Genomic DNA, 41633 nt, shown 5'->3' on the forward strand with positions numbered 1-41633 from the left:
AGCGCTCGGAACTAATTTAGATACATATCACAATATGAAACATTAATAAAATCAATTGATTACGCCGACCTATTAATCCAAAAATTTAGATCAAATATCTAAATTAGTTCTTCAAATTTAAGCGGTATAAAATCAAAAGCAAGAATAGGAACTAATTTAGATACAAGTATGCGGGGTTTGGATAACTCGGTAAATCTGAAAGCATCCTTTCCTGACAATCACACCGGCATACATATTTGGAGGAAGAAATGACCTCTGAATCATCCACGCCAAGTTCGCGGCAACGACAAACGATTCTTAACGCTTACCGAAGCAGAGGTAGGAGGAACAATGACCTCTTCCTCGTGTACAGCGTGAAGACGGATCAAGACTGGATACTTCCGAGTTGCCGCCAGTTCGTTCATTGGATCCATTTCCTAGAAACCAATCCTGACGTTGCAACGTTTGATCTCATGCCGGATTTAAAACTATCGATGGACGATAAAGAAAGTCGTGCGACCGAATTAGACGCGGTTGTCATTAACTACGATAAGACTATCGAGTGGCACGAAGTAAAGAGCCATGAAAGTGAAAAGGAAGTTCATCGATCTCAGTTGCTTGCTCAGGCTGCCGCCAGTTCAAAAGAAGGCATTAAATATCGAATTTTCACTGATCGCGAGATTCAACCGCATGTACAAACTAGCGTGCGATGGTTGAAAGTGATTTCATTCGCAGCTGTTCTCAGAGGAAAATTATTTGAGCTTGAAACGTATCATTTATCAATGGATCTGCAGCAACTTGGCGGCGGTAATTTGAGAGATGCGATTAAGCATTCGGTAGAAAACAATCAGGATATTGCGATCAGTCTTGGCATATTTGCGCGTCTAGCAATTCACGGTGTCATTCGTATTGATCTGTTTAACCAAGGATTGAGTTATGGAAGCCATTGGGAGTGGAGCGGTCGCCAATGAGCGATGGTCTCGCTTAAAGACATTTGAAGCGGTTTCACGGTTGGATATTTGGCCTACCGTATGTGAAGCTGCATTGAGACCATCTGAAGTAGAAAAATTTAGAGCCAAGAAGGAAGCAATTAGACTCTATTTTAAAGGTGTTTCAGTAAGGGAAATTGAGAATAAGACGAACGTTTGCAGAACTTTTCTACCGCGACTCGCAAAAAAATGTCTGCAGTTGGCAAGCGACGGAAAAATTCTCGGCTATCGTGCGCTTATTCCGTTTGCGAGAACTTCTCCAAATGAAAGAAGGTCAGCATTTCAAAAGAAACGTAGCCACCAGCAAGGCGGCTATTCCGGCGCACTAAATGCTACTTTTAAGCGATTCCCGGACTTAAAAGATGAAATGATTAGTTTGATCCGTAATGAAGCCAAAGAACAACGGGTTTCCGAATTTCGAATTACTACGAAAACATTGCACAAAATTTTCATCGACCATTTGCGTTCATTAGGGGTTAGTCGAGACGAGTGGCCATTCAATACCAGATATCTTGGAAAACGTACGATACAAGAATATATGCGAAATTGTCTGCATGAGAATTTTGTCAGATCTGTCAATAATCGAGGTGAGAGTCCTGCAAAAGCACATATCAGAACAGGTACTGCAGAGACACCATTTTTAGTCTTTGAAGAACCATTTGATGCGCTAGAAGTCGATGCCTACAAGATTGATGCATTATTGACGGTTGCCTTTGAGACGCCTGAGGGCACCGAGACCGACTTATTGCTTGAGCGGCTTTGGATCATTGCTGCAGTTGATCGCGAATCTACTTGCGTGCATGCCTATAAAGTAGTCTATCGCAGTGAAGTCACTTCCGATGATGTGATGAGTGTTATCAGAGATGCTGTCTCGAAAAAATGGCAACCCAAAGAACTGACGTTTCAAGCAAATTATCCAAAATCAGGCGGTTTTCCAAGCGGAGTGATTCCGGAGACGTTAGGCGCCTGTTGGAGCATAATTTTGTTTGATGGAGCCCTTGCACATCTGTCAGCAATGATTCATCAAGAGGTCAGGTCAAAGCTTGGTGTTGTAATTTCCTGGGGCGCACCAGGGCATTTCGAACGTCGGCCAAACGTTGAACGAACCTTTGGCGAAATTTCAAAGGACGTCTTCAAGAGATATCCATCAACGACAGGTTCAAACCCGCAGTCGGGGAGAGCCGATCATGCCGATGAGAAGGCGATCCGTTACAAACTGCGAGCCAAGTTGGCCGAGGAGTTGATTGATCTTCATTTCGCTAAGCACAACGCCACGCCTTGCGAAGGAATATCGTTTCTATCTCCACTGGAATTCGTTCGATATTTCCTGGATGAACGTCCTCAGCAATTCATGCTTAGAAAACTTCCTGATGCAATGTTAAATGGGACAAGTATGTTTACCAGAGTACTGCAAGTAACTGTTAGAGGCGGAATTAAATCAGGCCGTCGGCCTTACATCCAATTTGAACGCGCACATTACTCGAGTTCAGTACTCCACAATTTGGCAATTTTGATTGGTAAAAAGATCCTGATTGAAATATTTGATGAAGAAGACATTAGGCAGGTCAAAGCATTTCGGTTAGATGGAGCAGAACTTGGATTTCTGAAAGCTCAGGGACGTTGGGAGAGAACTCGCCATAGCTTACGTACTAGAAAGGCAATTAACAGTTTAATGGCTAAGCGGGAATTGGTCGTTTCTGAAATGGATGACCCGATCTTGAAATATCTTGAGTTGTTGTCGACACCAAAACCTGACAGAAAAAAAGGAAAACCCCAACTGACCCGACAACAAGCCACTGACGCAACACGAGTTGCACAAGAAATTGGTATCCCGACAACAATCAACTCCCCGCGCAATAAAGGGGGAAAAAGACCTTTCGGTAACGACTCCAGAAATCTTGTAAGCATGCTTTCAATGACTTCGGAAGTGTCTGACACCAAGAAAAAGGTTCGGAATAAATCTTAGGTGAATGTCGTGAAAAATGAATCGACGAGTGCGCAAGCAGCCAACAATCCACGGCGCCATAAATGGACAGCTGAGCTACGGGAGAAATATCTGGCAGATCATCCCGTAAAAAATGCCGCATTCGTAATGCATACCCCGATGTTTGAGCGCGCATATTCAATAGTGAAAGACCGCGTTGATACTGCTCGCACAGGTACCTATTTTTTTGGTTTTCCGCGCTTGGGGAAGACATCGTGTGCAGAGGAAATTAAAGAGTTGCTCAAAGACGATTTTCCTACAGTTTACACATCCATCGTTCCTATTTGGAGTGTATCTCATGTTTCCGACTCGCATCTATTCAAGCTGATTTTAGAGGCAGAAAAGCATGTTTTAGTAAGGCGCCCAGATCCTCATTTATTGTTTATGAATTTAATCACAGATATCAAAATGAAGGTTGCGACGCGCAAAGGGAAACAATTCGTATTTATGCCGGACGAATTTCATCTTCTGAATCATCACGACTTCCAACAGCTTTTAGCACTTCATAATGCATTGGAGAAAGATGGCATCAAGATGACGACAATAGCATTCGCGCAACCAGAAATTTTGAGCGTCGTTACGTCATTGCAAGCAGCCCATCAAGCACAAATCATTGCTCGTTTTCTCAGCGAGCCCGTGAAATTCGAGGGCTGTGCAAATCTCGAAGAACTCATAATTTTGCTCAAACTTTACGATGAAGATTCGGAGTTTCCAAATCATACTGGCATCAGTTATACCCATTTCTTCTTCCCATTAGCTTATGCGCAAGGCTTTCGCATGACGGATTGCGCGGATTTGCTTTGGAAAATATTGGCTAAAAATTTTCCCGCGCACACTGAATATGGGATTCCGATGGAACATTTGTGCCTGACTGTCCAACATTTACTTGTTGCGAATCGTAAATCTGACGTATCGAATTTCTGTTTTGACGAGGAAGATATCGATCGCGCAGTTCTTGCTTCAAATCTGTTAAATTTTACTTCGCAAGTTTTACCTTCATTATCGTGAAACCTAAAGCGCAAGATCATTGGAGATTGACATGGAATCCGGTGGCGCCGGCAAAATATGAGTCGGCATGGTCAATATGCATCAAAGTTATGTATCATAACTATCTACACCCAATTGAGCTTGCCGACCTAATCAAAAAGGATGGCTTCGCGAAGCGAAGAATAAATATATTTTATGCGACCGATAGTCAATGGATTGACTTCGAGAAGTTTGGCTCGCTTTTAGGTGTCGCCCCTGCCAGACTTAAAACCGGATTTCTTGATCAACTTGGTATTCAAGGTCTGGAGGGTTCATCCTCGAATAGCGTTCGTCATTGCCCAGAATGTGCAAAACTTGGATACCACTGCACATTATTCGATTTAAACTTCGTTGGAGAATGTCCTTGGCACAAAGTAAAGTTGAAATCTGAATGCCACAATTGCCGTTCTTTATTTCTAGAAAACCGTGAATTTAAGGATATATTTATCCCCGATAAACTCTGTTTGAGCTGCGGTACGCCCATTGGGCCGTTTCTCGGATTACCCGAGCTAAATAGATTGACGGGGTCAATGGAATCCGTGCATACGCACTATTGCGTCGAATTAATTGATTGGTTCAACACATTTTTTAGTGCTTCAGATTTTTTTCATAGGCAATTGAAGTCACTTTTGTTTGACCAGTCATTTACTCCTGATTCTTCAAAAGCTCGTTTAGCGGAACGTGATCGTGAAATTTTTATTCACTACGCGAAAGAGGTCACGCCAGTTCAACTTAACTGGGATATATCGGGGGTTCTGTATTATTCTAAGTATAGTGAATGGGTGTTTCCTGATATAAACGCCAATTCGCAAAAACTCATCAACGATAACGAAATCCTTGGCATCTATCGTGCGATCCGGCGGCATGTTTACAAGTCATTTGTTCAGGAGCACAGGAAATATCTCAAACTCATTTTCTCGATGGACGAAGATGAATTAAAATGTTTGCGATACGACAAAGTTTGTATGCCAGCGTTGGCTTATTTGCTATGGAGGTTGATAGCAGAGGGAAAATGCAATGTTGAGGAACTTCATGTAACTCATACAAAGCCACAACATATTCAGTTGCACTTGCCCGATCCTTTGAGTAGGATTTTGCCAATCAACGAGCAATTGAGATGGATGTACCTGAGTTTTTTTGGGATATGGAGACTACTTGAAGAATACCTGCTCACGCACAAGCGAGTAGCGATCTTACTGACAGACAAACAACGTTCTTTCTTTGAAACGGGAATACTTTGGGATCGCATTTCAACAGACCCAATTGATCAATCAATAGAACCTTCCATTAAGCAGACTAGATTCAGGGTGATTTACCCTTATCCACCGCATGCAAAAAAATTTCAACACATGAATCCGAATGGATTAATTCAGGTAAAGGATGAATTAATTGATATCGAGTCAATAAATAATAGATTGATCTGGGCATGGACTAGTAGAAGTGTTTCAGAGGAGGGGCTAGTATTTAAATTTACTTATAATGAATTTAGATCGAAATCACATTTTATCTACCTGAACCTCTAAATGCGGATTGCGACCTCTATCTCCCCGCAAATACCATTGCCGGCTCCAGTTTAAGCACAGGACGTGCGCTGAAGATGGCAGCAATAATGCCGGTCAATATGACCATGCCACCGCCGGAGAGTGGGGCGAACCACATCATGCGGAAAGGGTAGTCGCTTTTGTGCAGAAACAAATCAGCTACGGCGCACAGGCCGGTACCAATTCCCGCACCTGACAGTCCGCATACCGCAGCCTGTAAGAACACCATTTTCAGCAGTTGCGAGGGAAGTGTACCCAGGGCGCTCAGTACTGCATATTGCTTCAGGCTTTCGCTAGTGAACATGTAGAGCATGACGCCGGTAACGCCGAATCCCACGGCAATGGCCAGGATCAGCATGGACATCACGTCGCCGACATCTTCGGAATTGAGCAGATACCAATGCACCGTATCCGCTTTGAAGTCGGATGCCGTTCGTGCTTTCAAGCCGGTTTGCTGTTCGATGTGGGCAGCGAGCGTCTGCGGGTTGATGTCCGGTGCAGCGCTGACCAGGATGAAGCTGATTTGCCTTCGCTCGGCAGGCAAAATACGGCGTGCGTTGGCGAGCGTCATATACATCAGCGGTTTGGCCGGATAACGAGGGTGCGTATTCGATACGCCGGCAATGTGTATGCGGTGATCATTGAGTTCCAGTTGATCGCCGTTTGCCAGCCGACGCATGGCGACCCCGGCGCGGGAGCGGCCATCGCGCGGCCAGGTATCGTCGGTGCGCAGCGGCGTCAGCAGTTTGTTTTCCGTTCCGCCGTCATCAACCATGACCTGGCCCGGTTGACGCAGTACCGGGTAGTTCAGCCCTTCAGTGCAGGGAAGGCCGGCGAGACTGCTATCGTCTGCGCCGATAATCTGAAATGACTGAAAGGAGCCGTTCGGGAAGCGGACTTCGGCCGAACCGATTAGCAGCGGCACGGCGCCGGAAACGCCGGGTACTGAACGGACACGTAATATTGCCGATTCAGATAAATTGGTCGTTTGCTCTACGGAGCTGACAGCCTGATCCATGACCCAGATATCGCCGGGCGTTTCACTGATGAGCGCAAACCCGCGCGTCATGAAGCCGCAGAAATAAGAAACGGCAAAGCTCACCAGAAAGGCGGTAAAGGTAACGCCGAGTATCAGCGTGGTGAATTTTGTCCGGTCACCGCCCAGCATTTTCAATGCGATGTGGTACATGATGAATTGTCCGATGGGTGTTTCTGACGGCAGGCGTCGGCATAGCTGTCGTGCGATTCTGCGGTCGTATGGTAAAAGTGGCCGGCAAATGCTTTGTTGATCGTTATCCAGCTTGCCGCCAGTGCGGCGGCACTGCGTATTTGTTCTTGCCGGGCGGCTGTCCATGCATGTCTCGCAGTCAGAACCGCCCGGTAATCGCTGAGGCCTGCGGTATAGTGCGCCTCAGCCAGACCGAGGCGGCTTTGAGCGAGCGCGATGTTCGTTAAGTGCAGAGCTTGCAGGTTTTGTTCCTGCGTATAGACGGTCAGGCTGTTCTCCACATCTTCCACTGCATGCAGGATAGTCTGACGATAAGCGATCAGCGCCTGCTGCTGTTCTGCGTCGCGGACCTGTATGGTTGCTGCAATTTGCCCGCCGCGCAGTATGGGCCATGATAGGGATGGGCCGATACGCCAGACGCGGCTTGCGCCTTCTGCCAAGGTGCCGAAAACTGAACTGGCCAGACCGATTTGTCCTATCAATGAGAAGCGCGGATACCAGTCGGCCTGCGCCGCACCCAGTCTGGCGGATGCGGCCGCCAGATGCCTTTCTGCAGCCAGAATATCGGGACGGGACCGCAGAAGTTCCGATGGCAGTGCAGAAGGCAGGGTGTGGGGTGTTGCCGGCAGGCGGTTAAGGATTTTGATCTGTAGCTTGCCAGGGTAGCGGCCCAGCAAGACGCTCAAGCGGTTCAGCGCGGCATTGCGCATCTCGCTGAGTGGTGCCGACGCCATTTGCGCGGATATCAGCCCGGCTTCGGCGGCCATCAGATCGGTGTCGCTGGCAAACCCGGAGACGCTTCTGCTACGCATCAGTGTCAGCATATCCTGTGCCGTTTCTGTGTCTTCCTGCGCCAATGCCGTCAGTGCCTCCGCTTTTCTCAGTTCGATGTAATTACGGGCGACTTCTGCCAGCATCGTTACACGCATGGCATTGAGCCCGGCCTGTGTCGCATCCAGTTCAGCCGATGCGGCCTCTGAAGACTGGCGGCGGGCTCCAAAGAAATCCGCCTCCCAGCTTGCATCAAATCCGGCCTGAAACAGGCTGTTGGTTTCACCGGGCTGACTGAACGTACTGCTATCAACGTTGGCACTTTCGTGTTCGCGTTTGGATAGCGCGTTTCCCTGGACGACCGGATTGCGTATCGCGCTGATTCCCTGATATTCGGCACGGGATTTGCGCAGCAAAATGCGGGCGCGTTCTATGTCCGGATTAAGGCGCTCTGCTTCAGTCATCAACAGGCTCAGTTCCGGATCGGCGAAGGCTTGCCACCACGGTGAATTTTCCGGTAAGGCAGCAGTATGTTCAGGCATGGCTTGCCACCTTTCGGGCAGCGGAATGGCGGGTGGCTGATAGCCGGGAGGCGTGGCGCATGCCGACAGTATCAGGCAGATCGCCGCGCAGGCGGGGAGCATGGATTTCATGGTTGTACTGCCCCGGCAGCGGCGGGTCTGCGGCTGGAAGCGGTATGCGGTTTCGCCCCGGTATCAATGAATACATCCAGCATTTGCCCGATGTAGAGCGGCATATCTTTCGTATCGAAACTGTAGATGACCTGCAGCACGCGGGTATCAACCCGTTCCGCGCTTGCGCTGGTCAGTGTTGATTTCGGACGCAAATACGGTTCTATCCGTTCAAAATGTAAGGCGACCGAATGCTCTGCGTCGTTACGTGAATAGGCGAAAGCCGCTGCATCCGGCCGGACGTAGCGGGCATCGTTTTCATCAATATCTACCCGTACCTGGCGACGACCGGCGTCACCCATCAGTATCAGGGGCGCGCTGTTGTCGGCATATTCGCCGTTGTGCAGCCGAATCTGCAATATCTGGCCCGATACCGGCGCACGAACGATATGGCGCTGCATTTCCATTTTGATTTCTTCGACAGCAGCTTGCGCGGTGGCGACGAGCACCTCATCCGTTTTGACGGCGAAGCGCCGGTTGTCCACTTCTTCAGCACTGATGGCGCGTTTGTCCGATATCCGTTCTGCGCGTTCGCTGGCATTGCGCGACATTGCTAGCCTGGCCTGCACTTCCTGCACGCGAGCATTTGCAAGCGGTAGCCGGGCTTGCAAATCGCTGTCGTCCAGATAAACCAGCGGTGTGCCGGCGCTGACGGTACTGCCCCAGCGTACGGGAATGCTTTTGATAATGGCGGCAACTGGCGTACCGACCGCGATATTGCCGCCATAGGCTTCCGTTATTCCGGTGCCTGCGATCTGGCCGGTAAATGGTGAGCGTATTTCTGTGCCGGGTGCTTTATCCGGCATGGCGACCTGATCGTCGCGAACAACGGAAAACACAGTGAGCGCGAGACCGAATATGGAGAGCACGGCCAATAAATAATGACGATTCACGACAGGGAATTTTCGGAGGAATGCGTTTCGATGGAGATCACGCGGCCGTCGTCCATGCGAGCGATACGGTCGGCAAAACAAAAAATACGCGGATCGTGCGTCACGACGAGTAGCGCCCGTCCGGCAGTTCTTGCAACCTTGCGCAAGGTTTCCATGACAGTTTGCCCGGCATCGTGATCGAGGCTGGAGGTCGGTTCGTCGCAGATAATCAGCCGAGGTTCATGCACCAGCGCACGCGCAATGGCAACGCGTTGTTGCTGACCACCACTCATGCGTCCGGGTGAATGGTCGGCGCGACTGGCTAGTCCAAGTGACTCCAGCACAATTCTGGCCTGCGATTCTGCGGTTTTAAGCGGCACGCCCTGCAGCAAAAGCGGTACAGAGACATTTTCGACGGCCGTCAGCGCCGGCAATAAATTGAAGCTCTGAAAAACAAAACCGATGTGCTGCCCACGGAAACGCGCACGCTGCTGCGCAGACATGGTTCGTATGTCCTTGTCGAGCACCTTACAGTCACCGCTGTCGGCACCCAGCATGCCGCCGATGATGGATATCAGGCTGGTTTTGCCGCAACCGGAAGGCCCGGCCAGTATCAGTAATTCGCCGCCATGAATATCCAAGTCGGCACCGCGCAGGGCAGGGGTCTGCGCCTCACCCTGATTGTAGGTTTTGCGAATCGCTCTGCAGGAAACCAGCGGAGAAACGGAAGACATAGGGTGGACTTGGCACTCATTCGGAATCGGAGCGACAAGAATACCTGTCGCAACTGATGCCACGATGACGCTTATCTGACCGTTTCGTCAGATTGGCGGCTGTTTGAAATGAGCTGGGGGCAGCAGCGGTCAGTGGTACTCAGTGGAAGTGAGCGATGACAGGTGACCGGATAAGCGTTGTGTATCGCCGCGACAGACAGTCCGACGGGAATTTTCAGACGGCAGCATGGTGTCCGCTCGTATCGCATGCAGGGAAATGCAGAAGCACTTCGGTACCCTGATCGGGGATGCTGGCAATCGCAATCGTTCCACCGTGGAGGCGCATGATGGACTGTACGATGGCAAGACCCAGGCCGCTGCCTTGGCCGCGGCGCTGCCTGGAGCGATCCGCAGTGTAAAAGCGCTCGGTAATATGGGGCAGATCTTCCGGTGCGATACCACAACCGGAATCGCTGACCTGAACTTCCACGCTGCCCGATTGCTGGACGACGGCGCTCAGCGTCACCGAGCCGCCTTTACCGGTATTCCTCAGCGCATTGTCAACCAGATTAGCCAGGGCGCGCCGCAAGAGCCCCTGATCCGCCCATAGCCGGCCGCTTGCCTGCACATTCAGCGTCATATCCTGTTCGTCAGCCATGGCCTGAAAAAAATGGCAGACAGATTGCAATTCGGCGTGCAGATCCAGATGCTTGCAATCGAGCGCAGTATCGGCTTGCTCAGCTCGCGCGAGGAACAGCAGAGCATCTACCATGCGCGACAGCCTGGCGTATTCATCCAGCCCGGATTCCAGGCATTGTCGGTATTCAGCCGGGGAACGCTCGCGTGATAAGCTCATTTCCGCTTCGCTGCGTAAAATCTGCAAAGGCGTGCGCAGTTCATGCGCAATGTCCGCAGAAAAACGCGACATGCGGGAAAACGCATCGTCAAGGCGTATCAGCAACCGGTTGAAATTATCTGCGAGTACGCGCAACTCTTCCGGCCAGTCGGTCTCATCCACGCGCTGATCCAATTGCCGGACGCCCAGCCCTTCCACCAGAGCGGCAAGGCGATACAAGGGAGCCAGCCCGTAGCGTGCAATGGCGTAGCCGGCGGCTATGGCGATAAGCAATACGGTAATCACGCCAGTAAGCAGCATATCGCGATAGAACGCCAACAAGCTCTGTTCCTTGGCGAGGCGCATGGCGGCGTGTATAGTCAGTTTATCACTGTGCTGCTTCATCAGGCGATAGCGTATTTGCCGGTGATCGTACCAGTCTGCTTTTTCTGCCGCCCACGGCATGGCATCGAATGTTTCTGACGGAATACCCTGTGCTTCTTCATTATGGGTATCGGCAATGATTGCATTGCGTTCGTCGAGGACTCTGACGCGAATATCGGGAAAGGTTTCTCCCTCGTGCTGCAATTCTTCTTGCAGGGCGGCGTAATTCCCCGGATGCAAAACGATAACGGCGCGAGCTTCCGAAACTTTGCTCAATAAAAATGTATCGTCTTCTCGCAGCAGGCGATCAGCTAGCATCCAGTACATCGTATAACCCACCGATGCAATCAGCGCTGTACTCAGCAATGCATACCAGACTGTAAGCCGGAGGGAAACAGAATGTAATTTCATCGTCGTTCAGCTTCGTACTTCCAACACGTAGCCGACACCGCGCAAGGTGTGTATTAGCTTGCATTCGAAGGGGTCGTCAATTTTTTTACGCAGGCGACGAATGGCTGCGTCGATCACATTGCTATCACCGTCGAAGTTCATGTCCCATACCTGCTCTGCAAGATGGGTGCGGGTCAGCACTTCGCCGGAATGGCGCATCAGATAATCCAGCACCCGATATTCTTGCGGCGCCAGATCGAGTATCTGTCCGGCGCGGGAAACGCGGTGCCTGATTCTGTCCATTTCAAGGTCCGCCACGCGCATCAGCTCCGATTGCTGAACTGGTGCGCGTCGTAAAACATTGCGGATGCGGGCAAGCAATTCGGAGAAGGCAAACGGTTTGACAAGGTAATCATCCGCTCCCGCATTGAGTCCTTTAACGCGATCGGATACCGCATCCAGCGCCGTGAGCAGTATGACGGGTAGAGCGTTTCGTTGCGCTTTAAGCGTATGCAGCACGGACCAGCCGTCACATTTGGGCAACATCACATCCAGTATCACCAGTGCGTAATTTTCGGTCAATGCCAGATGCAGTCCATCAATGCCGTTTTCTGCCAAATCCGCTGAAAACCCTTCTTCCCGCAAGGCGCGTGCCAGGGCCGCAGCAGTTTTGGGTTCATCTTCGACTATGAGGATTTTCATACAGATGGGCGTGGGCGATCAAAAATTCGCGTCATTGTAACGCGAATGCTGATCGCCGCATTGTTCAAACAAAGACTGTTTAATGACGCTTCAGCCGAAGTGCATTCCCAATGACGGAAGCAGAACTGAAACTCATCGCCAGCGCGGCTATCATGGGCGATAACAACCAGCCGGTCAGTGGATATAACACACCGGCGGCAACCGGAATGCCTAATGCGTTGTAGAGAAAGGCAAACATTAGATTTTGCTTCATATTGAGTATGGTGTCTTCAGACAGCGCACGTGCAATTGCAATACCACGTAAATCACCCTTGACCAAAGTAACTTGAGCGCTATTCATCGCAACATCGGTGCCCGTTCCCATGGCGATGCCCACATCTGCCTTAGCCAGAGCCGGTGCATCATTGATACCATCACCCGCCATCGCAACAATTCTTCCTTGATTTTGTAACTGCTGTACCAGATTGAGTTTATCGGCTGGTTTGACTTCTCCATGAACTTCATCGATACCCAGACGGGCACCAACAGCGCGCGCTGTGGTCAGGCCATCACCGGTTGCCATGACAATGCGAAGGCGTGTCGCTTTGAGCGCAGCCAGAGCTTCAGCGGTGCTGGATTTGATTGGATCGGAGACCGCGAGAAGCCCAATAAGCTGCCCATCCAGTGCTAAATGCATGACGCTGGCTCCTTCGGAGCGTAAAGCCTCGGCTTCTGGCGCCAGTGACTGAACGGATATGCCGAACTGATTCATCAGTGAAGTATTGCCTAGTGCAAGCCGACGTCCGCCAACTAAGCCTTGCACCCCGATTCCCGAGCCAGATTCAAAATTTTCCGCTTTCTCCAGCAGCAAACCGCGTTCGCGGGCCGCACGTACTATGGCGTCCGCCAGCGGATGCTCGCTACCCTGATCCAGGCTGGCGGCCAGGCGCAGTATTTCGTCAGCCTCATATCCCTGCACCGGTACAGAAAGGTGGAAGGCGGGCTGTCCCTCCGTCAGCGTGCCGGTTTTATCGATGATCAGCGTGTCGATTTTGCGCAGATTTTCGATGGCAGCCGCATCGCGGAACAGAACGCCATGCGTGGCGCCGCGCCCGGTAGCGACCATAATCGACATGGGGGTTGCGAGGCCTAATGCGCAGGGACAGGCGATGATTAAAACGGCCACCGCATTGATCAGACCGTAAACCCAGCTGGGTTCGGGACCAAACCAACCCCATCCAAAGAACGTCAGCAGGGCAATGGAGACGACTGCCATTACAAAGTAGCCGGCGACCTGATCGGCCATGCGTTGCATGGGAGCTTTGGAGCGCTGAGCCTGAGCAACCATTTGCACGATTTGCGCGAGCATGGTGGTCGAACCAACGCGCTCGGAACGCATTACAAGAGATCCATTGGTATTGAGCGTTGCGCCGATTACGGTGTCACCTGTACGTTTGGTGACCGGTAACGGCTCACCCGTCAACATGGACTCATCCACGGCGCTGCTACCCTCAGTAACGATACCGTCTACGGGCACTTTTTCTCCGGGGCGGATGCGCAGCAGATCACCAATATGAACGTGTGTCAGTGGTACATCTTCCTCTCGACCGTCGTCGAGAATGCGTCGTGCTGTTTTAGGTGCCAGTCCGAGCAAGGATTTAATTGCTGCAGATGTTTGCGAGCGTGCCTTCAGTTCCATTATCTGACCGAGCAGGGTGAGTGAAATGATGACTGCTGTCGCTTCAAAATAGACGCCTATACGTCCCATCGATCTGAATGAGTCTGGGAACACTTGTGGGGAAATTGTTGCTACCACACTGTAAATAAAGGAAGCGCCAGTACCCAGTCCAATCAAAGTCCACATGTTGGGACTGCGATGAACTACCGATAGCCAGCCTCGTACAAAGAAGGGCCAGCCAGCCCACAACACAACTGGTAAAGATAAAAGCAATTCAATCCAGCTTTGCGTCGACATATCAAACCAGGCAAGTCGATGGCCAGCCATCGCCAACACCGTCACTACCACTGTCAGTGGCAATGTCCACCAGAATCGTCGACGAAAATCGGTCAGCTCGGGGGCATCGTCTTCATCCAGTTCCGGTATTACTGCTTCCAGTGTCATACCGCATTTAGGACATGAGCCGGGATGATCCTGCCGGATTTCGGGATGCATAGGGCAGGTATAGATGGTGCCATCCGCTCTTGCAGACTTAATTACAGCGTGACCATGCACATGCAGGTGAGCCGCATGTTCGTGTGCCATGGTTTTATTGACGAATGCATACTGCGCTGGATTGGCCACAAATTTTGACCGGCATTTGTCGCTGCAGAAGTAATAGACCGTGCCATTGAATTCTTCGCGATGATTTGAATTTTCTGTGACAGACATGCCGCAGACCGGATCTGTCAACGCCCCAGGCGTATTCGTATGGTGTTCCGCGTGTTGTCGATGTTCCATAGATCCTCTGTCTGTGTCTTCCTATACGGGGCTGTCAGTTTTAAAAATATGCGGAATGAATCTTGGAGTTCGCTGCGCGTAGTTGTCATAGACTGCACCAAATTGTTTGCGCATTTCGTTTTCCTCAGTAATAGCCAATCGTCCGTACATGAACAGCAAGACAGGGAACATCAACATGGTCAGCAATGTAGGCCATTGCAGAAGGAAACCTAGCAGTATCAGTACGAAGGCAACGTACTGTGGATGGCGAACACGTTCATAGAGGCCAGTTGTCGCCAACTTGTGCCGTCTCTGTGCGTAGTACAAGACATTCCAAGCAGCGGATAATATATAAAAACCGTACCCGATGAAGATGTAACTGGCAATATGCAGAGATGAGAAATGTGGATCTCCTTTTTCACCTAATAACGTTGACCATAGGTGGCCGGTATCGTGCGACATCAGATCGAGGCTAGGGTAGCGTGTCTGAAGCCAACCGGATAAAAGATAGATCGTCAGCGGAAAGCCATACATTTCGACAAACAAAGCCACTACAAACGCTGCAAATGCACCAAATGTCCGCCAATCCCTAGCGTTTGCCGGCTTAAAAAAACTGAAGGCAAACATGATGAAGATCGCCGAATTGATTATCACCAGCGACCAGAGACCATATGCCGTTTCTCCGTGATTCATGACGGGTCTCTTGGTCGATGGGAAGTCTTGTCGTCAACGTCATCGGGCTTGTTCTGATGATGTCCATGCCTGCCATGACCGCCATGCATGAAAACATGCATCAACGGGCAAGCGAGCAGCAACAGATAAGGGAGGGCGCCAACCACATGCGCTAAGTGCTCTGTCAGCAGAAAGTAGGCTGCTACTGCGCCGATGACGAGCAAACCGATGGCATAGCGCGAAGACCAGAAACTGGGCGGGCTGTCATGCTCCTCATGTTGATGATTCATGATAACGCTCCACAGCTAGTGACTATTTGGCTGGCATAGCAGGCATTTGATCCATCATCATCTGCATCATGGACTCCATCATTTCCATGCGCTTTTCCATCATTTTTTGGTGATCTGCCAAGTTCATGCCCATGCCTTTGGCTTTTTCAACTGGCATGGAGGCTGTTTCAGACATTCCGGACATGCCTTTTGTCCCCTTCATCATTGCCATTCCGTCCTGCATCACCTTTCTGTGCTCGACCATCAGTGCTTGTCGTTCTTCCGGAGTCTTTGCCGAAGCCATTTTTTCGTGCATGACCTGCATCGCTTTCACTTGCTGATCCATATCTCGCATTTTGTCAGATCCCGCCGTCGGAGATGATTTTTGGTTTGTTACTGCGGGTGGCGTGGTATTTGCCGGGTGATGTGTATCGTCGGCAAAGGCTGGCATTGCCAGTGCAAAAATAGCAGCAAATTCAACAAAACGTGTGGTTTTCATTTTAGACTCCCTAACGTTAAAAATAATGCAGTATTTGGTTTAGTGCATGTTTACTGGATTGCATATTTCCACTTCACTGTATGCTTTAGCACTTAACAGAAACATGACCCGAAAATGACAATTTTGTTATCTTCGCTTAATGTTCCGCATGACCTGCATGATCATCCAATTTGGCGGTTCCAGAATTTGACAGAGGCGTAAAGCGCGCTTGCTCTGCTGCCTTACCTGCCAGCGTGATAGAGACGACCGCTTTCATCTCCGGTACCGGGGTATAGTTTCCGCTAGCTTTGAGTGCATTCTCACTATCTGGCGTCAGGTTAAGCATTGTCTTGGTTTTACCGGCGAGTAGCGTGACAGTTCCTTTGGCGCCCGTAGTAGAGATTTTGGTACCGGCATGATCTGTAACATACACAACTACTGGGTTGTTCTTCGATTGCTTACTGTCTTTGGCGACGACCAGTTCAAAATGATATATCCCTGCCATACGCAGTTGTCCACCGTGGGGGGCTTTTTGGGTATCCAAGTATTCATCTGTATGGGCATATGCGCCACCCGCTATCAGCAGGCTGGTCAGTGCGAAGAGTTGGATCAAGGTTTTACGGAATTGCATCGTTTTCTCCAATGTTAAAAACGCGTGGTTGGTTAAAAGCTTTCATTACTGTGTTCTGCAAGTAGTTGCCGAAGTGGAGGCTCGCCCCAAAGCCAGAACATCAGCGGGGTTAGCAGGGTATCGAGCAAAGTCGAACTGATCAGACCGCCGAAAATCACAACAGCTACCGGATGCAGAACCTCTTTACCAGGTGCATCGGCTGATAGTAAAAGTGGCAGCAGTGCAAAAGCTGCAACCAACGCCGTCATTAGTACTGGTGTGAGGCGTTCTAGCGAGCCGCGCACGATCATGGGTTGACCAAAGGTTTCACCTTCAAGGGAGCACAAGTTGATGTAATGGCTGATCTTCAGGATGCCGTTGCGTGTTGCGATGCCAGTGAGGGTGATGAAACCCACCAGCGCAGCGACCGATAAGGGCTGGCCTGAAATCCAGAGCGCAAGTACGCTGCCAACCAGTGCAAGAGGGATATTGCCCATGATGATCAACACGAGTCTGGTGGAATGATAGCGGCTGTAAAGCACCATGAAGATCATCGTTAGAGATACGAGTGCCAGCACCGTAATGAGTCTGGCCGCTTGCTCCTGAGCCTGAAATTGCCCTTCTAGTGCGGTGAAGTAGCCTTGTGGCAGCGGTTTAGCAGATAACTCGGCACGAATATCAGAGATAACACCGGCCAGATCGCGGCCATCGGTGTTAGCGGATAGCACAATACGCCGCCGGGAGTTTTCCCGGGCAACCTGATTCGGTCCTTCGCTTTCTTCAATACGTGCGATATTCGAAAGAGGAATGAAACCAGTCGGCGTTTCGATCAATAAATCGGCTAGGGCTTGCGGTCCACGAGCGTTTTCGGGCAATCGTACTAAAAGATCAAAGCGCCGGTTTCCTTCAACGATCTGCGTAATTTTTTCACCGTCGATCATTTGTTCGAGGCTGCGTAAGAGGCTTCCGGGCGCTACGCCATAGCGCGCTGCTTCGGCATAATCCAGATGAATCTTGACCTGAGGGATGAGTACCTGTTTTTCGATCTGCAGATCGGTGATGCCGGGAATTTTGGCCAGACGTTCGCGAAGTTCAGCAGCCAGTCCGCGCAAGGTATCGAGGTCGTCACCGTAAACCTTCAACGCAATCTGCGCACGCACGCCGGAGAGTAAATGATCGAGACGATGCGAGATCGGCTGGCCGATGTTCGACACTGCCGGTAGCGTGGACAGACGTGCGCGAATATCGGTAATGATCGCTTCGCGACTGCGAGCGGATGGCTTTAAATCGACATCCATTTCGCTGGAGTGTACGCCTTCTGCATGTTCATCCAGTTCTGCACGTCCTGTACGACGGCCGGCTTGGGTAACTTCCGGTACCTGTCTGATGAGCTCCTCAGCCAAAGTGCCAATGCGGTTGGATTCGGTCAATGAGGTGCCTGGATTGAGCATTAATCCAATCGTCAGCGTGCCCTCGTTGAACGGCGGCAAAAAAGCGCGCGGAAAGAATGGCACGCTGGCGCCTACCAGGATCACGATCAGCATTGCGCCAGCCAGAAGCAGACGCGCATGTACGAATGACCAGTTGAGCAGTTTCGCATCCTGATGTTTGAGCCAGCTGACCAGCGGGCTGTCCTTCGCATGCAATTGCTTCATCCGGGGCAGCAGGTAATACGCCATCACGGGCGTCAGCGTGACCGAAACAATCATACTGGCGAGGATGGATACGATATAAGCTACCCCCAGCGGCGTGAATAATTTACCTTCGATCCCCGGCAATACAAATAGCGGTACAAATACCAATACGATAATGACAGTGGCATAAACGATGGCAGAGCGCACTTCTAGTGTGGCGGCGGCAATGACTTCAACGACCGGTTTCGGTGCGCTGTCGGACCGGTTGGTTTTGAGGCGACGTAGTACGTTTTCAACACCGACCACGGCATCGTCCACCAGTTCGCCGATAGCAATGGCTAATCCCCCCAAGGTCATAGTATTGATCGAAAAGCCGAAGTAACGAAACACCAGTGCCGTCACCAGCAGCGATACAGGAATCGCCATCAGTGAAATGACGGTGGTACGCACATTGAGCAAAAACAGGAAAAGAATTACCGCCACCATGATTGCGCCGTCACGCAGTGCTTCTTTAACGTTGCTGACCGAGTGTTCGATAAAATCCGCCTGCTTGAACAGGAAGGCTGGTTCAGCCACCCCGGCAGGGCGGTTTTTGGCAAGATCGGCGACCGCCTTTTCAACTTCGCGGGTCAGCGTGATACTGTCGGCCGTAGGTTGTTTTTGCACGGACAAAATCACCGCAGGCTTACCCTGATAACTGCCATCACCACGTTTGACAGCGGCTGCCAGCGTCACGTTGGCAACTTGTTTGAGTAATACCACCTGACCGTTCTTCATTGTGACAACCAGGTTCTGCAAATCCTCAATGCGACTGGTGCGCCCGATCGCGCGAATCAGGTATTCACGCCCCTGAGCTTCAAGAAAGCCGCCGCTGGTATTGCTGCCAAAGTCACGCAATGCGGCATCGAGTTTATCCCGCTCTACGCCCAATGCCTGCAATTGGGCGGGCAGCGGTTCTACGCGGTATTGGCGTACCTCGCCGCCGATGGGAATGACCTGCGCTACACCTGGGATGGTAAGCAGACGTGGCCGCATGACCCAGTCGGCATACTCGCGAACGGCCATGGGGCTGACGGCGCCTGATCCTGCTGACTTATTTGGCGATGCGTCGATAGGCAGGGCAATCAGCAGAATTTCTCCCATGATCGACGAGATTGGCCCCATTTGCGGTACTACACTAGGCGGCAGTTGTTCGCGCACCAGATTCAGGCGCTCGGCAATTTGCTGGCGATTGCGATAAATGTCCGAGCCCCATTCGAATTCGACGTAAACGACAGACAAACCAACCCCGGAAACCGAACGTACGCGACTGACGCCGGGCATCCCGTTCATGCTGGTTTCGATAGGCAAGGTAACGAGCTGCTCGACTTCTTCGGGAGCCATGCCGCCAGTCTCCGTCATCAGTGTGACAGTGGGCTTGTTCAGATCGGGAAACACGTCGACAGGCATATCGCGCAGAGTGAATATGCCGTAGATCATTAATAGGAGAGACGCTCCCAATACTAAAAGACGCTGTTTCAGGCTGGTGTGAATAATGAAATCGAACATGATCAGCGCACCTGTGAAAGCAGGCTTGCGCCATCGCTAACCACTCGCTCGCCATCATGCAAACCATCGACGACAGCGATGTTGACGGCATCGAGTGCTTGCGTGCGAATTTTGCGCACAGCAAAGCGCTCGGGGGCGGTGTGCACCCATACGGCAGTTTCTCCGGAATTCAGTTTGGTGACCGCTTGCAGCGACACCGCTGCTCCCTGGATTCCGCGTGAGGTGCGCACCATCACCTTCACCGGTTGACCGATAACCAGCGTTGCATCCGGCCTGGTGACGCGAAACAGTAAGGGAAGCGCCTGTTCCCGCAATTGACGGCCGCCGCCGACGAACGTCAATTCAACGGCGATGCCGCCCACCCGGGCACTGGCAGATTGCAGCGTACCGACAATGCCGGGGTCATAGGCCAGCGCTTCCACTGCCAGACGGTTAGGATCGACGATTTCAAACAATACTTCGCGGGCATCGACAATTTGACCGGCTTGCAAACGATTCGATGCGCTCAGTATGCCGCTGACTGGCGCACGCAGAGGCTGGGCACTGTTGACACTCCCGGCGACGAAGCTACTTCGCTGGCGTAAAGCATCGCGTTCTATGCGGGCACTATCGATTTCCTTTTGCGGGACTGCCCCTTCGAGTTGTTCGTAGCGTTTGAGCTTGCGTTCAGCAATAGCGAGTTGCGCATCCAGTTCCGCCAACTGTGCCTTTTGGTTACCTTGCTCAATTGCGCTGGCAACGGGTTGCAAATAAGCCAGCACTTCACCTTTAACGACTTTTCGACCATCGACAGGCATCCCCTTGGGGCCAGGCTGAACACTGCCAGAGAACGGCGCTTGAATACGGCCGCTGGTTTCAGGATCAGCGATAAGCTTACCGTTGAGTTCAATTCCAGCTGTCAAGTTGCTGACCTGAGTTTGGACGGTGCGAATGCCAAGGCGGCGTTGGACAGATTTCGGCACAAACAGGCTCGCATCGGCCAGACGTTGCGGCGCTTCCTGCGCGATATGTGTCGCAGCAGTCGTGGCATTTTTTGATTTGGTTGGCGTTGCCTGTTCGTCGTGGTTCTCATCTCCATGAGCGAAAACACCGGGGCTACAAACGCTAATCAGGGAAAACAGGATGAGCGCCATGGGCTTCATATTGAACTTCAACATCATTGCGTTCCTTTTTTCTGATGGCGACGACGAGCGATTAATACGATGATTGCTACCAGGATGAACGCGGCACCCACACCCCATGCGGCATATCCCGTGTTGCGATGACTGTGCTCAGTTTCATTGAATGAGTCGGCAGGAATTTCAAGGTCTGCGGTCAGCAGGTCGGAGGTGTCGGTTGTTTCGAGCGAGATCGTCAGAGGCAGTTTGCTTCCCGCTGTCAGCTTGTTCAATGCTGCGAAACTCGCTACATACACACCGGGACTGTCTTCTGTGGCGGAAGTATTCTGCCCCTCGGCGTCAATCTCCAGTTTGGCGCCGGACACCGGTTCGTTGGTTTTGAAGCGGTCTACGATAATGAGCAAGCGACGATTCTTCGACTGACTTTCATCCAGCACGGCCACTAACTCGAAATCTTCACTTTGTGCCGTTGCTCTGGGAGCGATAGCGATGGCTGGCGGTGGAGTCTTTCCTGCATCGCCGTGGTCCTCGCCGCCGTGAGCGTAGACCGGAGCGCCAGAAAGCAAACCGATACCCAGTATGCTGAACATAATGAAAGAACGATGTATCTGGATGTTCACGGCAAAATTCCCTTTGCTTGATTGAGTTGAGCACGCGCCGCACCTAAAGCGACTTTTGCCCGCAGTAATTCCAGGCGTACCTCGTTGACGCTGGCACGTACGCGCATGAATTCAGTCAGGCTCAGTTCGCCAAGCGAGAAAGCTTTTTCTTGCAACGCCAATCGTTCATTGGCCAAGGCGGCACGTGTTTGTGCGGTCTGACTGACCGATTCGGCGTTATCTAGCGCTGCCTGCGTCTCACTTTGTTCTGCTGCGATTTCAGCCATCGTTTGCCTGAGTTCCGCTTCGGCTTTTACCCATGCAGAATTTGCTGCCGCCAGTTTTGGCGCATTCCTGGCTTCGCTACCAAACGGGACGCGGATACCGACACGCAGGGTGTTGTGAGCGGGAGTCGTGTAGGCGTCGCGTGTTTGCACCACGCCGACAGATAGTTCGGGCGGATTGCGTTTGTCTTCGCGTACCATTTGCATGTCGGCGCGCACACGTTCCATCGATGCCTCGGCGAGTGTTAAACGCGGATGGTGAGAGGGTGCTGAAAGAAATGTGGACTCGTTGATATCGTCGGGTATGTTGTCGAGTCCAGTCAACAGGTGTAGGCGTGCCAGTGCTTGCCGTTCGCGCGTTTGTGTTTCAGATAAGGCGTTTTTTGCCGCGAAAGTTTCCTCCTTGGAAAGCAGCAGATCGGTGCGAGCGAGTTCTCCTGCTTGCTGCCGACGAAGAACATCGGCTTCGAGTTTTCGGGCGGTGTTCAGACGTTCCGTGGCGATACGAGTGTCCGCCCGTGTCGCAGCTACATTCCAGACGGTGGTACGCAGTTCCCCAGCCAGCGCGAGGCGGGCCGCTGGCAGCGCGGCGTTCGCATCCGCTGCATCTCGTAGCGCGAATGCTTCGCGCACGGCACGCTGACCGGGCAGTAAAAGCGGCAGTGCCAAGTCGAATTCGCGTTCTCTGACGCCAACTCTGTCGTTGAGACGATCATTCTTTTCGGATACGCCTATACTCGGCGGTTCGGCCAGCCAGCTATTTGCCACGGCGCGACTGGCCTGAGCCTCGCTCTGCCGCGATTCCGCTACCCGCGCTTGTACAGCACGTGCCCACGCCTTATCGAGGGCTTCGTGCAGGCTGGTATCTGCCCGTGCTAGTGTACTCAACAAGCTCAGCATCAGCACACAAAGGCTATATTGCAAAGGACGGATCATATTCACGTCCTTAGCGATAGGACTGAAAAACGATCGCCTGATTGTCCTTTTTAACCAGGAACACATCGAACGGATCTTTCCGGCTCTGATACTCCGGACCGTCCATACCGGGCGATCCCAGTGGCATCGCGGGAACCGCGAGTCCGATGGCATCAGGGCGTTCTTTCAACAGACGCTGAATATCCCGAGCCGGTACGTGACCTTCAATAGCGTAATTACCGACTTTGGCCGTATGACAGGAACCGAAGCGTATCGGCATGCCCAACTTTGTCCGGATATCAGAATTTCCGGTATCAAATGTCTTAACAGTAAAGCCGCTAGCCTCCAGGTGCCGTATCCAGTCTTTGCAACAACCACAATTAGGACCTTTCCATACTTCGATTGCAGTAGAAGTATTTGCAGCAACGACATATGGAACGGCGGTGACCAGAAGTAGCAATCCCAGTAGCAGGGGGCGGCGGGGAATGGCAGTCATGTCGGGCTCTCATTTCGGGTTGAATGGAATGAGACGATTGTGCGGTACGCTGCCTGACGACAATCTGTCTGCCAGATTACATTCTTGTTATCTGCGTGCCAGACTCGCTGAAAACCGTCACACTATCGGCAAACATCAATCTAACGGAATTGCATTCATGAAAATTCTCATCGTCGAAGATGAACCCAAGACCGGCGAATACCTTCGTCAGGGGCTTAGCGAGGGCGGTTTTGTCGTTGACTTGGCACAAGATGGCAACGATGGATTGCATCTTGCATTGCAAGGCGGATATGACCTGTTGGTGCTGGACGTGATGTTGCCCGGCCTGAATGGCTGGCAGGTACTGCAAACTTTGCGTCGGCGAGGTTTGGAAATACCGGTGCTGTTTCTGACTGCGCGAGATCAGATTGAGGATAGGGTGAAAGGGCTGGAACTGGGGGCGGATGACTATCTGGTCAAGCCTTTTTCATTTGCCGAATTGCTGGCCCGTGTGCGCACTATCCTGCGCAGAGGCCGTAACGGACCGGAAATCACCACACTCAGTGTCGCCGATCTGGAAATGGATTTATTGCGAAGACGCGTGTCACGTGCCGGCAAGCGCATTGATCTGACGGCGAAAGAATTCGGTCTGCTGGAATTGCTGATGAGGCGCCAGGGAGAGGTGCTGCCCAGATCCCTGATTGCTTCTCAGGTATGGGATATGAATTTCGATAGCGATACGAATGTGATTGAGGTGGCCGTGCGCCGGTTGCGTACCAAGATCGATGAAGGACAAGACATTAAACTGATACAGACGGTACGGGGTATGGGTTACGTACTGGAAAATCCGGAGGAAGCCTGAGATGGTACGAGGCTTTTCATTGACGAGTCGTCTGACTTTTTTCTTCACTGGCTTGGCCGCGGCAGTGGTATTCGGATTTGGCTGGCTTTTTATGGCAACGGCGGATCAGCACTTCATCGAGCTGGATCAGGCTGCGTTATCGGATAAGATGCATCTGATTGAAGATGTACTGGTGAATGCGAATTCTGCGGCTGAAACTCGCTGTCGCCTCGACGAAGCATTGAGTCATCATCACGGGCTCTTTGCGGCTGTAACGAATACGAAGGGCATTCCATTGTTTCAGTCTGCAGGGTTTTCCATGCCGGTCAGCAGCGTGCCGACAGCCGTCAATAATCAGGCACCGGTCTGGCAGGTCTGGTCGGTGGAGGGAAGAGAGCAGCGCGTGCTCCGCTTTCAAGCCAGACCCGGATATGCCCCGACGGAGGAGCTTACCGTCACGATCGCCATGGATACAGCCCATCATGCGCAGTTTCTGGCGAATCTGCGTCACAGTCTGATCATCTATGCGATTGCCGCTACGCTGGTCAGTGGTTTGTTAGGATGGCTGGCAGCGCATCAGGGGCTGGCTCCGCTGCGCGCTATGAAAACGCGCGCGGCCGGCGTCTCTGGGCAGCAACTTGATGAACGCATGCCGGTCGACGCCGTGCCGGTAGAAATGGCTGAATTAGCGAAAGAATTGAATCGCATGCTCGACAGGTTGCAAAGCGATTTCAGCCGCTTGCAGGAGTTTTCCTCGGATCTGGCACATGAATTACGGACGCCGATTAGTAACTTGCTGACGCAAACCCAGGTAACGCTCTCCGCTACACGGGATGAGGCAACTTATCGTGACGTCCTCGCTTCCAATGCCGAAGAGTTGCAGCGTCTGGCCAAGATGGTGTCCGATATGCTGTTTCTGGCGAAGACCGAACGCGGCGTCGATTTACCCGGTAAGGAACGCTTTCCGGCCTTACCGGAAGTACAGGCGCTATTAGAGTTCTACGAGGTCGTTGCTGATGAAAAGCACATCAAATTACGTGTCGACGGGGGGGGTAATATACATGGTGATCGCCTGATGTTTCGTCGTGCGGTGAGTAACTTACTCTCCAATGCATTACGACACGCGCCAGAGGGGGGAGATGTTCATGTCGCGATCTCAGACTCACCTCAGTTCACTGAGGTCACGGTAGAAAATACCGGCGAAGACATCAATCCACAAGTTTTACCACGCTTGTTTGATCGTTTCTTCCGAGCGGATCCTGCCAGATTGCATGCCATGTCCAATGGGGCAGGTTTAGGACTCTCGATTACTAAAGCTATTGCGGAAGCTCATGGTGGTACAGCCCGGGTTCGGTCTGAACACGGTAAAACGAGTTTTATCCTGATGTTTCCCCATTAAAAACCGCATTGATTTACATGCTACCAGCAGGGTGCTGGAACAGACCATCCAATATGCGATGTTGCAGGATAGGGCAGCGGGTGAAGTCACGAGCAAAATAGTAACGGCGGGAACCATGGACCGCTCGGCCGTTGATTTCTGCGACCTGGTGGAAGCCGATCTGCTGATCCGAGTGTCCTTCTACGAGAGCGGTCGTCGGCGATAGCGGAAGAATGGAGTATGCCGAAAAATTGTCTGGAACCAGAAACTCAGCATCTACCGCCTTCAATATACCCCATCTCTTGCCCGCCATTCGTTGCCGCTCCCTGTCCATCTCGAAGGGAAAGCGCAATCCAGTCGTGAAACGGCTAGCGATGGTATTGTCCGGAGAAGCGAATACATAGCCGTTGGCCTCCAGAATCTCTTGCGCGTCTATCGACATCTCTCTCTCTGGTGCCACCATATTCATTCTGATATCAGGAAGCGGATTATGGTAACGCTCATGCCGTAGAGTCCATAGCAGATACATGTCGGTGATAGCCGCATTCTTCTCGTGATCAAGCGTAGTAACGGCACCGGCAACTATGTTCTTTGCGACATCTTGGTACCGATCCTCGATCACCTTCATGAAGACAGATTCGGTCTTCTGATCCCAAAGGCGACGAGCACAAAAGTATGAGTTGCCAGGTGTTAGCCACAGATCTGGCTTGTTGCATTTACGGCGGACCTGTACTGTACCCTTCTCAAGGGCGAAACGGGCTATGCAGTCCTTGGGGAAAATATGTTGATCAATTGTCAGTTTGTGCGGATTGCCTTTTTGTGGCTTTGGAGAGCGCATCACACCCTCGATGCAACTGGCAAGTTAGAACACCGCGGTGACATGTTGGCTCATCCGTTCGGCTCGGAATAATTTGTGTGGAAATTTGCACACGCCAGATGACTCATATAAAAACACTTGTAGGAACATTAAATCGCTCTGAAAGCGCTTTTATTTGACGTACGTTTAAATCACGGATTTCGCGCAAAATTTCAGACACGACTCCCTGACTGCCCAATTCAGGCAAATCCGACTGCGTGAGCTGATGTTGCACCATCAGAAATTTCAGTGTCGCCACAGGCGAAACTGGCAGAGCAACTGGCTGCAAGTCCTCATAGTCTGCGATTAACGAACCCAGACTATTCACCAATTCGGCTAGCGGCGATTTCTCATCTGCACCGCCCGCGTCCATCAACTGATTCAATACAGCGATCGCATTCTCATATTCTGCTTCGTTGTGTATGGATTTGAGCGGCACCAGCTCTATCAACGCCTGATAGCGTGTCGAAATTTCTTGAACAGTGGAGCGATCAATTACGGCTTCCATTTGTCGTACTCCTTGTGTGTAAAAACATGACGGATAAAAAGTTTCTGAGCATTAAAATGAATCCCACTGACAATACGGTATTTGTTGCCACCAATATCAAAAACGTAATATGCCTCGACTTTATCGACCGTGTTAAACGTAGCTTTGAGCTCGGCAAAATTGGCAAATGGCCGGGATTCAACGATTTTTCGCCATGCCTGCAGAGGCTCATGCGACAGCGGATGCTCGGTAGAAAAATTTGATAGCGGTTTATTGGATATGACTCTCATTGATTAAGTATATCTCAATATGAGATATATGTATTCTATTACGGTATTTTTAATACGATATTGGCGATTTGGAATGGCTCATGAATAAAACAATAGCTTTAGCAATGACTATTTAAGTAGTGATAGCTGGTCGAATGACATTCATCTGATGACAAGCGAAATAGCGAGGGAGCTTCATCTCAAGCACGTCATCGAGCTCAATACCAACATATCAAGTAGGGGATTTATGCGCATTGCCTTCGATGAACCGATGGATCTTGATGAGCCGCTATGGCGGTATTTCAAAACCGAACGGTTTCTGGATTTACTGAGAACTGGGGAGTTTTACTTCGCTGCAGCGCGTCAATTTCAAGACCCTTTCGAAGGAGCCGTTGCTGTCTTGCCGCCTGGATTTCCTGTCGATCCACGCTATGCAAATTTAGAGAACGGTGAAAAAGCCTTCGAAGAACTACGCCGCCTGACAAAAATCAGCTGCTGGCACCGAGCATCGTACGAAAGCGACGCGATGTGGCAGCTGTATGCAGGCGCATGGAAGGGAGTCGCAATTTGCACTACCCCTAATCGAATTGCGGCGGCAACACCCTTCCGCTTGAAACCGGAATTTGGACACGAGGATCTTTTGGCTGGAAATGTGAGATATGTCGATCTGCTAAAGGTACGGCTTCGTGAAGGCATGCTTCACCGCTTTTGGTACAAACACATGGCATTTTCTTGGGAGCGGGAGTTTCGGCTTGTAGTGTCATTGCGCGGCGCTGAAGAAAATGGAGTTCAGGTGCCAGCCGAAGGCATCAAGGTTGGTTTCGATGTCCCAACATTGATTAGCAATATCTTCATAGGGCCATCACTAGAAGAAGCTGATGTCGATGCAGTCAGGCAAGCCGCGAAGTCGGTAGGAATAGCGGATCGTGTTCGCGTTTCAAGTATGCTCGGCACGCCAAAGTACACTTAACTTAACACAAGTAGTGTCGATGTTTAGTTAAGTCTGAACTGCATTTTTATGAAAATCAATAACTTATATTTGGGCCGAATAATGAATTCTGAAAAGGAATGCGGATCAGAAGATAGTTTATGTTAAGCTTTTTTGTATGAAAAAAGTGTTACTCATCATGCTGCTAGTGCTCGTGCCATTCCAGATATCTTGGGCAGTTGCTGGCGAATATTGTCAGCATGAGAATGGTTCTATTATGGTGCACTTTGGACACCATGCTCATCACCACCAAAGCAATTCCGACCAACCAGACTCTAAGCACGCAGGAAATTTGAGTAAACTGCATTCGGACTGTGGCTCATGCCACACGACCATATTGGCATTACTCCTTGTGCCTAGTGCTGCTCTCGCAATTTCACTCCCAGCTACAAAACTACCGCTACGTCCTCCTGATTCCTACAAATCGCATATACCCGATGGCCCTCGCGAGCCAGACCGTATTCATTTTGCCTGACCAACGTATTTCAGCAATCCGCCCTTTTTGGGCGCATGGTTTAACTCAATGAATAGGAGTAGGTATGGCAACGTCTGAAAAGTACGAACACAGCTCAACAAAAGCAGAAGATGGTCATGATGGGCATGATCACGCAGGTAGCTTATTTGGAGAAAAAACGGAATTGTTTTTTGCACTGCTCGCCGGTGCATTGGTACTGGCAGGATGGCTTTTCAAGAAAGCCGAGATAGGTTCCGATTGGCTGAGCACTACACTGTATTGTGCTGCGTATGTATTTGGTGGTTACTTCACGTTGAAGGAAGCCATTGATAATTTACGAGCGAAGCGATTTGAGATTGACACACTGATGTTGGTCGCCGCCGCCGGTGCCGCCGCGCTGGGCAAGTGGGGTGAAGGAGCATTGCTTCTGTTTCTCTTCAGTCTGGGCCATTCGCTTGAGCACTTTGCCATGGCGCGCGCGCGCCGGGCTATCGAAGCACTTGCCAAGCTCGCCCCTGAAACAGCGATCGTGCGGCGGGGTGATATAACCGAAGAAGTTCCTGTCGAGTCGCTTCAGCCTGGCGAGATTGTTCTGGTTAAACCGAATGAGCGACTGCCGGCTGATGGCGTCATAACGAAAGGCACGACCAGCGTTAACCAGGCGCCGGTAACCGGTGAAAGCGTACCGGTGGATAAGGAGCCCGTGACAGACGCGAAGGCAGCAATCGCAGCCTTCGACAAGACGCCAGCGAACAATCGTGTATTCGCTGGCACCATTAATGGCGCGGGAAGCATCGAGGTAATGGTGGCGCGATTAGCCACTCAGTCAACCATGGCCCGCGTTGTCCAGATGGTCGCTGATGCTGAGGCACAGCGTTCGCCAACTCAGCAATTTACTGATAAGTTTGAGAGGAAGTTTGTCCCGGCAGTTCTGGGGCTGGTGGTCTTGCTAATGCTCGCCTTCTTGGTGATCGATGAGCCATTCGCCGACAGCTTCTATCGCGCTATGGCTGTGCTTGTTGCTTCAAGCCCTTGTGCACTCGCGATCTCCGTACCAAGTGCTGTACTATCTGGTGTGGCACGGGCTGGACGCAGCGGTGTTCTGGTTAAGGGCGGTGGACCACTCGAAAATCTGGGTACTCTTACGTCGATCGCCTTTGACAAAACCGGCACGCTTACTGAAGGCAAGCCAAAGATGACGGACGTAGTTGTCGCGTCAGGTACCGAAGAGGCAGAACTACTGAATGTGGTGCTGGCTGTTGAAGCTCATAGCGACCACCCGCTGGCATCGGCTTTGGTAATTGGGGCCCGTGACCGGCTGGGTGGCAAGCGTCAGCAAGTTACCGCCAACAATGTGAAGAGCATCACCGGCCGAGGCATTGAAGCGGACGTTGATGGCGAGAAGGTCTATGTCGCCAAGCCGATCCACTTCACGGAATTGACTGCGGGTGCTGTACCTGAGGCTTTAGCCAGCGCCAATGAAAAATTGGTGGCAAATGGCTGCACGACGATGATCGTGCTCAAAGGAGAGCGTTATCTTGGTGTGATTGGCGTCATGGACACGCCTCGTGAAGTTGCCGGTGAGGTAATGGGTAAGCTGCGGACACTTGGTATAGAGCGGCTTATCATGATTTCCGGTGACAACCAGAAAGTGGCCGATTCAGTTGCGCGGACGGTTGGTCTGACGGAGGCACGTGGAGACTTGATGCCAGACCAAAAGGTGGAAGAGATCAAGCGTTTGCGGGAGACACACGGCAAGGTGGCAATGGTCGGCGACGGTGTGAACGATGCACCCGCGATGGCCAACTCGACCGTCGGCATTGCGATGGGAGCGGCTGGCTCCGACGTTGCTTTGGAAGCGGCCGATGTCGCGCTGATGGGCGACGACCTCTCTCAGCTTCCTTTTGTTGTCGGCCTGTCGCGTCAAACCAGCAGCGTCATCAAGCAAAATCTGTGGATTAGTTTGGGGGTGGTTGCCGCGCTGATCCCAGCCACGATCTTCGGGTTGAACATTGGGACTGCAGTGCTATTCCATGAAGGATCCACGATCATCGTGGTGATCAACGCGCTTAGGTTACTCGCATTCAAAGACAAAACGAGCGCATAATTTGTAGGTGGTGAGACTGGAAAGTTACATGTTTTTCCATCGCTAATCATCAGATTGCCTTTAGATGCAGGATGTCTGCGGGCCTACTCGCAAAAGAAGACTGTTGGATTTGGTAAAAATTTTTGGTGCATGAGAAATCTAAATGTATTCATCGTGATATACTCTACGATATGGTCCGTCGAACTTTGATTATGCTCATTACTCTACTCGCGCTGCAGTTTAGCTGGAGCGTGGCAGCGGCCTATTGTACGCATGAGACGGGTAAGGCAGCAAATCACTGGGGACATCACCCCGACACCAATTCTTCGGATAATGTCGCTTCGATTCTCAAAGAAAAGCCGACTGACGCGAAAAAATCCCCTATTCATTCGCACTGCACATCGTGCGCTCATGGTACGTTGTCGCTTGATAGTTTCGAAGGGATCTCGCATCCTCAGGTCGTTGAGGCCGCTCCTGTATCCATCGAAATCATTCTTTCTTCCTACTACACCGCTCCTCCAGAACGCCCTCAATGGGTAATCGCTGCTTAAATCCGGCGGTTGTATTCATTCGTTTCTAAAAGTGTGACTTACGCCTGAATGTAGGCGAAGGTCACCACACGCCGCTGGATATCTTCATCTTTAATTTTTGGAGTTATTCATGCAATCCCGACATTTATTTTTGGGAGCGGCTGTCCTATTGGCGCAGTTGATCCCCTTTAGTACCCAGGCTGCTGGGCAAGAAAGTGCTGCCTTCACCATTGGTGAAGCGGCGCCCGCAGCAAACACAATTTCCGCTGCGCTGACGCTGGAACAGGCCATCGCAACAACTCTGTCGGCCAGCCCAGAGTTGCGCTCTGCTGCACAGAGTGTTGCGATTGCCGAAGGTGCACGCGTCCAGGCTGGTGTGCGCCCCAATCCTGAATTGGTGCTACTGCGTGAAGGGACTTCCTCGCGTAGTAATCGTACCGATACCTATCAGTTAAGTCAGCCCATTGAGCTTGGTGGCAAACGCGGCGCCCGTATCAAGCTGGCGGAACAAGATCAGGCGTTGGCCCGCAGTGATATGAATGTAACTGCTGCCGAACTGCGCGCGAACGTTACTGCGGCCTATTTAGAGGCTCTCACGGCACAAGAACACGTTGCTCTGGCCAAAGAATCTCTCAGCTTGGCAGGTAAAGCGACCAACGCTGCTGGTCGCCGGGTTGCCGCTGGTAAGATCTCGCCCTTAGAGCAAACCCGTTCGAGCGTGGCAGAAGCAAGCGCACGTCTAGAATTGGCGCAATCAGTTGCCGATGCGGCCTTGGCACGGCGTCGTCTTGCCGCTTTCTGGGGCAGCACGCAGCCCGAGGAGCGCCCCTTGGTGACGCCCGACATCAACCTTGCTGTTATTCCAGCGCTATCCGAACTGCAATTGCGCCTTGACACATCGCCGCAGGTGCAACGTGCACGCTTGCAGATCGCTCGAGAAGAGGCTGGCGTCAATTTGGCAAAGGCAGATCGTGTTCCTGATCTAACCCTCACGCTGGGCAAAAAGAAAGACTTTCAGACTAACGTGTCTCAAACCATCGTCGGAGTGGCGATACCGCTGCCATTTTTTAATCGCAACCAGGGTAACATCCTGTCTGCGCTGCGCCGGGTTGATAAGGCAAAGACCGATGCCGAGATAGAGTACTTGAGCGTGACGCAGGCCTTGGCCGATGCACACCAACGTGCGTCCGTTGCTCAGGAACAGATTGACAGCATGCGAAATGAGATTCTGCCAGCCGCGCAAAGTGCTTTCAACGCGGCCGTCACTGGCTTTGAGCTGGGCAAATTTGGATTCATTGATGTACTTGATGCTCAGCGTACCTTATTCCAAAGCCGCGCTCAATACCTGAGCGCGCTCTCCGCCCGCTATCGCGCTCTCGCCGATCTGGAGCGCTACATTACCGTAGAACCCAACGTTGGCAACTACACGACTGACAGGAATGTAAAATGATGTTCAATATCGATAAAAAATCCCAAAAGGCCGCACTGATCATTTTGCTCATTGGAGCCGTATTGGGCGCAGCAATCCTACTTTGGAAAAAGGACAGTGGCCCAGGCGCTGCCGAAGGATCTCAGACAGAAGAAGCCGCGAAAAAGGAAGGTGGTGATCACGCTGGTGAAGAGGGTATAGTCCTGATGAACGTCAAGCAGATTCAGATGGCCGGCGTCACAGTCGCCAAAGCTGAATCAGCCACGATGGGCAATGTCATCCAGTTGCCAGGTGAGGTACGTTTCAACGAAGACCTCACGGCGCACATCGTACCGCGTACGCCTGGTGTCGCGGAGTCGGTTTCCGGCGACTTGGGTCAGAGCGTCAAGAAAGGTCAGGTTCTGGCCGTGATCTCCAGCCCAGCTTTGGCAGACCTGCGTAGTGCATTGCTGGCCGCCCAAAAGCGACTGAGCCTAGCACAGACCACGTACCAGCGTGAGAAAAAGCTGTGGGAAGATAAGATCTCTGCGGAGCAGGATTATCTCCAGGCACAGACTGCACTGCATGAAGCTGAGATCCAAGCTCAAACTGCTCGTTCCAAACTGGCGGCGCTGGGTGCTGGCGAAGCCGAAGGCGCGTTGAATCGGTATGTCCTGCGTGCACCGTTCGATGGCGTGATTCTGGAAAAGCATATCGCTCAGGGCGAAGCTGTCAAAGAAGATGCCAACGTTTTCCTACTTTCGGATCTGTCGAGCGTGTGGGTTGAAGTCGTCGTAACGCCGAAGGATCTGGAACTGGTTCGCGTGGGCGAAACCGTCAAGATCATATCTGCAGCCAATGAGACGTCTGCCACTGGCAAAGTTAGCTACGTTGGCAATCTGCTCGGCGAGCAAACGCGTACCGCAAAAGCGCGCGTCGTCATCGCTAATCCGAATATGGCCTGGCGCCCGGGTCTGTTCGTGAACGCTGCCATTACTCGCGGCGAGAAAAACGTTCCTGTCGCTGTTCTTGCTGATGCAGTACAGACCATCAACGATAAACCCGTGGTCTTCGTAAAAGTCGAAAAAGGTTTCAAAGTCCAGCCCGTCAAAATTGGTAATAGCGACGGCAAGTTTATTGAGATTGTTGAGGGCCTTCCCGCGGGTAGCCAGTATGCCGCGAGCAATAGCTTCGTGGTTAAAGCTGAGCAAGGCAAAGGCAGTGCAGGACACGAAGACTAACTAAGGAACCGACCATGTTTGAACGAATAATTCAATCAGCCATCGGTCACCGATGGCTTGTCATGCTGGCCGTGCTTGCAATGGCCGCCATTGGCGTCTATAGCTATCAGAAGCTGCCGATTGACGCTGTGCCTGACATTACCAATGTGCAGGTACAGATAAACACCAGTGCCAACGGTTACTCGCCGCTGGAAGTCGAACAACGTGTGACATTTCCGATAGAGACGGTGATGGCCGGCCTTCCTAACCTGGAACAGACCCGCTCACTGTCGCGTTATGGGCTGTCGCAGGTGACGGTCATCTTCAAAGATGGTACCGATATTTACTTTGCGCGCCAACTCGTTAATCAACGTATCCAGGAGGCAAAGGAAAACCTGCCTCAGGGCGTTGTACCAATGATGGGACCGATCTCCACCGGCCTGGGCGAAATCTATTTGTGGACTGTCGAAAGTGAACCGAACGCGAAGAAGCCTGACGGCAACCCGTACACGCCGACTGATCTGCGCGAGATCCAGGACTGGATCATCAAGCCGCAGTTGCGCCAGGTGGAAGGCGTCACTGAGATCAATTCGATTGGAGGATATGCCAAGGAATATCACATCACGCCAGATCCGGTGAAGCTCAGCTCCTATGGACTGACACTCAAGGACATCGTCGGCGCGATTGACCGCAATAACAACAACGTCGGTGCCGGCTACATTGAGCGCAAGGGCGAACAGTTTCTGATCCGCGCACCTGGCCAAGTGCGGACACTAGATGACATCCGTAACACTATTTTGAACAATGTTCAGGGTGTACCGATCCGTGTCCGCGATGTGGCTGAAGTTGCCATTGGTCGCGAACTGCGTACCGGTGCAGCCACGGAAAATGGCCGTGAGGTTGTGCTTGGCACTGTCTTTATGCTGATCGGCGAAAACAGCCGTGTAGTCTCCCAGGCCGTCGCAAAACGGATGGAGGCCGTGAATCGTTCCCTGCCGGTTGGCGTCAAGGCTGTGCCAGTCTACGACCGTACCGTGCTAGTCGACAAAGCGATCGCTACGGTCAAGAAGAACCTGCTCGAAGGCGCAATCCTGGTCATCGTGATTCTGTTCCTCTTCCTGGGAAATATTCGCGCGGCAATCATCACTGCGATGGTCATCCCGTTGGCCATGCTCTTCACCTTTACCGGAATGGTGACCTACAAGGTAAGTGCCAATCTGATGAGTCTGGGGGCACTGGACTTCGGCATCATTATCGATGGTGCCGTTGTGATCGTCGAAAACTGTGTACGTCGCCTGTCGCATGCACAAGAGTATTTCAAGCGTGAGCTCACTTTGCGCGAACGATTCCATGAAGTGTTTGCCGCCGCCAAGGAAGCCCGCCGTCCGCTGCTGTTCGGGCAGTTGATCATCATGGTCGTGTACCTGCCGATCTTTGCTCTTGCCGGAGTTGAGGGAAAAATGTTCCATCCGATGGCCTTTGCCGTGGTCGCAGCACTGCTGGGTGCCATGATTTTGTCCATGACCTTTATTCCAGCCGCCGTCGCGCTGTTCATCGGCAAACGCGTGGCTGAAAAGGAAAATCGCCTGATGGTGATGGCGAAGAATGGCTACGAGCCGTTGCTGGCAAAGGTTATGAATAATGCCACAGCGGTGATCACTGGCTCTATTGTGTTGATCGCACTGTGCGGCTTGTTGGCAACGCGCTTGGGGAGTGAGTTTGTGCCTAATTTAAACGAAGGTGATATCTCAATCCAGGCGTTGCGCATCCCGGGCACTAGCCTTAGTCAGTCGCTGGAAATGCAGAAAAAGCTGGAAACTGGCCTGAAAGCCAAATTTCCTGAAATCGATCGCGTATTTGCTCGTACTGGCACTGCAGAAATTGCATCGGATCCGATGCCTCCGAATATTTCGGACGGCTACATCATGTTCAAACCAGAAGCAGAATGGCCTAAGCCGAAGAAATCCCGTGACGAACTCGTCGCTGAAATCAAGGAGGAGTCCGAAAAATATGCAGGCAATGCTTATGAGTTCTCGCAACCGATCCAGCTGCGCTTCAACGAGCTGATCTCTGGTGTTCGTAGTGACGTCGCCGTAAAAGTCTTTGGCGACGACATGGATGTATTGGCTGACACAGGCAAGAAAATTGCCGATGTGCTGCAGCGTATCCCGGGCTCCACTGAAGTGAAGGTGGAACAAACAGGAGGTCTGCCGATGCTGACCGTAAAGATAGATCGAGAGAAGACAGCTCGCTACGGCCTGAACATTGGTGATGTACAGGAAGCATTGGCAATTGCCACCGGCGGCCGTGGGGCCGGTATCATGTTCGAAGGCGACCGCCGCTTCGACATCCTGGTACGCCTGCCTGAAACACTGCGTAGCGACTTGGACGCATTGCGCCGTCTGCCTATCTCGCTGCCGGCACAGGCGGGCTCCGTCACCTCGTTCATTCCGCTGAGCGAAGTGGCTACGCTGGACTTTGCTCCTGGTCCGAACCAGATAAGCCGTGAGAATGGTAAGCGTCGCATTGTCGTCAGCGCGAACGTCACTGGTCGCGATATCGGTAGTTTTGTTCCAGAGGCAGAGCAGGCGATCGCCAAAAACGTAAAAATTCCGTCTGGATATTGGACGACCTGGGGTGGCACGTTTGAGCAACTTCAGTCCGCAACCAATCGCCTAAAGATCGTCGTACCTCTGGCACTATTTCTGGTGTTCACACTGTTGTTCGTGATGTTTAACAACGTAAAGGATGGCTTGCTGGTCTTTACCGGCATTCCGTTTGCACTGACCGGTGGCATCATCGCATTGTCGTTGCGGGACATTCCAATGTCGATCTCCGCAGCAGTGGGCTTCATCGCTCTGTCAGGAGTAGCGGTCCTCAATGGTCTGGTGATGATCTCCTACATCCGATCTTTACGTGAGGAAGGCATGAGTCTGGACACTGCGGTAGTCACTGGTGCCTTAACCCGCCTACGTCCCGTGCTGATGACCGCATTGGTTGCTTCGCTGGGCTTCGTGCCGATGGCGCTAGCTACCGGGACAGGCGCGGAGGTGCAACGCCCTCTGGCAACCGTTGTCATAGGTGGCATCCTGTCTTCGACGGCGTTGACCTTGCTGGTGCTGCCTTTACTGTACCGCTTGATGCATCGTAACGATCCAGCGGAAAAGGACGTTGTTTACGATGATGCGCAACCAGTGCACTAACTCGAAATAACTCCGTGTAGATTGCGGCCGCGTCGCCGACCGCGGCTTTCCGACTCATCGAAAGGTGAGTCGGTGGGCCTATTTACACTAAATACTGGCAATCAAGCAGGTGATGAATATGAATCCCAATGAAATTATTTCGCACGCTGACCAGACATTTGTCTTGATCATCGGCACTATTGTGGTGCTGTTAATCCTTGGTGGAGTTATTTGGTGGCTGGAGTACAGCTACGAGAAAGATAACAAGAAAAATCTCAACCCCTATCTGGATATCGTCAGTCATCCAGTCAAACCGCATGAACATCATCGCCATAAACGGCACCAAAAATCAGGAGAAACGATGCGAACGAATCACCCTCATTCAGTAAATGAAGGAATGAGTGAGAAGCCGCTATGGACAGCATTAGTATTAACAACGACGTTCTTGATTGCAGAAGTCATTGGCGGAATTTTGACTAATAGCTTGGCACTGATTTCCGACGCAGCCCATATGTTTACCGATGCCGCGGCATTGGCGGTTTCTTTGATAGCCATCCGGATCGGCAGGCGTGCGGCAGACAGTTTGCGCACATTTGGATACTATCGATTTGAGATACTTGCCGCTGCCTTTAACGCGGTACTGCTGTTCCTGGTGGCCATGTACATATTGTATGAGGCATATCAGCGAATCAATAATCCTCCAGAAATTCAATCTGGCACCATGCTCATCGTGGCAACACTAGGCCTGATCATCAATCTAGTCAGTATGCGCCTGTTGGTAGGCGGTAAAGACAATAGCCTCAATGTCAAAGGTGCCTATCTGGAAGTGTGGAGTGACATGCTCGGATCGGTGGGTGTGATAGCTGGCGCAGTGATTATTCGATATACCAGTTGGGCATGGGTAGATTCTGCTATTGCTGTCCTCATAGGTTTGTGGGTTCTCCCCCGTACATGGACGTTGTTAAAGGAAAGTCTAAATGTATTGCTTGAGGGCGTACCGGAACAACTCAATTTCCTTGAAGTCAAGAAAGCGATAGAGGAAATCGATTGCGTCGTGAGCATTCATGATCTGCATGTTTGGGCAATTACCAGCGGCAAAGCTAGTCTGACAGCACATGTAGTCACTGAACTGGCGATCCCTAACCAGCAGGCTCTTCTGAGAAAGATTCGTGACGCCATCGCAGACCAATTCGATATTCATCATTGCACCATCCAAATGGAAACTGAACCATGCGAGGACGCTGGTGAACATGGCTATGGGGAGAAATGAATAACCCGCAGGCCGCGACCACACTGCTAACGGGATTCAAGCGACTGCAACACCCTACGTTGTACGGCGGGGGAGTATCGGCCCGTGTTTTGATATTGACGCTGTGGTGGGCGTATCTCTGGTTGCTTCGTTGCCGATATAAGAATGGAAATCTTACACGACTACCATCAGTGACCTGTTACAAGCCTGACTTGCCGCACGACTATCTCAATCTGAGTAGGAGACTGAAATGGACAATGTAAAAGGTGGTTCACCGAGCGTATTTAATGGCTGGGCCAAAGAAGATTTTTGGGAAAGCGCGCTCCGAATTTCAGAGAAACGGTTGACAGTGCTGGCGTCTAATATCGCCAACGCTGATACGCCAAACTATAATGCGCGCGACATCGACTTTCGCGCTTCGCTGCAGCAGGCTATCACGGCCAATGCACTGATGACCGCCGAAGTCGAATTATCCGGGATACCTACGAAGAAAATGCCGTTCGCTGCTACGCTGATGTACCGTATACCGATGCAAGTCTCAGTCGATGGTAATACCGTCGAGATGAATACTGAGCGTACAGCATTCGCAGACCAGGCAATCCGGCATGAATTTCTCATACAGAAGGTTTTGGATGAGTACAAGGAAATCGAATCGCTCTTTAAGAATATGATCGAGTGATATCTGTATTGGATGCAAAAATGAAAACGAATCAATTGCTATGCCTGGCTCTCATCACTGTAACGCTGGTCGGGTACGGAACAAACTAACCAGATGAGTTGGGCTCGCGGACAGGACCATCACTATCTTTTGACGAAAATACTTTACGAAGTCTCTGAAAATGAAACTCCGGCATAGAATTCGCCGCCAACCTCAAGCTACTTAACTGAGGGCTAATAAAATTAGTAAGCTGGATCGAAGGCGAGCGGCTTCAATGTGACTGTGCTTTCAAAGGCGGGAATCGTGATCATAGTTGAGTGCTCCTTGTAAGTTCCGGCAACGGTGTTGCCCGCACCGACGGCAGTTACTGTGACGGCTGCCTGCAGCAGCGTACGGCGAGACAAATCAACGGACGGGTTCATGTAGATATTCTCAAACGTGGTGCATTAAAGGGAAAATCGCCAAGCCGATCAGTGCTGCGCTGGCGACGATGACGGGTTCCTGCAATTTCTTGAATTTCCACAGCAGCACGCCTGTCACCAGTGCCAGCGTCGCCGTGGGAATATCGGTAATGGAACGCTCGGCCAGCACCACCACCGAACCAGCGATCGCACCGACTGCAGCAGCCGTGATGCCGTCGACGAAGGAGATCAAAGCCGGGCGTTTTCCATATTTGCGAACGTGCTGGCTGGCGACTACCGTCGAGGGCGATCTTGGCAAAATACGACCAATCGGGTACTAAATCGGTCAACCAGCAGCGCCTGAGGTCATTCGTCGGAATTCGTAGCATGGATGCTAAAGCGGATCGATGGATTGAGGAGCAGGCACTGCAGGCGACACAAACCAAGCAGGAGCTACCTGACATCATTAATGTCCTAATCGAAGAGTTGGTTCAGCGCCGCTTCGAGCTTCCCGGATTCACGAACCTATTTCGACTGGCGCGCGAAGCACGCACCAGCGTCAATGACGCCATCTAAAAAAACGTAATCCCGGCCGCCCCTCAATAATCAAGAGAAACTAAAGTAATTACCAATTGATTTTGTGTTTCCCCTCAGTCTCAGCATGCCTAATATCATCTGTGGAGTGTAAATACGTATTCGTTGTGCTAATAGATTCATGCCCTAAATTATCGCGAACATGTCGCAGATCGACGTCATTATTCGCCATATGAGATCCCGCCGTGTGACGTAGCCAATGAGCAGAGGCCAGCTCAACCTGGGCGGCAATATGGTCGAATTCTCCACCTTGATTGCGAAGACGAAGGGCCGTATCGTCAAATACGCTTTTTACAACCAGGTGCAGCGCCCCCCGCGTCATGGTGCGCTGTTTGCTGCCAATAGCAATCAGCAGCGGCATTGTTTCCGTATTGGAGGGCAGGGGAGAGAAACCTTTCTCACGGCGGTATCGAGCCAATTCCACCATCAATTCATTCGTTGCCGGAATAATCCTTGTTTTATCTCCTTTGCCGGTGACCTCCAACCACCAGCGCTCTTCGCCGGATTTATCTCGCCGTGCAAAAAATCCTCCCATCGTATTGTTGACGACTTCGGATATGCGCAAACCGCATAAATACAGCAATGAAAAAAGCCAGCGTAGCCGGAAATAATGTTCGCGCTGCCGATCCGTTTCCTTGGGCATTAAATCGATGGTCAGTTTGACCTCGGCCCACAGTTCATCATCCAGATAACGGGTAACGCGCGGACTGCTTTTTCGATTACGTTGTCGGGAGAGAGAAAGGGGATTTCCTGCCAAATACCCTGCGTTGACCAACCATGAAAACATCGTGTTGAGGATGATAATGGCTTGTCGTTGACTGGACGCTGCGAGCGGGCCGGCAAAAGGGCGCCAATCCGGATGACTCCGGGCGACTTTACGACCCGGCATGATCCATTGAGATACCGGCTCTGGAGCGGCAATAAATTTTTGATAAGTTAGCATATCCTCATGCGTGAGCGACGAGATTGGCTTTTGCAACGTTATCCTTGACCACAGAACCAGACGCTCGGCTTCCTTACGATAATTATCGAAAGTAGTTTTAGTCTGCAAGAAACGCGCGAGCCAGGCTTTGATTGCATCGACATCAGTATTCGCGGCAATTTGTGGGCGATTTCCCACGGCTCGGTTGGAACCATTGCTGCCATCTAAAAAAATTGGAAGATTGGTCGACTCAATGGCCTCTGCCAGTTCGACGATTGCATATTGAGAGGGATTTGGAATATCCATTGACGCAGTTGAGTGAAAATTTGCATGCTTAAATATTACTCGACATTATAATAGTAATGTCATATTTATGAAGCGATTAGCTAGATTTTGTATGTGATACGTTGCTTCTTTATTTCGTATTTAAAAGCGAAAACCATCGTCACCACGATTTCGCCACGCAAATTTGTCATCTGGCGCTCACAGATATTATCTTCAGAATACAGTTGGAACAAAGAATTGTTCTACGGACGATGTGTCGTCTGCACTGACGGAGTAATCAAATCGCTACCCTAGCCAACCAGGTTGGCCTCGAAGACGAAGAAAATAAGTCTCCGCTATGCTTGCTACATACAGAATAAGATCCTACCAGGGTGACTAAGGTTGCGACGAACGCAACCACGACACTAAGCCCTTATCAGTTAGCCCTTCCGTCTGTGTCTGTTGTGCGAATTCTTATCCGCCTCATTTCAAAAAATGCCGCATAAACAGGTGTTTCGGCAAGGATGGGGATCGGACACTGTGTTGATTTCAAATCGTTCTCTAGACATGCGGAATTGAATTATGTGTGCAGAGCTAAGTGTGCGTGATCGATTTGATATGTTTTCCCGATTCTACTGTGGAAGTAAATGTGATACATGTGTGCGAAATGCCGATGTATCTAATTTACTTCCCAAAATGTATCTAAATTAGTTCCGAGCGCT

At 51.4% G+C, this 41633-nt stretch carries 37 protein-coding genes and 1 pseudogene; 16 read left to right on the forward strand and 22 right to left on the reverse strand.

The genetic code is table 11. The features are described 5' to 3' along the window. Window positions 1–353 precede the first annotated feature (353 nt). From Undi14_RS17870 to Undi14_RS17885, 4 genes are read left to right on the forward strand one after another with little or no spacing between them, the layout of a single operon-like run. Window positions 354–950 (forward strand): hypothetical protein, encoded by a 597-nt coding sequence (locus tag Undi14_RS17870; protein WP_200182053.1) that lies wholly within the window; start codon window positions 354–356, stop codon window positions 948–950. Beyond that, entirely contained in the window at window positions 916–2934 is a 2019-nt protein-coding gene (locus Undi14_RS17875; protein WP_200182055.1) for a hypothetical protein, read from the forward strand. Before Undi14_RS17870 ends, Undi14_RS17875 begins: the two co-directional genes overlap by 35 nt. Before the next feature lie 9 nt (window positions 2935–2943). Next, window positions 2944–3960: an ATP-binding protein gene (locus Undi14_RS17880; RefSeq protein ID WP_200182058.1), complete on the forward strand. Its 1017-nt coding sequence runs from the start codon at window positions 2944–2946 to the stop codon at window positions 3958–3960. Continuing rightward, complete coding sequence (locus Undi14_RS17885) at window positions 3957–5501, forward strand: hypothetical protein (protein ID WP_200182062.1); 1545 nt, start codon at window positions 3957–3959, stop codon at window positions 5499–5501. Before Undi14_RS17880 ends, Undi14_RS17885 begins: the two co-directional genes overlap by 4 nt. Window positions 5502–5517: 16 nt before the next feature. Here the strand turns inward: Undi14_RS17885 and Undi14_RS17890 are convergent, their stop codons facing one another. The 16 genes from Undi14_RS17890 to Undi14_RS17965 form a co-directional block, all read right to left on the reverse strand. Further along, on the reverse strand, window positions 5518–6708 hold the full coding sequence (locus Undi14_RS17890; protein ID WP_200182064.1) for an FtsX-like permease family protein: 1191 nt from the start codon (window positions 6706–6708) through the stop codon (window positions 5518–5520). Beyond that, window positions 6690–8171, reverse strand: a complete 1482-nt coding sequence (locus Undi14_RS17895) for an efflux transporter outer membrane subunit (RefSeq protein WP_200182066.1) — start codon at window positions 8169–8171, stop codon at window positions 6690–6692. The genes Undi14_RS17890 and Undi14_RS17895 overlap by 19 nt, the downstream gene beginning before the upstream one ends. Next, the gene (locus Undi14_RS17900; protein WP_200182068.1) at window positions 8168–9103 is read right to left on the reverse strand and encodes an efflux RND transporter periplasmic adaptor subunit; all 936 of its coding nucleotides are present in this window, start codon (window positions 9101–9103) and stop codon (window positions 8168–8170) included. The genes Undi14_RS17895 and Undi14_RS17900 overlap by 4 nt, the downstream gene beginning before the upstream one ends. Then, window positions 9100–9816 (reverse strand): ABC transporter ATP-binding protein, encoded by a 717-nt coding sequence (locus Undi14_RS17905; RefSeq protein WP_200182070.1) that lies wholly within the window; start codon window positions 9814–9816, stop codon window positions 9100–9102. Before Undi14_RS17905 ends, Undi14_RS17900 begins: the two co-directional genes overlap by 4 nt. A 214-nt stretch (window positions 9817–10030) precedes the next feature. Then, window positions 10031–11425: a heavy metal sensor histidine kinase gene (locus Undi14_RS17910; protein WP_200182072.1), complete on the reverse strand. Its 1395-nt coding sequence runs from the start codon at window positions 11423–11425 to the stop codon at window positions 10031–10033. A gap of 6 nt (window positions 11426–11431) precedes the next feature. Further along, window positions 11432–12106 carry a heavy metal response regulator transcription factor gene (locus Undi14_RS17915; RefSeq protein WP_200182074.1) on the reverse strand — a complete coding sequence of 225 codons (675 nt, stop codon included), beginning with the start codon at window positions 12104–12106 and terminating at the stop codon, window positions 11432–11434. A 79-nt stretch (window positions 12107–12185) separates the two neighbouring features. After that, window positions 12186–14543: a heavy metal translocating P-type ATPase gene (locus tag Undi14_RS17920; RefSeq protein ID WP_200182077.1), complete on the reverse strand. Its 2358-nt coding sequence runs from the start codon at window positions 14541–14543 to the stop codon at window positions 12186–12188. Between the two features lie 21 nt (window positions 14544–14564). Next, window positions 14565–15215, reverse strand: coding sequence for an isoprenylcysteine carboxylmethyltransferase family protein (locus Undi14_RS17925; protein WP_200182079.1), 651 nt, complete (start codon window positions 15213–15215; stop codon window positions 14565–14567). After that, entirely contained in the window at window positions 15212–15484 is a 273-nt protein-coding gene (locus tag Undi14_RS17930) for a DUF2933 domain-containing protein (RefSeq protein ID WP_200182081.1), read from the reverse strand. Before Undi14_RS17930 ends, Undi14_RS17925 begins: the two co-directional genes overlap by 4 nt. A gap of 22 nt (window positions 15485–15506) precedes the next feature. After that, window positions 15507–15962 (reverse strand): hypothetical protein, encoded by a 456-nt coding sequence (locus Undi14_RS17935; RefSeq protein ID WP_370589972.1) that lies wholly within the window; start codon window positions 15960–15962, stop codon window positions 15507–15509. A gap of 136 nt (window positions 15963–16098) precedes the next feature. Continuing rightward, window positions 16099–16572: a hypothetical protein gene (locus tag Undi14_RS17940; protein ID WP_200182083.1), complete on the reverse strand. Its 474-nt coding sequence runs from the start codon at window positions 16570–16572 to the stop codon at window positions 16099–16101. A gap of 32 nt (window positions 16573–16604) precedes the next feature. Beyond that, window positions 16605–19733, reverse strand: coding sequence for an efflux RND transporter permease subunit (locus Undi14_RS17945; protein ID WP_200182086.1), 3129 nt, complete (start codon window positions 19731–19733; stop codon window positions 16605–16607). A gap of 2 nt (window positions 19734–19735) precedes the next feature. After that, a complete protein-coding gene (locus Undi14_RS17950; RefSeq protein ID WP_370589973.1) occupies window positions 19736–20530 on the reverse strand; it encodes an efflux RND transporter periplasmic adaptor subunit in 795 nt (264 codons plus the stop codon). A gap of 359 nt (window positions 20531–20889) precedes the next feature. Then, window positions 20890–21471 carry a hypothetical protein gene (locus tag Undi14_RS17955; protein WP_200182090.1) on the reverse strand — a complete coding sequence of 194 codons (582 nt, stop codon included), beginning with the start codon at window positions 21469–21471 and terminating at the stop codon, window positions 20890–20892. Continuing rightward, on the reverse strand, window positions 21468–22670 hold the full coding sequence (locus Undi14_RS17960; protein WP_200182092.1) for a TolC family protein: 1203 nt from the start codon (window positions 22668–22670) through the stop codon (window positions 21468–21470). Before Undi14_RS17960 ends, Undi14_RS17955 begins: the two co-directional genes overlap by 4 nt. A 10-nt stretch (window positions 22671–22680) precedes the next feature. Beyond that, the gene (locus Undi14_RS17965) at window positions 22681–23145 is read right to left on the reverse strand and encodes a DUF411 domain-containing protein (RefSeq protein ID WP_200182094.1); all 465 of its coding nucleotides are present in this window, start codon (window positions 23143–23145) and stop codon (window positions 22681–22683) included. A gap of 157 nt (window positions 23146–23302) precedes the next feature. Here Undi14_RS17965 and Undi14_RS17970 point away from each other — a divergent pair, with 157 nt between their 5' ends. Both Undi14_RS17970 and Undi14_RS17975 read left to right on the forward strand, forming a co-directional pair. After that, on the forward strand, window positions 23303–23986 hold the full coding sequence (locus Undi14_RS17970) for a heavy metal response regulator transcription factor (RefSeq protein WP_200182097.1): 684 nt from the start codon (window positions 23303–23305) through the stop codon (window positions 23984–23986). Between the two features lies 1 nt (window position 23987). Further along, window positions 23988–25364: a heavy metal sensor histidine kinase gene (locus Undi14_RS17975; protein WP_200182099.1), complete on the forward strand. Its 1377-nt coding sequence runs from the start codon at window positions 23988–23990 to the stop codon at window positions 25362–25364. A gap of 13 nt (window positions 25365–25377) precedes the next feature. On the opposite strand, the gene Undi14_RS17980 is transcribed toward Undi14_RS17975, so the two are convergent. The 3 genes from Undi14_RS17980 to Undi14_RS17990 all read right to left on the reverse strand — a co-directional run bounded on the left by Undi14_RS17980 (window position 25378) and on the right by Undi14_RS17990 (window position 26976). After that, a complete protein-coding gene (locus Undi14_RS17980) occupies window positions 25378–26181 on the reverse strand; it encodes a hypothetical protein (RefSeq protein ID WP_200182101.1) in 804 nt (267 codons plus the stop codon). Between the two features lie 103 nt (window positions 26182–26284). Continuing rightward, window positions 26285–26707 carry a type II toxin-antitoxin system HigA family antitoxin gene (locus Undi14_RS17985; RefSeq protein ID WP_200182103.1) on the reverse strand — a complete coding sequence of 141 codons (423 nt, stop codon included), beginning with the start codon at window positions 26705–26707 and terminating at the stop codon, window positions 26285–26287. After that, on the reverse strand, window positions 26695–26976 hold the full coding sequence (locus Undi14_RS17990; protein ID WP_200182112.1) for a type II toxin-antitoxin system HigB family toxin: 282 nt from the start codon (window positions 26974–26976) through the stop codon (window positions 26695–26697). Before Undi14_RS17990 ends, Undi14_RS17985 begins: the two co-directional genes overlap by 13 nt. Before the next feature lie 148 nt (window positions 26977–27124). On the opposite strand from Undi14_RS17990, the gene Undi14_RS17995 reads away from it, so the two are divergent. The 9 genes from Undi14_RS17995 (at window position 27125) to flgB (ending at window position 38751) form a co-directional block, all read left to right on the forward strand. After that, window positions 27125–27925 (forward strand): DUF2971 domain-containing protein, encoded by an 801-nt coding sequence (locus Undi14_RS17995; RefSeq protein ID WP_200182114.1) that lies wholly within the window; start codon window positions 27125–27127, stop codon window positions 27923–27925. Between the two features lie 157 nt (window positions 27926–28082). Then, entirely contained in the window at window positions 28083–28418 is a 336-nt protein-coding gene (locus tag Undi14_RS18575; RefSeq protein ID WP_370589974.1) for a cobalt-zinc-cadmium resistance protein, read from the forward strand. Window positions 28419–28482: 64 nt separating this feature from the next. Beyond that, window positions 28483–30504, forward strand: coding sequence for a heavy metal translocating P-type ATPase (locus Undi14_RS18000; RefSeq protein ID WP_200182116.1), 2022 nt, complete (start codon window positions 28483–28485; stop codon window positions 30502–30504). A gap of 191 nt (window positions 30505–30695) precedes the next feature. Next, the gene (locus tag Undi14_RS18005) at window positions 30696–31034 is read left to right on the forward strand and encodes a hypothetical protein (RefSeq protein ID WP_200182118.1); all 339 of its coding nucleotides are present in this window, start codon (window positions 30696–30698) and stop codon (window positions 31032–31034) included. A 109-nt stretch (window positions 31035–31143) separates the two neighbouring features. Beyond that, on the forward strand, window positions 31144–32463 hold the full coding sequence (locus Undi14_RS18010; RefSeq protein WP_200182120.1) for a TolC family protein: 1320 nt from the start codon (window positions 31144–31146) through the stop codon (window positions 32461–32463). Beyond that, complete coding sequence (locus tag Undi14_RS18015) at window positions 32460–33662, forward strand: efflux RND transporter periplasmic adaptor subunit (RefSeq protein ID WP_200182122.1); 1203 nt, start codon at window positions 32460–32462, stop codon at window positions 33660–33662. Before Undi14_RS18010 ends, Undi14_RS18015 begins: the two co-directional genes overlap by 4 nt. Window positions 33663–33676: 14 nt before the next feature. Further along, window positions 33677–36844, forward strand: a complete 3168-nt coding sequence (locus Undi14_RS18020; protein ID WP_200182124.1) for a CusA/CzcA family heavy metal efflux RND transporter — start codon at window positions 33677–33679, stop codon at window positions 36842–36844. A 340-nt stretch (window positions 36845–37184) separates the two neighbouring features. After that, on the forward strand, window positions 37185–38093 hold the full coding sequence (locus Undi14_RS18025; protein WP_200182136.1) for a cation diffusion facilitator family transporter: 909 nt from the start codon (window positions 37185–37187) through the stop codon (window positions 38091–38093). 229 nt (window positions 38094–38322) lie between these two features. Continuing rightward, entirely contained in the window at window positions 38323–38751 is a 429-nt protein-coding gene (gene flgB, locus Undi14_RS18030) for a flagellar basal body rod protein FlgB (protein WP_200182125.1), read from the forward strand. A 221-nt stretch (window positions 38752–38972) separates the two neighbouring features. Here flgB and Undi14_RS18035 read toward each other — a convergent pair whose 3' ends face one another. Beyond that, on the reverse strand, window positions 38973–39152 hold the full coding sequence (locus Undi14_RS18035; protein ID WP_200182127.1) for a hypothetical protein: 180 nt from the start codon (window positions 39150–39152) through the stop codon (window positions 38973–38975). A 10-nt stretch (window positions 39153–39162) separates the two neighbouring features. Next, a pseudogene (locus Undi14_RS18040) lies at window positions 39163–39408 on the reverse strand (chromate transporter); the annotation flags it as partial. A 35-nt stretch (window positions 39409–39443) separates the two neighbouring features. Here Undi14_RS18040 and Undi14_RS18045 point away from each other — a divergent pair. Continuing rightward, the gene (locus Undi14_RS18045; RefSeq protein ID WP_234030688.1) at window positions 39444–39707 is read left to right on the forward strand and encodes a DUF4158 domain-containing protein; all 264 of its coding nucleotides are present in this window, start codon (window positions 39444–39446) and stop codon (window positions 39705–39707) included. A 49-nt stretch (window positions 39708–39756) separates the two neighbouring features. On the opposite strand, the gene Undi14_RS18050 is transcribed toward Undi14_RS18045, so the two are convergent. Further along, complete coding sequence (locus Undi14_RS18050; RefSeq protein WP_200182132.1) at window positions 39757–40953, reverse strand: tyrosine-type recombinase/integrase; 1197 nt, start codon at window positions 40951–40953, stop codon at window positions 39757–39759. Window positions 40954–41633: the final 680 nt, after the last annotated feature.

It is taken from the genome of Undibacterium sp. 14-3-2 (assembly GCF_016595265.1).
GTDB classification, from domain to species: Bacteria; Pseudomonadota; Gammaproteobacteria; order Burkholderiales; family Burkholderiaceae_D; genus Undibacterium; species Undibacterium aquatile.

What these genes read in the sequence shown, in the direction of transcription:
- Undi14_RS18050 (WP_200182132.1), bottom strand. Translation starts at nt 40,953, where the DNA reads ATGGATATTCCAAATCCCTCTCAATATGCAATCGTCGAACTGGCAGAG.
- Undi14_RS18005 (WP_200182118.1), top strand. Translation starts at nt 30,696, where the DNA reads ATGCTCATTACTCTACTCGCGCTGCAGTTTAGCTGGAGCGTGGCAGCG.
- Undi14_RS17920 (WP_200182077.1), bottom strand. Translation starts at nt 14,543, where the DNA reads ATGGAACATCGACAACACGCGGAACACCATACGAATACGCCTGGGGCG.
- Undi14_RS17935 (WP_370589972.1), bottom strand. Translation starts at nt 15,962, where the DNA reads ATGAAAACCACACGTTTTGTTGAATTTGCTGCTATTTTTGCACTGGCA.
- Undi14_RS17980 (WP_200182101.1), bottom strand. Translation starts at nt 26,181, where the DNA reads ATGCGCTCTCCAAAGCCACAAAAAGGCAATCCGCACAAACTGACAATT.
- Undi14_RS18000 (WP_200182116.1), top strand. Translation starts at nt 28,483, where the DNA reads ATGGCAACGTCTGAAAAGTACGAACACAGCTCAACAAAAGCAGAAGAT.
- Undi14_RS17890 (WP_200182064.1), bottom strand. Translation starts at nt 6,708, where the DNA reads ATGTACCACATCGCATTGAAAATGCTGGGCGGTGACCGGACAAAATTC.
- Undi14_RS17965 (WP_200182094.1), bottom strand. Translation starts at nt 23,145, where the DNA reads ATGACTGCCATTCCCCGCCGCCCCCTGCTACTGGGATTGCTACTTCTG.
- Undi14_RS17910 (WP_200182072.1), bottom strand. Translation starts at nt 11,425, where the DNA reads ATGAAATTACATTCTGTTTCCCTCCGGCTTACAGTCTGGTATGCATTG.
- Undi14_RS17875 (WP_200182055.1), top strand. Translation starts at nt 916, where the DNA reads ATGGAAGCCATTGGGAGTGGAGCGGTCGCCAATGAGCGATGGTCTCGC.
- Undi14_RS17905 (WP_200182070.1), bottom strand. Translation starts at nt 9,816, where the DNA reads ATGTCTTCCGTTTCTCCGCTGGTTTCCTGCAGAGCGATTCGCAAAACC.
- Undi14_RS17950 (WP_370589973.1), bottom strand. Translation starts at nt 20,530, where the DNA reads ATGCCTGTCGATGGTCGAAAAGTCGTTAAAGGTGAAGTGCTGGCTTAT.
- Undi14_RS17915 (WP_200182074.1), bottom strand. Translation starts at nt 12,106, where the DNA reads ATGAAAATCCTCATAGTCGAAGATGAACCCAAAACTGCTGCGGCCCTG.
- Undi14_RS18035 (WP_200182127.1), bottom strand. Translation starts at nt 39,152, where the DNA reads ATGAACCCGTCCGTTGATTTGTCTCGCCGTACGCTGCTGCAGGCAGCC.
- Undi14_RS17985 (WP_200182103.1), bottom strand. Translation starts at nt 26,707, where the DNA reads ATGGAAGCCGTAATTGATCGCTCCACTGTTCAAGAAATTTCGACACGC.
- Undi14_RS17970 (WP_200182097.1), top strand. Translation starts at nt 23,303, where the DNA reads ATGAAAATTCTCATCGTCGAAGATGAACCCAAGACCGGCGAATACCTT.
- Undi14_RS18020 (WP_200182124.1), top strand. Translation starts at nt 33,677, where the DNA reads ATGTTTGAACGAATAATTCAATCAGCCATCGGTCACCGATGGCTTGTC.
- Undi14_RS18010 (WP_200182120.1), top strand. Translation starts at nt 31,144, where the DNA reads ATGCAATCCCGACATTTATTTTTGGGAGCGGCTGTCCTATTGGCGCAG.
- Undi14_RS18015 (WP_200182122.1), top strand. Translation starts at nt 32,460, where the DNA reads ATGATGTTCAATATCGATAAAAAATCCCAAAAGGCCGCACTGATCATT.
- Undi14_RS18575 (WP_370589974.1), top strand. Translation starts at nt 28,083, where the DNA reads ATGCTGCTAGTGCTCGTGCCATTCCAGATATCTTGGGCAGTTGCTGGC.
- Undi14_RS17925 (WP_200182079.1), bottom strand. Translation starts at nt 15,215, where the DNA reads ATGAATCACGGAGAAACGGCATATGGTCTCTGGTCGCTGGTGATAATC.
- Undi14_RS17990 (WP_200182112.1), bottom strand. Translation starts at nt 26,976, where the DNA reads ATGAGAGTCATATCCAATAAACCGCTATCAAATTTTTCTACCGAGCAT.
- Undi14_RS17945 (WP_200182086.1), bottom strand. Translation starts at nt 19,733, where the DNA reads ATGTTCGATTTCATTATTCACACCAGCCTGAAACAGCGTCTTTTAGTA.
- Undi14_RS17895 (WP_200182066.1), bottom strand. Translation starts at nt 8,171, where the DNA reads ATGAAATCCATGCTCCCCGCCTGCGCGGCGATCTGCCTGATACTGTCG.
- flgB (WP_200182125.1), top strand. Translation starts at nt 38,323, where the DNA reads ATGGACAATGTAAAAGGTGGTTCACCGAGCGTATTTAATGGCTGGGCC.
- Undi14_RS17975 (WP_200182099.1), top strand. Translation starts at nt 23,988, where the DNA reads ATGGTACGAGGCTTTTCATTGACGAGTCGTCTGACTTTTTTCTTCACT.
- Undi14_RS18025 (WP_200182136.1), top strand. Translation starts at nt 37,185, where the DNA reads ATGCGAACGAATCACCCTCATTCAGTAAATGAAGGAATGAGTGAGAAG.
- Undi14_RS17960 (WP_200182092.1), bottom strand. Translation starts at nt 22,670, where the DNA reads ATGATCCGTCCTTTGCAATATAGCCTTTGTGTGCTGATGCTGAGCTTG.
- Undi14_RS17995 (WP_200182114.1), top strand. Translation starts at nt 27,125, where the DNA reads ATGACAAGCGAAATAGCGAGGGAGCTTCATCTCAAGCACGTCATCGAG.
- Undi14_RS17940 (WP_200182083.1), bottom strand. Translation starts at nt 16,572, where the DNA reads ATGCAATTCCGTAAAACCTTGATCCAACTCTTCGCACTGACCAGCCTG.
- Undi14_RS17930 (WP_200182081.1), bottom strand. Translation starts at nt 15,484, where the DNA reads ATGAATCATCAACATGAGGAGCATGACAGCCCGCCCAGTTTCTGGTCT.